The 56224-nt window shown below is 72.4% G+C and carries 52 protein-coding genes and 2 pseudogenes (1 of these 54 cut by a window edge); 28 read left to right on the top strand and 26 right to left on the bottom strand.

The window, feature by feature from the left end; genetic code table 11:
* On the top strand, positions 1–415 hold the 3' portion of the coding sequence (gene htpG / locus IE153_RS38685; protein ID WP_189594356.1) for a molecular chaperone HtpG. Its footprint begins 1484 nt before the window's first position; only the last 415 of its 1899 coding nucleotides appear in the window; the start codon falls outside the window, past its left edge; it ends in the stop codon at positions 413–415.
* 13 nt (positions 416–428) lie between these two features.
* On the opposite strand, the gene IE153_RS38680 is transcribed toward htpG, so the two are convergent.
* The 3 genes from IE153_RS38680 to IE153_RS38670 form a co-directional block, all read right to left on the bottom strand.
* Complete coding sequence (locus IE153_RS38680; RefSeq protein WP_189594355.1) at positions 429–680, bottom strand: twin-arginine translocase TatA/TatE family subunit; 252 nt, start codon at positions 678–680, stop codon at positions 429–431.
* On the bottom strand, positions 668–1333 hold the full coding sequence (locus IE153_RS38675; RefSeq protein WP_189594354.1) for a hypothetical protein: 666 nt from the start codon (positions 1331–1333) through the stop codon (positions 668–670). Before IE153_RS38675 ends, IE153_RS38680 begins: the two co-directional genes overlap by 13 nt.
* A 79-nt stretch (positions 1334–1412) precedes the next feature.
* A complete protein-coding gene (locus tag IE153_RS38670) occupies positions 1413–1988 on the bottom strand; it encodes a TerD family protein (RefSeq protein WP_097215047.1) in 576 nt (191 codons plus the stop codon).
* A gap of 156 nt (positions 1989–2144) precedes the next feature.
* Between IE153_RS38670 and IE153_RS38665 the strand changes: the two genes are divergently transcribed.
* Together IE153_RS38665 and IE153_RS38660 are read left to right on the top strand one after the other, a co-directional pair.
* Positions 2145–2531 (top strand): BlaI/MecI/CopY family transcriptional regulator, encoded by a 387-nt coding sequence (locus tag IE153_RS38665; protein ID WP_031112169.1) that lies wholly within the window; start codon positions 2145–2147, stop codon positions 2529–2531.
* A gap of 6 nt (positions 2532–2537) precedes the next feature.
* Positions 2538–3506, top strand: coding sequence for a M56 family metallopeptidase (locus IE153_RS38660; RefSeq protein WP_189594353.1), 969 nt, complete (start codon positions 2538–2540; stop codon positions 3504–3506).
* Between the two features lie 511 nt (positions 3507–4017).
* Here IE153_RS38660 and IE153_RS38655 read toward each other — a convergent pair.
* From IE153_RS38655 to IE153_RS38630, 6 genes and pseudogenes are all read right to left on the bottom strand, one after another.
* A pseudogene (locus IE153_RS38655) lies at positions 4018–4221 on the bottom strand (sporulation protein); the annotation flags it as partial.
* A gap of 196 nt (positions 4222–4417) precedes the next feature.
* Positions 4418–6886 (bottom strand): CBM35 domain-containing protein, encoded by a 2469-nt coding sequence (locus tag IE153_RS38650; protein ID WP_189594352.1) that lies wholly within the window; start codon positions 6884–6886, stop codon positions 4418–4420.
* 88 nt (positions 6887–6974) lie between these two features.
* Positions 6975–7799, bottom strand: coding sequence for a carbohydrate ABC transporter permease (locus IE153_RS38645; protein WP_189594351.1), 825 nt, complete (start codon positions 7797–7799; stop codon positions 6975–6977).
* Positions 7796–8719, bottom strand: a complete 924-nt coding sequence (locus IE153_RS38640; RefSeq protein ID WP_189594350.1) for a carbohydrate ABC transporter permease — start codon at positions 8717–8719, stop codon at positions 7796–7798. Before IE153_RS38640 ends, IE153_RS38645 begins: the two co-directional genes overlap by 4 nt.
* 2 nt (positions 8720–8721) lie before the next feature.
* Positions 8722–10047 (bottom strand): ABC transporter substrate-binding protein, encoded by a 1326-nt coding sequence (locus IE153_RS38635; protein WP_189594349.1) that lies wholly within the window; start codon positions 10045–10047, stop codon positions 8722–8724.
* A gap of 71 nt (positions 10048–10118) precedes the next feature.
* Complete coding sequence (locus IE153_RS38630) at positions 10119–11156, bottom strand: LacI family DNA-binding transcriptional regulator (protein ID WP_189594348.1); 1038 nt, start codon at positions 11154–11156, stop codon at positions 10119–10121.
* Positions 11157–11289: 133 nt separating this feature from the next.
* On the opposite strand from IE153_RS38630, the gene IE153_RS38625 reads away from it, so the two are divergent.
* On the top strand, positions 11290–13395 hold the full coding sequence (locus tag IE153_RS38625; RefSeq protein WP_189594378.1) for a glycoside hydrolase family 36 protein: 2106 nt from the start codon (positions 11290–11292) through the stop codon (positions 13393–13395).
* A gap of 10 nt (positions 13396–13405) precedes the next feature.
* On the opposite strand, the gene IE153_RS38620 is transcribed toward IE153_RS38625, so the two are convergent.
* From IE153_RS38620 to IE153_RS38610, 3 genes are all read right to left on the bottom strand, one after another.
* Positions 13406–14521, bottom strand: coding sequence for an acyltransferase family protein (locus IE153_RS38620; protein ID WP_189594347.1), 1116 nt, complete (start codon positions 14519–14521; stop codon positions 13406–13408).
* A gap of 278 nt (positions 14522–14799) precedes the next feature.
* Positions 14800–16440: a cellulase family glycosylhydrolase gene (locus IE153_RS38615; RefSeq protein ID WP_189594346.1), complete on the bottom strand. Its 1641-nt coding sequence runs from the start codon at positions 16438–16440 to the stop codon at positions 14800–14802.
* Between the two features lie 129 nt (positions 16441–16569).
* Entirely contained in the window at positions 16570–17676 is a 1107-nt protein-coding gene (locus tag IE153_RS38610; protein WP_189594345.1) for a GDSL-type esterase/lipase family protein, read from the bottom strand.
* 144 nt (positions 17677–17820) lie between these two features.
* Between IE153_RS38610 and IE153_RS38605 the strand changes: the two genes are divergently transcribed.
* Positions 17821–18984 carry a CaiB/BaiF CoA transferase family protein gene (locus tag IE153_RS38605; RefSeq protein WP_189594377.1) on the top strand — a complete coding sequence of 388 codons (1164 nt, stop codon included), beginning with the start codon at positions 17821–17823 and terminating at the stop codon, positions 18982–18984.
* The gene (locus tag IE153_RS38600) at positions 18981–19376 is read left to right on the top strand and encodes a hypothetical protein (RefSeq protein ID WP_189594344.1); all 396 of its coding nucleotides are present in this window, start codon (positions 18981–18983) and stop codon (positions 19374–19376) included. Before IE153_RS38605 ends, IE153_RS38600 begins: the two co-directional genes overlap by 4 nt.
* A gap of 7 nt (positions 19377–19383) precedes the next feature.
* Here the strand turns inward: IE153_RS38600 and IE153_RS38595 are convergent, their stop codons facing one another.
* From IE153_RS38595 to IE153_RS38580, 4 genes are all read right to left on the bottom strand, one after another.
* On the bottom strand, positions 19384–20877 hold the full coding sequence (locus IE153_RS38595) for a tripartite tricarboxylate transporter permease (RefSeq protein WP_189594343.1): 1494 nt from the start codon (positions 20875–20877) through the stop codon (positions 19384–19386).
* A gap of 1 nt (position 20878) precedes the next feature.
* A complete protein-coding gene (locus tag IE153_RS38590; protein WP_189594342.1) occupies positions 20879–21418 on the bottom strand; it encodes a tripartite tricarboxylate transporter TctB family protein in 540 nt (179 codons plus the stop codon).
* Positions 21415–22398, bottom strand: coding sequence for a Bug family tripartite tricarboxylate transporter substrate binding protein (locus IE153_RS38585; RefSeq protein ID WP_189594376.1), 984 nt, complete (start codon positions 22396–22398; stop codon positions 21415–21417). Before IE153_RS38585 ends, IE153_RS38590 begins: the two co-directional genes overlap by 4 nt.
* A gap of 212 nt (positions 22399–22610) precedes the next feature.
* Positions 22611–24614, bottom strand: a complete 2004-nt coding sequence (locus IE153_RS38580; RefSeq protein ID WP_189594341.1) for a flavin monoamine oxidase family protein — start codon at positions 24612–24614, stop codon at positions 22611–22613.
* A 290-nt stretch (positions 24615–24904) separates the two neighbouring features.
* Between IE153_RS38580 and IE153_RS38575 the strand changes: the two genes are divergently transcribed.
* The 3 genes from IE153_RS38575 (at position 24905) to IE153_RS38565 (ending at position 27681) form a co-directional block, all read left to right on the top strand.
* A complete protein-coding gene (locus IE153_RS38575; RefSeq protein WP_189594340.1) occupies positions 24905–26803 on the top strand; it encodes a CASTOR/POLLUX-related putative ion channel in 1899 nt (632 codons plus the stop codon).
* Positions 26804–26929: 126 nt separating this feature from the next.
* Entirely contained in the window at positions 26930–27100 is a 171-nt protein-coding gene (locus IE153_RS38570) for a DUF5670 family protein (protein WP_031139394.1), read from the top strand.
* Between the two features lie 89 nt (positions 27101–27189).
* On the top strand, positions 27190–27681 hold the full coding sequence (locus tag IE153_RS38565; protein WP_189594339.1) for a hemerythrin domain-containing protein: 492 nt from the start codon (positions 27190–27192) through the stop codon (positions 27679–27681).
* A gap of 90 nt (positions 27682–27771) precedes the next feature.
* Here the strand turns inward: IE153_RS38565 and IE153_RS38560 are convergent, their stop codons facing one another.
* Positions 27772–28659 carry a DUF4436 family protein gene (locus IE153_RS38560; RefSeq protein WP_189594338.1) on the bottom strand — a complete coding sequence of 296 codons (888 nt, stop codon included), beginning with the start codon at positions 28657–28659 and terminating at the stop codon, positions 27772–27774.
* A 498-nt stretch (positions 28660–29157) separates the two neighbouring features.
* On the opposite strand from IE153_RS38560, the gene IE153_RS38555 reads away from it, so the two are divergent.
* From IE153_RS38555 to IE153_RS38520, 8 genes are all read left to right on the top strand, one after another.
* Positions 29158–30282, top strand: a complete 1125-nt coding sequence (locus tag IE153_RS38555; protein WP_189594337.1) for a Gfo/Idh/MocA family protein — start codon at positions 29158–29160, stop codon at positions 30280–30282.
* Positions 30279–31202 carry a DUF6807 domain-containing protein gene (locus IE153_RS38550; RefSeq protein ID WP_189594336.1) on the top strand — a complete coding sequence of 308 codons (924 nt, stop codon included), beginning with the start codon at positions 30279–30281 and terminating at the stop codon, positions 31200–31202. Before IE153_RS38555 ends, IE153_RS38550 begins: the two co-directional genes overlap by 4 nt.
* Positions 31196–31960 carry a cupin domain-containing protein gene (locus IE153_RS38545; protein WP_189594335.1) on the top strand — a complete coding sequence of 255 codons (765 nt, stop codon included), beginning with the start codon at positions 31196–31198 and terminating at the stop codon, positions 31958–31960. The genes IE153_RS38550 and IE153_RS38545 overlap by 7 nt, the downstream gene beginning before the upstream one ends.
* 60 nt (positions 31961–32020) lie before the next feature.
* Positions 32021–33304 (top strand): ABC transporter substrate-binding protein, encoded by a 1284-nt coding sequence (locus IE153_RS38540; protein ID WP_189594334.1) that lies wholly within the window; start codon positions 32021–32023, stop codon positions 33302–33304.
* Positions 33301–34239, top strand: a complete 939-nt coding sequence (locus IE153_RS38535) for a carbohydrate ABC transporter permease (RefSeq protein WP_097215019.1) — start codon at positions 33301–33303, stop codon at positions 34237–34239. The genes IE153_RS38540 and IE153_RS38535 overlap by 4 nt, the downstream gene beginning before the upstream one ends.
* Complete coding sequence (locus IE153_RS38530; RefSeq protein ID WP_189594333.1) at positions 34236–35096, top strand: carbohydrate ABC transporter permease; 861 nt, start codon at positions 34236–34238, stop codon at positions 35094–35096. Before IE153_RS38535 ends, IE153_RS38530 begins: the two co-directional genes overlap by 4 nt.
* 5 nt (positions 35097–35101) lie before the next feature.
* Positions 35102–35695, top strand: a complete 594-nt coding sequence (locus tag IE153_RS38525) for a hypothetical protein (RefSeq protein WP_189594332.1) — start codon at positions 35102–35104, stop codon at positions 35693–35695.
* 116 nt (positions 35696–35811) lie between these two features.
* On the top strand, positions 35812–36264 hold the full coding sequence (locus tag IE153_RS38520) for a phospholipase (protein WP_189594331.1): 453 nt from the start codon (positions 35812–35814) through the stop codon (positions 36262–36264).
* Between the two features lie 63 nt (positions 36265–36327).
* Here IE153_RS38520 and IE153_RS38515 read toward each other — a convergent pair whose 3' ends face one another.
* Positions 36328–37029, bottom strand: a complete 702-nt coding sequence (locus tag IE153_RS38515) for a phosphatase PAP2 family protein (RefSeq protein WP_189594330.1) — start codon at positions 37027–37029, stop codon at positions 36328–36330.
* A 136-nt stretch (positions 37030–37165) separates the two neighbouring features.
* On the opposite strand from IE153_RS38515, the gene IE153_RS38510 reads away from it, so the two are divergent.
* The gene (locus IE153_RS38510) at positions 37166–37822 is read left to right on the top strand and encodes a class I SAM-dependent methyltransferase (protein ID WP_189594329.1); all 657 of its coding nucleotides are present in this window, start codon (positions 37166–37168) and stop codon (positions 37820–37822) included.
* Between the two features lie 12 nt (positions 37823–37834).
* Here IE153_RS38510 and IE153_RS38505 read toward each other — a convergent pair whose 3' ends face one another.
* On the bottom strand, positions 37835–40084 hold the full coding sequence (locus IE153_RS38505) for a heavy metal translocating P-type ATPase (protein ID WP_189594328.1): 2250 nt from the start codon (positions 40082–40084) through the stop codon (positions 37835–37837).
* Positions 40085–40087: 3 nt separating this feature from the next.
* Complete coding sequence (locus IE153_RS38500; RefSeq protein WP_189594327.1) at positions 40088–40300, bottom strand: heavy-metal-associated domain-containing protein; 213 nt, start codon at positions 40298–40300, stop codon at positions 40088–40090.
* Positions 40301–40499: 199 nt separating this feature from the next.
* Here IE153_RS38500 and IE153_RS38495 point away from each other — a divergent pair, with 199 nt between their 5' ends.
* Positions 40500–41459 carry a DUF8832 domain-containing protein gene (locus tag IE153_RS38495; RefSeq protein ID WP_189594326.1) on the top strand — a complete coding sequence of 320 codons (960 nt, stop codon included), beginning with the start codon at positions 40500–40502 and terminating at the stop codon, positions 41457–41459.
* A 3-nt stretch (positions 41460–41462) separates the two neighbouring features.
* Here IE153_RS38495 and IE153_RS38490 read toward each other — a convergent pair whose 3' ends face one another.
* Positions 41463–43298 (bottom strand): glycoside hydrolase family 15 protein, encoded by a 1836-nt coding sequence (locus tag IE153_RS38490; RefSeq protein WP_438817983.1) that lies wholly within the window; start codon positions 43296–43298, stop codon positions 41463–41465.
* A 146-nt stretch (positions 43299–43444) separates the two neighbouring features.
* A complete protein-coding gene (locus tag IE153_RS38485) occupies positions 43445–44224 on the bottom strand; it encodes a DeoR/GlpR family DNA-binding transcription regulator (RefSeq protein ID WP_189594325.1) in 780 nt (259 codons plus the stop codon).
* A 117-nt stretch (positions 44225–44341) separates the two neighbouring features.
* On the opposite strand from IE153_RS38485, the gene IE153_RS38480 reads away from it, so the two are divergent.
* A complete protein-coding gene (locus tag IE153_RS38480) occupies positions 44342–45223 on the top strand; it encodes an SIS domain-containing protein (protein ID WP_189594324.1) in 882 nt (293 codons plus the stop codon).
* A gap of 12 nt (positions 45224–45235) precedes the next feature.
* Positions 45236–46096: a class II fructose-bisphosphate aldolase gene (locus IE153_RS38475; RefSeq protein WP_189594323.1), complete on the top strand. Its 861-nt coding sequence runs from the start codon at positions 45236–45238 to the stop codon at positions 46094–46096.
* On the opposite strand, the gene IE153_RS38470 is transcribed toward IE153_RS38475, so the two are convergent.
* Positions 46086–47216 carry a methyltransferase gene (locus IE153_RS38470; RefSeq protein ID WP_189594374.1) on the bottom strand — a complete coding sequence of 377 codons (1131 nt, stop codon included), beginning with the start codon at positions 47214–47216 and terminating at the stop codon, positions 46086–46088. The two genes, IE153_RS38475 and IE153_RS38470, sit on opposite strands and share 11 nt — an antisense overlap.
* 68 nt (positions 47217–47284) lie before the next feature.
* Here IE153_RS38470 and IE153_RS38465 point away from each other — a divergent pair, with 68 nt between their 5' ends.
* The 4 genes from IE153_RS38465 (at position 47285) to IE153_RS38450 (ending at position 50729) form a co-directional block, all read left to right on the top strand.
* Entirely contained in the window at positions 47285–47926 is a 642-nt protein-coding gene (locus IE153_RS38465; RefSeq protein ID WP_189594322.1) for an alpha-ketoglutarate-dependent dioxygenase AlkB family protein, read from the top strand.
* A gap of 88 nt (positions 47927–48014) precedes the next feature.
* Positions 48015–49262 carry an ROK family protein gene (locus IE153_RS38460; RefSeq protein WP_189594321.1) on the top strand — a complete coding sequence of 416 codons (1248 nt, stop codon included), beginning with the start codon at positions 48015–48017 and terminating at the stop codon, positions 49260–49262.
* Between the two features lie 142 nt (positions 49263–49404).
* Positions 49405–50295: an NAD(P)-dependent oxidoreductase gene (locus IE153_RS38455; protein WP_189594320.1), complete on the top strand. Its 891-nt coding sequence runs from the start codon at positions 49405–49407 to the stop codon at positions 50293–50295.
* A gap of 11 nt (positions 50296–50306) precedes the next feature.
* Positions 50307–50729 (top strand): PPOX class F420-dependent oxidoreductase, encoded by a 423-nt coding sequence (locus IE153_RS38450; RefSeq protein WP_189594319.1) that lies wholly within the window; start codon positions 50307–50309, stop codon positions 50727–50729.
* A gap of 19 nt (positions 50730–50748) precedes the next feature.
* Here the strand turns inward: IE153_RS38450 and IE153_RS38445 are convergent, their stop codons facing one another.
* From IE153_RS38445 to IE153_RS38435, 3 genes are read right to left on the bottom strand one after another with little or no spacing between them, the layout of a single operon-like run.
* Positions 50749–51657, bottom strand: coding sequence for a phosphotriesterase family protein (locus IE153_RS38445; protein WP_189594318.1), 909 nt, complete (start codon positions 51655–51657; stop codon positions 50749–50751).
* Complete coding sequence (locus tag IE153_RS38440; protein ID WP_189594317.1) at positions 51654–52232, bottom strand: DUF4865 family protein; 579 nt, start codon at positions 52230–52232, stop codon at positions 51654–51656. Before IE153_RS38440 ends, IE153_RS38445 begins: the two co-directional genes overlap by 4 nt.
* Positions 52233–52242: 10 nt before the next feature.
* Positions 52243–52821 carry a TetR/AcrR family transcriptional regulator gene (locus IE153_RS38435; protein ID WP_189594316.1) on the bottom strand — a complete coding sequence of 193 codons (579 nt, stop codon included), beginning with the start codon at positions 52819–52821 and terminating at the stop codon, positions 52243–52245.
* Positions 52822–52984: 163 nt separating this feature from the next.
* On the opposite strand from IE153_RS38435, the gene IE153_RS38430 reads away from it, so the two are divergent.
* From IE153_RS38430 to IE153_RS38420, 3 genes and pseudogenes are all read left to right on the top strand, one after another.
* Positions 52985–53269, top strand: coding sequence for an SHOCT domain-containing protein (locus IE153_RS38430; RefSeq protein WP_097215000.1), 285 nt, complete (start codon positions 52985–52987; stop codon positions 53267–53269).
* Positions 53266–54024 carry an ABC transporter ATP-binding protein gene (locus IE153_RS38425; RefSeq protein WP_189594315.1) on the top strand — a complete coding sequence of 253 codons (759 nt, stop codon included), beginning with the start codon at positions 53266–53268 and terminating at the stop codon, positions 54022–54024. Before IE153_RS38430 ends, IE153_RS38425 begins: the two co-directional genes overlap by 4 nt.
* A pseudogene (locus IE153_RS38420) lies at positions 54021–56192 on the top strand (ABC transporter permease); the annotation flags it as partial. The gene IE153_RS38425 and the pseudogene IE153_RS38420, both read left to right, overlap by 4 nt.
* Positions 56193–56224 lie beyond the last annotated feature (32 nt).

The following is a 56224-nucleotide window of genomic DNA, read 5'->3' as shown; positions in this document are numbered from 1 at the left end:
CGAGGAGAAGCCCGGCGAGGAGCGGGAGAAGCAGGCCGAGGAGTACGCCGGGCTGCTCGGCTGGATGCGGGAGCGGCTCGACGAGGACATCAAGGAGGTCCGGCTCTCCACGCGGCTCACGGTCTCCCCGGCCTGCGTCGTCTCGGACGCGCACGACCTGACCCCGGCCCTGGAGAACATGTACCGGGCGATGGGCCAGGAAGTGCCGCGCACCAAGCGGATCCTGGAGCTCAACCCCGGCCACGCGCTGGTGAAGGGCCTGCACCAGGCGTACCAGGCGAGCGAGGACCGTACGGAACTCGCCGAGTCCGCCGAACTGCTGCACACCCTGGCGGTGCTCGCCGAGGGCGGCCAGCCCAAGGACCCGGCGCGCTTCGTCAGGCTCGTGGCGGACCGCCTGGAGCGCACGCTGTAGTCACGGGGACGGATCAGGTGTGGTCCGGGGCGCCCGCCGGCCGGGCGCCGGGCGGGGTGGTGCCGGTACCCGGCGGGACGACCTCGCCCTGGACCACCCGCGGCGCGGGGGCCGTCCCGGCCTCCTCGTCCTTCGCCGCGCGGGCCTCGGCCTTGAGGATGCGGGTCGCCTTGCCGGCCGAGCGGGTCAGCTCGGGGAGCTTCTTCATCCCGATGACGGCTATGACGACGATGAGAATGATCGCGAGCTCGCTCAGTCCGAACATGGTGTCCTGTCCTCTCTCGCCCGGGCCGGGCACGGCGTGAGCGTACCGGGCGGGGAGCACGGTGTGATCGCCGTCCCGGGATGCGGCCCCAGGTGCCGGCGCAGGTGCGGCAGCATCCCGCGGTCGAGCAGCTCCTGCCGCCAGACCAGCCGGGCGTGCTCCACCTGGTCGGCGGCCGGGGGCACACCGCGCCGGCGCAGGGCCGTGTGCAGCACGGCGGCCAGGGTGACGAGGCCGGTCACGGCGGCCACGAGCGCCAGGGTCCAGCCGGCCGCGACGAGCGACCCGGGTAGCGGGCCGAGCGCGTCGGCGACGTGGAGCAGACCGCCGATCAGGAGCAGTGCCGTGGCGGACGTGCCCGCCACGAGCGGCGTGAGCACCGCGAGGGCCGGCAGCAGGCTGCCCCCGCCGAGCAGGCTCCGCACCTCGCGGCGGGCGGCCCTGCGGACGGCCAGGTAGGAGCGGTACGGCCGCTCGGCCTTCGCCGCGATGTCGTCGGCGTGGGCGAGTGCGTGGGCGCGCAGGTGCGCCGCCGCCCGGCCGGCCGGGTCGGCGCCCAGGGCGCCACGGATGTCCGCGGTGCCCAGCGCGTGGTGCAGTACGGCTTCGAAGTCCGCCCGGTCGTCCGGGCGGAGGCTGGACGGGTCGGCCACATGCTCTCCCGGTCGGTTGCTGGGGCGGCCGCCGGGCCCGGCCACACGCGGTCGGGCCCGGCGGCGGGGTCGGTCCGTGTCAGACGTTGACGCCGAAGTCGGAGGCGATGCCGGCCAGACCCGAGGCGTAGCCCTGGCCGACGGCGCGGAACTTCCACTCGGCGCCGTGCCGGTAGAGCTCGCCGAAGACCATCGCGGTCTCGGTGGAGGCGTCCTCGGACAGGTCGTAGCGGGCGATCTCCTGGCCGCCCGCCTGGTTGACGACCCGGATGAAGGCGTTGCGGACCTGCCCGAAGCTCTGGCCGCGGTTCTCGGCGTCGTGGATGGACACCGGGAACACGATCTTGTCGATCTCGGCCGGGACGGCGGCGAGGTTCACCTTGACCGACTCGTCGTCGCCCTCCCCCTCGCCGGTGAGGTTGTCGCCGGTGTGCTCGACCGAACCGTCCGGGCTCTTGAGCTGGTTGTAGAAGACGAAGTGCTGGTCCGAGGGGACCTTGCCGGAGGCGTCGAGGAGCAGGGCGGAGGCATCGAGGTCGTAGTCGGTGCCGGTGGTCGTGCGCACGTCCCAGCCCAGGCCGACCAGGACGGCGGTGAGACCGGGCGCCTCCTTGCTGAGCGAGACGTTGCCGCCCTTGGACAGGGAAACTCCCACGGGTTACTCCTTCTTGAGCGCTTGGCGCGTGCGGTGTGGATGGCGGTGTGGATGCCACTCTGAATCTACAGCAATGTAGAAGTAGGTGGGATCGGGCCGGCGGATCTATACGATGTCCGCAAGGGCAACGCAGGGCGGCGAAAGCGAGGCAGGGCGGTGACGGATCCCGGGCAGCGTCCCCGGCGGGGACAGGGTGAGCTGGAGGCGCTGGTGCTGTCGGCGCTGCGGGAGGCGGACGGCCCGGCCACGGCCGGCTGGGTGCAGGAGCGCCTCGGCGGTGACCTCGCGTACACGACGGTGATCACGATCCTGACCCGGCTGCTGGGCAAGGGCGCGGTCTCCCGGGAGCGGGTCGGCCGGTCCTTCGCCTGGACGCCGGACTCGGACCAGGCGGGCCTGGCCGCCCGGAAGATGCGCAAGGTGCTGGACGCCGAGAGCGACCGCGGTGCCGTGCTGGCCAGCTTCGTCACCGGCCTCGGCCCCGACGAGGAGCGGCTGCTGCGCGACCTGCTGGATCAGGCCCAGGGCGAAGGGGAAGACTGACGCCTCATGGGGGTCTTCGTCTTTCTGCCACTGATCCTTCCGCTCACGGCCTGGCCGGTCGCCCGCCTCGCCGAACAACATCTGCATCCGCGGACCGCGACCCGGCTGCTGACGGTGCTGGCCGTCGTGCTGGCGCTGTGCAGCACGGTCTGCCTGGCGCTGGTGATGGTGGTCGGAACCGCCCAACTCCCCGGCAACCCGCTGCCGGACGGCTGGTCCGACCCCGAGGTGCGGGCGGCCGTGCCCTACGACGAGATCGTGGGCAAGGCCGCGATTCCCGCGCTGTGCGCGGTCGTGGTCGCCTGCGCCCGAACGATGCGCCGGCACGGGCGGGTACGCCGCCAGGCACATCTGGCCCTGGCCGGGCTGCGGGGGACGGAGGTGGCGGTGCTGCCCGATGCCATGCCCTACGCGTACGCGCTGCCGCCCGGGGGACGCCGGGGCGAGGGCCTGTCGAGCCGCGGTGCGGGGCGCGGCCGGGTCGTGGTGACCACGGCCCTGCTGGACCGGCTCGGGCCGGCCGAGCGGCGGGCCCTGTTCGCCCACGAGCGGGCGCACCTCGCCGCACGCCACGACCGGTTCCTGCTGGCTGTGCAACTGGCGGCCCGGGCCAACCCGTTCCTGCGGCCGCTGGGCACCGCCGTGGCGTACACGGCGGAGCGGTGGGCGGACGAGGAGGCGGCCCGGACGATCGGCAGCCGCCGCACGGTGGCGAGGGCGATCGGCACGGCCGCGCTCGTCTCGCGGGGCACCCCGCTGCCCACGCTCGCGGGACTCGCCGCTCCCGGCCCGGTACCGCGCCGGGTTGCGGCGCTGCTGGGCCCGGCCCCCGCCGTGCACGACTGGCCGCCGGTGTTCACGGCGGTCGGCCTGGCCGCGTGGGGCGCGGCGGCCGGAACCGCCGTCTCGGCGATGTCCTCCGCGAACGCGGCCGTGACGATGGTCCTCATCCTCCACGCGGCGACACCGCTCTGACCAGCGTGCCCGAGCGCCGGCCGCGCGCTCGGGGGCGCGGGGAACGGCGCGACGAGCCACGACGTTGCCGCACCCGGCAGGCAACGGGGGGGTCCCACCCCGGAAGCCGCCGATGCCTGCCGTCAGCCTTCCTCTTCCTCGACGCGGCGCGCCTTCAGGGGCGCGGGGAACGGCGCGACGAGCCACGACGTTGCCGCACCCGGCAGGCAACGGGAGAGGTCTCCCCCGGGGGCCGCCGATGCCTGCCGTCAGCCTTCCTCTTCCTCGACGCGGCGCGCCCTGAGGGGCGCGGGGAACGGCGCGACAAGCCACGACGTTGCCGCACCCGGCAGGCAACGGGGGGTCCCACCCCGGAAGCCGCCGATGCCTGCCGTCAGCCTTCCTCTTCCTCGACGCGGCGCGCCCTGAGGGGCGCGGGGAACGGCGCGACAAGCCACGACGTTGCCGCACCCGGCAGATAACGGGAAGTCCCACCCCGGGAAGCCGCCGGGGCGCGGCCTCAGCCCTCCTCTTCCTCCTCGTCGCCCTCGAAGAAATCCCCGACCCGGGCCACCAGTTCCAGGGTGATGTGCTCGATCTCGAAGTCGGCCTTGCCGCCCACGAGACGGACCTGACCGGTGAGCGTGCCGCCGGGCCGGACGGAAGCGGGGTCGAGAACCGTGTCGACCGCGGGGCCGCCGACCCCGAGCGCGCCGAGCAGTCGTTTGAACACCATGGCGGCGTCCACTCCTTCATGCGCGGGCACTACCTTCTACAAGCATGTAGAAATATAGGGGGTGCGGGGAGGCCGCGCTGCGAGTCCCCGCGCGCCGGGATCGGCCGAAAACGGATCACCTCCCGACGCGACGGTGCCGCAGCCCGCCCCCATGGGCGGACTGCGGCACCGGAAGCCGCTGACCTTGCAGAGGCGCTCAGCCCACGACGCGGCCCAGGTCGATCCGGTCGATGTTCGGCGCCCAGGCGGTGGCGTTGCCGAACGTCACCTTGTTCGCGCCCTTCGCCAGATCGACCGGGACCCCGACAGTCCAGTAGTCGTCCCAGCTCCAGGTGTTCTTGAAGGTGACCTTCCGCGGCGCGGCGCCCCCGACCCCGATGTCCGCCGTGCGGGACATGATGTCCGTGTTGTAGGCGTGGCCGTTGTCCCGGCGGTCGTTGTGGGCGTAGTGGACGACCAGCATGTAGCGGCCGGCCCTGGGGGCGTCGACCGTGAACTCGGCCGTGCTGGAGGGGCTGTTGCCCAGCCATCCGATGTACGAGCCCGCGGAGGCGTGCGGGGAGTCGACGAGCTTCGCGCCGCCCGCGAGCGTGGCCGACGCGCCCTCGTAGGAGAGGGTGCCCGAGGCCGAGCCGTCACCCGAGACGTCGAGGGAGCGGACGGCGCAGTGGCCCGACGCCATCGCGACCCGGTTGTTGCCCGCGACCAGGTACAGCCGCAGCGGGCGGCCGGGCGCCGCCGTGACGGTCTCGCCGTGCAGCGCGAGCTTCACCGCGGCCGAAGTCCGCGGCGTCACCGTGTAGTAGCCGTCGCGCGGGGCGTAGACGTCGAAGACGGCCTTGTCACCCGAGCGCAGCACCAGGGCGCCCGTGCCCACCCCCGCCGAGGAGGAGTAGTCGTACGACGGCCTGCCGCTGATGTCCGCCAGCGTCGCCTCGTACGAGGCGACGTCCGCACCGCCGCGGCTCGTCAGGTCGATCCGGTCGAGCGTCACCTCGGCATCGCCCTTGGCCAGCACCAGCTGGTGCGTGCCCGCCTTCAGCCGGACTCCGACGTCCTTCCTGGCGCGGTAGGTCCAGTTCTCCGTGGAGGGGTAGGTGACCGTCACCGGGTCGGCGCCGTCGACGAGCAGTTTCTGTGTGGCGGGCCCTCCGGACTGGTTGCCGTAGAGGATCGCCAGGTCGTAGGCGCCGTCCTTCGGCACGTTCACCGTGAACGCGACCTTGCTGCCGGGCTGGTTGAGGGAGCCGACGTCCTTGGTGCCGGAGGCCGCGTAGCCGTTGGCGTTGCTCACGGTGCCCTGGGTGTAGACCTTGCCGTCGGTGAGGGCCGCGTCCTCGGCCTCGTACGACGCCGACCAGGGGACGGAGGCGGCGGACGGGGTGCCCGAGCCGCCGGGGGTGAGGACGATCCGGTACGCCGACATCTTGTGCAGGCCGCGCAGCGGGACGGTCACCGAACCGTCGTCCGAGACCTTCACCTTGGTGCGCGCCAGGACCCGAGGCGCCGCGTGCTGCCCTTCGTACCCCGACCAGGCCGTCTCGGCGACGGTCGCCGTGACCGTACGGCCGAACACGGACCGGGGGACGCGCTTCACGACCACGTCCGAGTCGCCGTCCGCGCCTCCGAGCAGCACCTGGGCCTGGCGGCGGGAGGTGTCCAGGGACGCGAGGCCCTGAAGGGTGTCGATGGTGTTCGGCCGCGGCGGCGTCACCTTCACGGTGTCCCCGGTCAGGCCCGCGTACCAGCGGAACAGCCACCAGCCGCCGTTGGGGATGTTGGAGCGCACCACATGGCCGCTGAGATTCCCGGCGGCGTCCCAGTACGCCATGTTGGCGTACACCTTGTTGCGCTCGAACATCGACACCCACTGCACCAGCTGCCCGGGCACGGACAGGTCGCGGCGGTTGGCGTACTCGTCGATATTGATCTTCAACGGGGCGATGCCCGCGGCCCGCTCCAGTGAGCGGTAGTCGTCGTAGTGCGCCTGGAAGTCGCGCAGGGAGCCGGAGCCGAGCTCGTGCCATGTCATCACCTGGGGCAGCACGTTCTCCCGCTTGGTGAACGCGAGGAAGTCCTTCAGCAGCCGCGAGTGGTAGGCGGCCTCGTTCGGGCCGGCGATCCGCGCGTCCGGGTCGATCGCGCGGATGCGCCGGTACACCGTCTTCCAGTCCTGGAAGAACCGGTCGCGGTTCTTCTCGTACTGCGCCTGGTCCTCGACGCCGAGGTTGTACCAGATCTGGTCGGGCTCGTTGAACGGGATGTAGACGAAACGGTCGCTGTTCGGGTCGGCCGATGTCTCCTTGACGATCTTGTCGACCTTGGGCAGGTAGTCGTCGATGCCGAGGTCCTCGTACGGCCACTTCGCGTAGATGTCCTGCATCATCACGTTGATCTCGCCGCCGCCGGCGCGGAAGAACGACTTGGAGACGGTGAGCGCGTCGCCGTTGGGATGCTGGGCACCGCCCTCCGGCTTCTGCGAGATGCTGGTGATCTTCAGGGGCTCCATCACGGCGTCGCCGGGCACCCCGTCGTCACTGAGCCCGTAGAGGGAGCCGTTGGCGCCGAGTATCACCCGGCCCTCGGACGCGCCCAGGTCGACGGTGAGGCGTTGCGGGTCGGCCGCGGCCGCGGCGGGACCGGCCGCGGGGAGAGTGGCTGCCATGACGGCTGCTCCAAGTAGTGCTGTGAACAGGGCGGTTCTGGTACGGGATCTCGTGCGGGCGGGGGTGATCACGCTGCTGGACCTCCGGTCACTTGACGGCTCCACTGGTGATTCCGGACACGATCTTTCGCTGGCCGACGAGGAACACGGCGACCATGGGCAGGCTCATCACCACGACGTACGCGAAGACGAGATGCCAGTTCTCGAGATAGAGCTGGGCGCTGGCGACCTGGTAGAGGTTGAGCGGCAGGGTCGCCCGGTCTCCGCCGCCGAGGACGAAGAACGCGTAGAAGACGTCGCTCCAGGCGTAGAGCATCACCATGATCGTGGCGGTGGCGACGACCGGCCGGAGCAGGGGCAGGACGATCCGCCAGAAGATCCTCGACGGTGTCGCCCCGTCCATCCGGGCCGCCTCCTCCAGTTCCAGGGGGATGGCGCGGATGAAGCCGGTCATGAAGAAGATCGACGTCGACAGGTACATGCCGGTGTAGACGGCGATCATGCCGGGCCGGGAGTTGGCCAGCCCCAGTTGCCGCAGCTCCATCACGATGGTGATGACGGCCGGCGGCAGCAGCAGCCCGCTGATGCACACCGCGTACGCCGCCGACACCAGCCTCGACTTCCGGCGCGCGAAGACCCAGGCGGCGCCCGCGCCCAGGATCAGCACCAGGACCACCGAAGGCACCACGACCAGCAGGGAATTGAGCAAGCCACGCAGCATCTCGCCCTCGCTGACCGCGTCCGCGTAGTTGGCGGCGGGCTGCCAGTGCCCGGGCGGGTCCAGGTTCGGCCTGATGGCCTCCGCCTGCGGTTTGGCCGAGGTGACGGCGACCAGCCACAGCGGCACGCCGACGGCAAGGCCGGCCAGCAGCAGGACCAGGGCGGGACGCCCGTAACGCCAGACCGGGGTCACAGCATCTGCTCCCTTCGCCGGAGCCCCACGACCAGCGGGATCGCCACGGCGACCACGACCAGGAAGAGCACCAGGCTCATCGCGGAGGCCTGGGCGTACAGGCCCTGCCCGAAGATCCGGAACATGTAGATGTTGAAGACCTCGGTGGAGGCCGCGGGCCCGCCGCCGGTCGTGGCCTGCACGATGTCGAAGGTGTTCATCGAGCCGATCAGCGCCGTGGTGACGTTGAAGGTGACGGCCGGCGCGAGCATCGGCCAGCGCACCGACCAGAACGTCCGCCACGGCCCGGCACCGTCGATCCGGGCCGCCTCGAGCATGTCGTGGGGGATGCCCTTCAGACCCGCCAGGTAGATCAGCATGGACAGGCCCATCCACTTCCAGCCGTGGATGAGGGTGACGATCACCAGCGTCCACGTCGTCGAGCCCAGCCACGGAACGTCCGTGCCCAGGACGGAGTTGACGGCCCCGTCCTGGTCGAGGAGCGCCCGGAAGACATAACCGGTCGCGAGTGCCGAGATCAGCACCGGCAGGAAGAAGACCGCACGGAAGAACCGGTTGAAGCGGCTGTCGTCCTCCAGCAGCAGCGCCAGCACCAGCCCGAATCCGTTCTGGAACACCGCTGCCAGCAGCGCGTACACCAGCGTCGTACGGATCGCGCGCAGCAGTGAGCCGTCCTCGGCGATCGTCCTGAGGTTGTCCAGGCCCGTGAAGGCGATGTCCGCGTGGTACGAGGACCAGTCGGTGAACGGGTAGTAGAAGTTGAGCAGGTTGGGCACCAGGAAGAAGCCCGCGAAGACGGCGATCGCGGGGAGCGCGAACCACCAGGGGTGGTGCACGGCGGCCCGGGGAAGCCGCCCCACGCCCTTGGGCGCGCCCGGTGCGGCGGGCTGCCTGCGTGTACGTACGACCGTGTCAGCCATCGTCAGAACCCGGGCGCGCCCTGGGCCTTGGCCACCTGCGCGAACTGGTCCTGGATCGCCTGGGCGACCTGCTGCGGGCTCTTCTTGCCGAAGATCATGTCGGCCAGGTAGAGGTGCGTGTCGGGGGCGACGATGGCCTTGGCCTGGAAGACGCCGACGGCCGTGGGCAGGGCCGCGACCTGGGCCTTGGACGTGTCGGGCAGACCGCCGGGGGTGGGCACGGACGGCTGGACGGACGGGATCTTCATCGCCTTGATGTAGTCCGGGTAGTCCGGGCCGAGCCAGAAGGCGAGGAACTGCCGGGCCGCGTTCTGCCGCTTGTCGTCACCGGTCCTGAAGGCGACGACCCCGTTGGTCTGGTCGGGGGAGTACAGGCCGGTGGCCGAGGAGTTGGCGACCGGGAACCAGCCGATCTTCTTGTCGATCTCGGCGGTGGAGTGCTTGGCCTGCAACTGGCTCTGGAAGGAGGTGACGTTGAGGACCATGCCGGCCTCGCCCTTCCAGAGGGCGTCGGCCTGCCCGGTGAACGTGCCGGTCCGGTAGTTCTTCTGGGCGAGCCCGGCGTCGAGCAGCTTCTCCTTGTACTTCTTGATCGCGCCGACCACGACCGGGTCGGTCCACTTCTTCTTGTTCGCGTTCAGATCCGCCCACCACTGCCGGTCCAGGTCGGTGAGCTGGAGCTGCATCTGCCACTGGAGCGGCCACTTGTCGCCGCCGGCCTCGTAGAAGGCGGCCGCGTCGGTCTTGTCGGCGACCTTGCGGCCGAGCGCCAGCAGTTCGTCGTACGACTTCGGGAAGTCCTTCTCGCTCAACCCGGCTCGCTTGAAGACGTCCTTGTTGTAGTAGACGCCGAGCATGGCGGGGCTGGTCACGATCGCCGCGTAGCGCTTGCCGTCGATGACGCCGAGGGACTTCTCGGTGTCGCCCAGCTTGGAGACCCAGGGCTCGCCGTCGAGGGTGAGCAGGTTCTGCCGAGGCTGGACGAACGGCAGCGTGGAGATGGACGGCTGCCAGAACATCAGGTCGGGGCGGTCGCCGGAGGCCAGCTTCGTCGGCACGTTCTGCTCGTAGAGGTCCGGGATCGCCTGGGTCTCCACCTTGGCGCCGGTGGCCTTCTCGAAGGCGTCGATGACCTGCTTGGGCGCGGCGACCGTGTTCTGCGCGGTCCACATGGTCAGTTTCACGCCGTCCAGCCGTGCGGTCGGGTCGACCGCCGTCCGCTTGGCGTCGTCCGAACCGGATTCCCCGGCCGTCGGGTCACTGCACGCGGTGGCGGCCAGGCCGGCGGCGCATATCAATGCCAGGGCGGGGAGAACTCTTCTGTTCATCTCGAGCCTTTCCGAGCAGGCGGTTCGGTTCAGGAAGCGGGACTCACAACTGCGGTGCTCTCTGGTGCTGTTCAGCGCTCGCCGGGCGGCGGCCCCGAGCTCTCCCGCACCACCAGTTCCGGTACGGACACGGGATGCGGGGCGACCGGCGCGGACTCCTCCAGCGCGCCGTGCAGCAGGGCGAAGGCGGCCCGGCCCAGGCCGGTGAAGTCCAGGCGCACGGTCGTCAGGGACGGGGTGAGGAAGGCGGAGTGCGGGGCGTCGTCGAACCCGGCCACGCTGACCTCGCCCGGCACCGGGCGGCCCGCCTCGTGCAGGGCGCGGAGCACACCGAGCGCGAGGTCGTCGTTGCCGCACAGGACGGCGGTGACGGACGGGTCCCGCGCCAGTTCCAGCGCGGCCGCGTGTCCGCCCGCCGGTCCCCAACTGCTCTGCACCGGGCGGGGTTCCGGGGCACCCGCCTCCTTCAGCGCCTGCCGCCAGCCGCTGGTGCGGGCGCTGGTGCGCCGGGTGCTGGACGGGATGGCGACGTAGTGCACGGTCTCGTGGCCCAGGGAGAGCAGATGGCGGGTGGCCTGGTAGGCGGCCTCGCGGTCGTCGGTCCACACCCAGGGGCTCTCGCCGCCGGGCGGGCTCGCCGGGGTCTCGACCACTCCCACGACCGGCAGACCGGCGGGCACGGCTCCCAGCGCCCGCACGCCTGCCGGATCGTAGGCGATCACGACGATCCCGCCGCCCGCGTCCGCCGCCCGCTGCACCTCGGCGGCGACGGCCGCGTCCTCGGCGGATTCCAGCACGCCGATCCCCACCGCGTAGGACGCGGCGCGGGCGGACTCCTCGATGCCCTGAAGGATCGATGCGTAGCCGTAGTGCGTGGTGTTCGCGGTGAGCACGGTCACCGTGCGGGTGCGCCCGCTGGCCAGAGCCAGGGCGGTGGCGTTGCGCCGGAAGCCCAGTTCCTCGATGGCGGCCAGCACGCGCTCCCGGGTGGACGGCCGGACGCTGGGATGGCCGTTGATCACCCGCGAGACCGTCTGGTACGAGACCCCGGCGGCCGTGGCGACGTCCCTGATGCTCGCCGGGCGCCTTGTGTGACCGGTCACATTCATGCGAGGATTGTGACCGGTCACACTTGGGTCGTCAAGAGACCGTAACGAGGGATTCACGCGGGCCTCCGCTCCCCGGCAACGGGGCGGGGTCAGGAGGGGGAGCACCTTGACCGGCACGGCGGATGCGGCGCACATGGCCTCCAACCAGCGGCAACACGAGTTCACTTGGGGGCACGAGACGCTCGCCGCCCGGTTCGTCGTCGCCCCCGACGGAACACCGCGACTGGTCCGGCTGGCACACCCCGGCGACGACCGCGGGGCCACGCCGCAGTCCGCGCTGCCCTTGGTGGAGCTCACGGCCCTCGGCCACGGCAGCGGCTGGTCCGGCCCCCGCTTCACCGGCACGGCCCTCGGCAGCCGCCTCGCCCACCGCGCCCATCACGCGAGCAGCGGCGACGGCTGGGAACGGCTGAGCGTCGAACTCCACGACCCGGACACCGGGTTGACGGCCTACGCCGAATTCAGCTCACCCACCGGCCTGCCCGTCCTGCGCTCCCGCGTCCGGCTGCGCAACGACGGCCGCGAGCCCCTGGTCGTCCAGTCCGTCAGCAGCCTGCTGCTCGGCGGCCTGCCCGCCCCGGACGCCCTCGACGTCCACCGGGCCCGCAACGACTGGCTCGCCGAGTGCCGTTGGTACGCCGAGCCGCTGCGCGTGTCCGTCGCCGACATCCACACGGACGTCCACGAGCACGACAGCCGGGCCGCCCTCGCCCTCACCGGGCGCGGCAGTTGGCCCACCGACGGCCATCTCGCCATGGGCGCGCTGACCGAGCGGGACGGCGGCCGGGCCTGGGCGTGGCAGGTCGAGTCCCCGGCCGGCTGGCGCTGGGACCTCGGCGAACGCGCCCACGGCACCTACCTGGCGCTGAACGGCCCCACGGACGCGGAGCACCAGTGGCGGATCCGCCTCGCACCCGGCGAGGAGTTCACCACCGTCCCCGGCGTCCTGGCCCTCGGCCCGGACCTCGACACCGCGCTCGGTGCCCTCACCTCCTACCGCCGGGCGATCCGCCGCCCCCACCCGGACCACACCGCCCTCCCCGTGGTCTTCAACGACTACATGAACACCCTCATGGGCGACCCCACCACGGCCAAGCTGCTGCCGCTGATCGACGCCGCGGCCGACGCCGGCGCCGAGTACTTCTGCATCGACTCCGGCTGGTACGACGACGACACCCGGGGCTGGTGGGACAGCGTCGGCGCCTGGCAGCCCTCGCCGCGCCGCTTCCCCGACGGTGGCCTCCAGGCGGTCCTGGAGCGGATCCGGGAGCGCGGAATGGTGCCCGGACTGTGGCTCGAGCCGGAGGTCGTCGGGGTGCGCAGCCCCGTCGCGGCCGAACTGCCGCCCGAGGCGTTCTTCCAGCGCGACGGCGTACGCCTCACCGAACAGGGCCGCCACCAGCTCGACCTGCGGCACCCGGCCGCCCGAGCCCACCTCGACAAGACGGTCGACCGCATCGCCGGCGACTGGGGCGTGGGCTACCTCAAGCTCGACTACAACATCGTCGTCGACCCCGGCACCCTGGCCCCCGGCGATCTCGCACCGGGAGCGGGACTGCTCGGCCACGCCGAGGCCTACCTGGACTGGCTCTCCGGAGTCCTGGACCGCCACCCCGGCCTCGTCGTCGAGAACTGCGCCTCGGGCGGCATGCGCATGGACGGCGCCACCCTCGCGGTGGCCCAGCTCCAGTCCACCAGCGACCAGCAGGACCCGCTGAGCTACCCGCCCATCGCCGCCGCCGCGCCGACCGCCGTCCCGCCCGAGCAGGGCGCCGTCTGGGCCTATCCGCAACCCGAGTACGACGACGACCTGATCACCTGGACCCTCGGCGGGGCACTCCTCGGCCGCATCCACCTCTCCGGCCATCTGGACCGCATGTCGGACCACCAGCGAGCCCTCGTCCGGGGAGCCGTCGACGTCTACAAGTCGATTCGTGGAGACCTGGCCCGGGCCCTGCCGTTCTGGCCGCTCGGGCTGCCCGGCTGGACGGACGAGTGGCTGGCCCTGGGGTTGCGGACCCCCGGCGACGCCACGACGTATCTTTCCGTCTGGCGGCGGGGCGGACCGGCGCAACTCCGCATCCCCGTCCGGCACCTGGCGGGAAGGGACGTCCGGGTGGACGTCCTGCACCCGTCGTCGGCGGATGCGGGCGGGTCCGTCTGGGACGGGGAGGGGCTGACGGTGTCCGTGCCGCGCACGCCCGGGGTGCTGCTGATCCGGCTCGCTCAGGAGCCGTGAGACGGTCCGCTCACGCGCGTACGGCGTTGCGCTCCCGTGCCTGATCGCGCACGTCCCGGCGGAACGCCCACGCCATGTCGGGCTCCATCACCCAGCGGAACACCCGCCGCACGGGCGGGGTGCAGAGGACGGTCACGAGCACCGCGGCGGCGACCGTCACGAGGATCTCGCCCAGGGGCCGGTGCACCCACGCCGGTTCGTACCAGCCCCAGAACTTGGACCCCTGCGCGACGAAGCCGTGCAGCAGGTAGCCGTAGAGCGTGCCCGCCCCCAGCACGGTGAACCAGGTGCGGCGACCGGGCACCCAGGCGAGGAAGCAGGCGACCAGGACCATCGAGCAGCCGAAGGTCACCAGCGTCATGACGGGCCCGTACCAGGAGGGCGCCTCGAGCTCCGCGGCGCTGTCCCGGTGGTAGAACCAGGCGCCGCTCATCCGCGGCACCGCCCAGTAGGCCACGGCCAGCGCGCCGGCGAACACCGGCACGGCGAGGATCCGCGCCGCGCGGCGCCGCACCAGGTGGAAGTGCTCGGGCCGCAACAGCAGACCGAGGACGAAGTAGGGCAGGAACTGCAGCGTGCGCTGCAGATCGAGGTCGTTGCCGATCGACGGCGAGAGCGTCGCCAGCATCGCGATGACGAGGGCGATCGGCAGCGGCCACCGCACGCGCTGCCAGACCGGCGTGGTCAGCCGCCAGATGAACAGGGCGGCCAGGAACCAGGTCAGGTAGAGGGGGTCCAGCAGGCTCACCGGCCGGTCCGGCTCCTGGTCGGTCCACCGGGTGAACAGGGTGTACGCCGTCTCGAAGACGACGTACGGCACCGCGAGCCCGGTGACCAGCCGCCTGATCCGGCCGGGGCTTGCGTCGAAGGAGCGCGAGAAGTAGCCGGAGACCACGATGAACGCCGGCATGTGGAACGCGTACACCACCATGTAGAGCGCGCCGGCCGCCCGGCTGCCGTCCCGCAGGGGCTCCCAGGAGTGCCCGATCGCCACCAGCACGATCGCCAGGTACTTGGCGTTGTCGAAGAACGCGTCCCGCCGTGCGGCCGGTTCCGTCACGGGCGGCGCCTTGCGTTCCGCCTCGCCGGTCGCGACCGCGCGCATGCGCAGGGTGTCCTCGCTCATCACGCCTCCCGGGCGGGGTTCGGGGAACCCGGATGGGCGTATTCGCGTCTTGCCGGAGATGCGGCGACGGGGAGCCGGTGCGACATCCCCGCCGCCTGACCACTGCGGGGCGGTGTAAACCGCTTTCCGCGTGGCTGTAGCGCGGATCACATTCACCAGCGGTGACCGGGCTGGGCACGTCGGCTGCACCGCCGTTGCACTCCGGCCCGATCAGCTCACGGAGCAGTCAGCGCACAGGGCCCGATCAGCTCACGGAGCAGTCAGCGCACAGGGCCCGGTCAGCTCACGGAGCAGTTCGCGCCGTTCAGGGTGAAGGCCGTCGGGCTGGGGTTCGCGGCCGACCGTGAGGCCGTGAAGCCGAGGGTGACCGAGCCCGACGCCGGGATCGTCGCCGTGTACGACGCCGCCGCGACGCTCACCTCCGAGCCGCTCTGCGTCGCCGTACCGCCCCACAGGTTGGTGATGCGCTGGCTGTCCGGGAAGGTCCAGCGCAGCGTCCAGCCGTTGATCGCCGACGTGCCGGTGTTGCGCAGCACGATCTCGCCCTGGAAGCCGCCGGACCAGCTGCCCGTCACCCGGTAGCCGACGCCGCAGGCCGCCGACGAGCCGCCGGACGAGGTCGTGACCGTCACCGTGCCCGAGCGGGGCGAGCGGTTGCCGGCGGCGTCACGGGCGTAGACGGCGAAGGTGTGGGAGGTCGCGGGGGACAGGCCGGTGAGGGTGGCGGTGGTCCGCGTGCTGCTGGTGACGGCCGACTCGGTGCCGCCGCTGACCCGCACGATGTCGTAGCCGGTGACGCCGGTCGCGTCGGAGGCGGCGGCCCAGGTCAGGGTGGCGGACGACGAGGTCACCCCGGAGGCGGTCGGGGTGCCGGGAGCGGTCGGGGGAGTCGTGTCGCCGCCCCCGGTGCCGGAGTAGACCGCGGCCTCCTTGGCGGTGGCGGCGATGCCGTTGGCGCCGTTGAAGAGGCGCTGCCCCCAGGACGTGAGCTGGTTCGGGTCGAAGTTCGTGACCATGTCCAGGTACTCGACCCCGCCGCCGTTGCCGCTCCACGACCAGCCGAGGTAGCCGAGGCGGAGCTGCTGGGACACGGCCAGGATGGCGTCCTCGTCGGGGTTGCCGTCCGAGTGGTCGTGGCCGAACTCTCCGACGACGATGGGCAGCTTGGCGGTGACGAACCGGTTCAGGTAGTCGGTGATCTCGGTTGCGGTGTCGAAGACGCCGTACATGTGGATCGAGAAGACGGTGTTGGCGTCGGGGTCGGCGGCGAAGACCGAGGCGGCGTTGTCGCGCATGGTGAACGCCCAGTCCTGACCCCAGTTGGGGGCGTCGACCATGAGTGTGTGGTCGAACCCGGCGTTCCGCAGCTTCTGGATGGCCGCCTTGGTGTCGGCCGTCCACGCCGTGTAGTTGGTGTTGCCGTACGGCTCGTTGCCGATGTTGACGATGACGTAGTCCTCCTGGCCGGCCAGGGCGCTCTGCACGCTGATCCAGTAGTCGGCCGCACGGGACAGGGTGGTCGCGCCGCTCTGCTCGCCGTACCCCGTGGTGTCGTGGACTTCGAGGACGCAGATGAGCCGGTTCTGCTTGCACTGGGAGACGACGTTCGTCACGTCGGCGGTGTCGTTGCGGGTCCAGCGGTCACCGTTGGCGAGGACCACGCGGACGGTGTTGGCGCCCTTGGCCTTGATGTGGGCGAAGGAGCTGATCCGGTCCGGATACCAGGTGTGGGCGTGGTTGACGCCACGCATCACGAAGTCGTTCCCGTTGGCCTCCAGCAGCCGGCCGTTCTGCACCCGGAAGCCGGTGGGCGCGGCCTCGGCCGGCGGGGTGAGGGCGAGGAAGGACAGCAGGAGGGCGAACAGGGCGGCGGCCACGGTGGCCGGGCGTGCGGCGGTGGGTGTGGGGCGGAGTCTCATGACGGGCTCCAGAAGTGGGGGTCGGGTGGGGCACGTTGCCGGTCGCGCTGTCGTGCTGAACGGGGTCCTGCCGTCGGGGCTCGGTGCGGAAGGGCCCGGTGCCGGGACATCGCCGCCCCGGCACGGTCGTCATCCGGCCGGGGCCCTCCCCGCGCAGGTGACGGTCGCCGCCGGGGTGCCGGCCGTTGCAGGGGCAGAGGCGACGAAGCCGAACGTGGCGCTCGCGCCGGGGGTGAGGGCGCCGTTCCACGCCGCGTTCGTGACGGTGGCCGTACCGTCGGCGGCGGTGGTGAGGGCGCCGTTCCAGACCTGGGTGAGACGTGTGCCCTTCGCCGGTACGACGGTCGCCGTCCAGCCCGGAACCGCGGACGCCGACGTGTTCGTCACCGTCACCTCGCCCTGGTAGCCGCCCTGCCAGGTGGAGACGGCCCGGAAGCGCGCGGTGCACGCGTCCGGGTCCCCGCCCGGGTCACCCGGACCGCCGGGGTCCGGCGGTACGGCGTCGAGGGCCGCCGCCAGGGGCGGGAACCAGCGGGCGGCGATCTTGTCGTCACCGGAGGCGTTGGGGTGCACGCCGTCGTAGGTGTCGGTGGCCGTGCTGAAACCGGTCCACTGGTCGACCACGGTGACGGGGGAGCGGTCGGTGCCGGTCGCCCGGGCCCAGCCGGGGATCCGGGCGTTGAAGTCGACGACCCGCTGCGCACAGGCCGTGCAACTGCTCGGGTTCATGGGGATCAGCTGCGCCACGAGGATCCGCATGTCCGGATTCGAGGCCCTCATCTGCGCCACGAGTGTGGTGTAGGCGGCGAGGATGCGGTCGGGCGAGATGCTGCTCCAGACGTCGTTCGTGCCGAAGTGCATGACAACGATGTCCGGACGCGTGGAGGCCAGCCTGCCGGGCAGCAGGTTCTGGTCCGCCACGTTGGTGACCAGCTCCCCGCCGTGACCTTCGTTGTCCCCGTCGTGCGCCTGCCCGCAGCCCTGCGGGGGGAGGGTGCCGACGAAGTCGATGTCCTTGTACCCGCTGGTGACCAGCCGGTTCCACAGCACGGCCCGCCAGCAGCCCGGTGAGCCGGTGATCGAGTCGCCGAGCGGCATGACCCGGACGGGGTCCGCGGCGGGGGCGGCCGTCGCGCGGGGCGCCAACGTCATGCCGAGGGGGAGGAGCAGGGCGGCCAGGAGGCCGAGAACGGACATGACCCGTAAGTGCGGGGACGAGTGGGGGGTTCTGGGCATGGTGGTCCCTTCCCTGAGAGGTGGGAGCGCTCCCACATCATCAAGCCATCGTTGTCATTGACGCGTCAAGGGGTGCGGTGATGAGAGGGTGAGGTCCGGCGGCCGAGAACGATCAACGACGATCACCCGGAGGCAGACGTGGACCTGGAGCGTGGCGCCCTGAACGGGGTGCGGATCGCGGACTTCTCGCGGGTCCTGGCCGGGCCGTACGCGACCATGCTCCTCGCCGACCTCGGCGCCGACGTGGTGAAGGTCGAGCGTCCGGGGGCGGGTGACGAGACCCGGCAGTGGCGTCCGCCGGCCGACGAACACGGCACCTCCACCTACTTCCTCGGCGTCAACCGCAACAAGCGCTCGGTCGCCCTGGACCTGTCGGACGAGGCCGGCCGGGAGCGGGCCCGTGCCCTCGTCGCCGAGTCGGACGTGCTGGTGGAGAACTTCCGGCCCGGCACGATGGAACGGCTCGGCCTCGGCCACGACGAACTGAAGGCCCGCCACCCCGGCCTGATCTACTGCTCGATCAGCGGCTTCGGGACGGGCGCGGGGGCCGCGATCCCCGGCTACGACCTCCTCGTCCAGGCCGTGGGCGGACTGATGAGCGTCACCGGGGAGCCCGAGGGCGAACCGACCAAGGCCGGGGTGGCCCTGGTCGACGTGATCACCGGACTGCACGCGACGCTCGGGATCATGGCGGCCCTGCGGCACCGGGACGCCACCGGCGAGGGGCAGCGCGTGGAGGTGAACCTGCTGAGTTCGCTGCTGTCGGCGATGGTCAACCAGGCCTCCGCGTACGCCGTCGCGGGCGTCGTGCCGGGACGGATGGGCAACGCGCACCCGAGCATCGCCCCGTACGAGACCTTCCCCACCGCCGACCGTCCGCTGGCCCTCGCGGTGGGCAACGACGGACAGTTCGCGGCACTGGCCGGGGCGCTCGGCCGCCCGGACCTCGCCGGTGACCCCCGGTTCCGCACGAACCCCGAACGGGTGGCCCACCGCGCCGAGTTGCGTCGGACCCTGGCCGAACGGCTGTGCACGGCGGGTGCCGACCACTGGACCGGCGTGCTGTCGGCGGCCGGGGTCCCCGCCGGTCCCGTGAACACCGTCGACGAGGCGTTCGCCTTCGCCGAGCGGCTCGGACTGCCCGGCATCGTCACGGTGCCCGGGACGGACGGCGGGGCGGGGGCCCGGCAGGTGGCGTGCCCCATCACGCTGAGCGCGTCACCGGCGCACCACCGGCTGCCGCCTCCGGCGCTCGGCGAGCACACCGCGGAGGTCTTCGGCGACTCCGGGGCCGTTGTGGATGGTTGAGGGGGACCGGCTCGACGACCGCGGACGACACCGGACCCCCGACCGGCCGGACCGGCCCGGCCCGGGCGCTGGCCCGGCGCGCGGACGGGCTGACCAGCACGGTCGTCGGACTGCACGGATGGCAGGGCGCCGAGGCGGCCGTGGCCCACGCGGTCGGCACCAACGCCTGCGGCCACCACTCGGCGACCCCGTACCTCACCCTGCCCGCCCACCCGGGCGGCACCCACCTCCTGGTGACCCTCGTCGTGCTGAGCGCCGACCCGGACGTGAAAGGCGACACGACAGCGAACGGCGACCCGCACGCGCGAGGTTCAGGAACGCGCGTACGGGTCGCCGTGGCCGGGGAGGTGGAGATCCGCTTCCCGGACGACACCCGGGAACGGGTGCCGTGACACCGGGTCAGGCCGCCGCGCGGCTCCGCGTCACCGCCTTCCTCAGCAGCGGCCACACCAGCAGCAGCACGATCACCGCGTACACGGTCACCGCGAACGGCGTGTTGACCAGGCCCGTCACGCTGCCGTCGCTGATCTGCAGGGCGCGCCGCAACTGCTGTTCGGCGTTCGGCCCGAGGATCACACCGATGACGGCGGGCAGCACGGGCAGCCCGTAGCGACGCATGCCGAAACCGATCAGACCGATGATCAGCAGGATCACCAGGTCGATCACCTCACCGCCGACCGCGTACGCGCCGACCGCAGCGAAGAACATGATCCCGGCGTAGAGGTAGGGCCGCGGGATGCGCAGCAGCTTCGCCCACACCGGCGCCAGCGGCAGGTTCAGCGCGAGCAGCAGCACCATGCCGACGAACAGGGAGGCGATCAGGCCCCACACCAGGTCCGGTTCACGCTCGAAGAGCAGCGGACCGGGCTGGATGCCGTACTGCTGGAAGGCGGCCAGCATCACGGCCGCGACCGCCGTGGTCGGCAGGCCCAGGGTCAGCATCGACACCAGCGTCCCCGCCGCCGAGGCCGACGCCGCCGACTCCGGGCCCGCCACGCCCTCGATGGCGCCCTTGCCCCACTCGTCCTTGTGCTTCGACAGGCGCTTCTCCGTCACGTACGACAGGAAGGTGGGTATCTCCGCGCCGCCGGCCGGGATCGCGCCGAAGGGGAAGCCGATGAACGGGCCGCGCAGCCACGACTTCCAGGTCCGGTTCACATCGTCGCGCCCCAGCCACGGACGCCCCACCGGGATCGGCTCCGGCGGCCTGCGCCGCAGATGGGCCGCCACCCACAGGGCCTCGCCGATCGCGAAGAGCCCGACCGCCACGATCACCACGTCGATGCCGTCGGCGAGTTGGAGCGATCCGAACGTCAGGCGCTGCTGGCCGGTCATCTGGTCCAGGCCCACCAGGCCCAGGGTGAGGCCGATCAGCAGGGAGGCGAGGCCCCGGATGCGGGACGAGCCCAGCACCGACGTCACCGCGATGAACGCCAGCACCATGATGGCGAAGTAGTCCGGGGCGCCGATGTCCACGGCCAGTTTCGCCACCGTCGGCGCGAGCGCCACGAGCAGCAGCGTGCCGATCAGGCCGCCCGCGAAGTGCCCGACGGCGGCCGCCGCGAGGGCCTGGGCGCCGCGCCCGGACTTGGCCATGGGGTTGCCCTCCATGGCCGCCACCACCGCCGCGCTCTCACCCGGGGTGTTGAGCAGGATCGAGGTGGTCGAACCGCCGAACATCGCGCCGTAGTAGATGCCGGCGAACATGATGAACGCGCCGGTCGGGTCGAGCCCGTACGTCACCGGCAGCAGCAGCGCCACCGCCATGGCCGGGCCGATGCCCGGCAGCACCCCGATCGCCGTGCCGAGCAGCACGCCGATCACGGCCCAGAGGAGATTGATCGGCGTGAGGGCCGTACCGAAGCCGTCCAGAAGGGAGTTGAGGGCGTTCATGTCACAGCACTCCCATCAGCGGACCACCGGGCAGGGGCACTCCGAGCAGGTTGTTGAAGACGGTGTAGGTGACCAGGGACAGCCCGGCCGCGATGAGCGGATCGCGGTCGATCCTGCGGCTGCCCAGCGCGAAGGCCGCACCCCAGAAGAGCAGCGCGCCCGCGACGGGGAAACCGAGCGGCTCGATGAGGACGGCAGCGCCGAGGAACACCCCGGAGAGCAGCAGCACCGTGCGCCAGTCGGCGGGCTCGGACAGGTCGATGTCCTCTCCGCCCTCGGCCTGGCCCCGGCCGCCCCGCAGCACGTCCAGGGCGAGCAGGGCGGCGATGACCAGCAGGCCGGCGCCGACCACGATCGGCACGGTCTTCGGGCCGACCGGGCCGCGCTGGGCGATGTCGACGTCCATGGTGAGCGCGTCGGTCAGGACGAGGACGCCGAGTGCCAGCAGCAGGGCGCAGACGCCGAGTTCGGAGTGCTCGCGCAGCCACGAGCGCTGATCCCCGCCGGTCTCGGCGGGGGGAATGTCGGTCTGTGTCGTCACAGTCCCAGCTCCTTCAGCACCGAAACCACGCGCTTGTCCTCGGCGTCGAGGAACGCGCCGAACTCGTCGCCGGTGAGGAAGGCGTCGTCCCAGCCGTTCTGCCGCAGGGAGGTGCGCCACTCGTCCGAGTCGTGGAGCTCCTCGATCAGCTTCACGAGCTTGTCGCGCTCCCCGTCGTTCAGGCCGGGCGGGGCGACGATGCCGCGCCAGTTGGTGAAGTTCACGTCGTAGCCCGCCTCCTTCAGCGTGGGCGCGTCGAGCCCGCCGACGCGCTCGGGGCCGGTGACCGCGAGGAGGCGCAGCTCGCCCGCCTTGATCTGGTCCAGGTACTCGCCGACCCCGGAGACACCGAAGGCGACCTTGTTGCCGAGGATCGAGGCGAGCAGTTCGCCGCCGCCGTCGAAGGGGATGTAGTTGACCTGCTTCGGGGGGATCCCGGCGGCCCGGGCCATCAGCATCGGCGCGAGGTGATCGGGTCCGCCGGGCGACGAGCCGCCGCCCACGGGGAGCTTGCCCGGGTTGTCCTTCCAAGCGCCGATCAGGTCGTCGATCGTCTTGTACGGCGAGTCCTTCGCCACGACCACCACGTCCTGCTCCTCGGTGAGCCGGGCGATCGGCGTGGTGTCTCCGAGCGTCTTCGGCGCGTCGTTGGAGCGGACGGCGCCCACGACCCCGAGGCCCATGGACATGGCGAGCTTGCCGTTGCCGTGCTCGCTCACCAGCCGGCTCAGGCCCACCGTGCCGCCGGCGCCGGGCAGGTTGAACACCTCGATGTTGTGGGTGAGTCCGGCGTCCTCGGCGTTCTTCGCGGCTGTGCGGGCCGTGATGTCGTAGCCGCCGCCGGGGGTGTTGGGGACCATGAAACGCAGGCCCGGGATCTGTGTGCCGGTCTCGGAGCCGCTGCCGGTGGTCAGCAGCGGTGGTCCGACGAGCACGAGCACGGCGGCCCCGAGCAGGGCGAGGGGGGTGCGCAGGCGCACGAGTGCCACCACCTGTCGGTACGTCGATGCGGGTAGGTAACGGCCCTGTGGGGGAGGGTGACGTGGGCCACATCGTGCCCGGGCTTCGCCGTACTGTCTGCCTTGCGGAACCAACGGAGGTTGTGGTCGTTGCGGTCACCGGAGGCGCCGACGGGTGCGGGCCGAACGCGCGGGGCCCCGGCGCATGCGCGCCGGGGCTCCGCGATCAACGGTCAGCGATCCGTGTGGACCTCCAGGGCGGCCCGCACGGCCGACTCCAGGGCCCCCTCGATCCATGCCGGTTTGACGGACGTGTGGTCACCGGCGAAGTGCAACGGCCCCTCGCGCTCGGGGATGACGGGCAACAGCTCGGTGTGCTGTCCGGGCAGCAGCACGGACGCCTCCCCGTAGGCGTAGGGGTCGCGCAGCCAGCTCTGGGTACGACCCGCGCCGGTGTAGAACACCTCGATGCGCCGGCCGTAGACCTGCTGGAGACCGCACAGCGCGTGCGGATACCTCGCCTCGTCGTCCAGGGAGTCCCAGCGCAGCGCGTCGTCGGCCCAGCTGTAGGACGCCAGGACCACGCCCCCCGCGCTGCCCGGGACCGGGTGGGACGGGTTGAACATGAAGCGGTTGGCGTTGTCCGACACCGAGCCGCCGCCCACGACACCGGCCGCCTCCGGCTGGTCCCGGCCGATCGCGCGGTTCGCGGCGTAGTGGGTGCGCTGAGCCTGCGTGATGTGCCCGCCGGGCACCGAGGGATGCGCGCCGAGGAGGCTGCCGTCCGCGGGGGCCTTGCCGGTGCGGTAGGCGTTGTACAGGCCCGGGTCGACGGCGTTCAGCTCGCGCTTCCAGTCGTCCTCGTCGAACTCCCACCAGCGGCGGCTGAACTCGAGCAGCACCTTGGTCGCGCTGTCGTAGTGCAGCTCGCAGACCGCGCGGCGCTTGCGGTAGGACAGCGGCGGGTCGATCTGCACATGGCGCAGCCCGGAGAACGGCACCGTGACCACGGCGACGTCGGCGGTGAACTGCTCGCGGACGACCGGGCCGTCGCGGCCCTCGGACACGGTGTCCACCCACACGTGCGGGCCCTTGCCGCGCACGTGGGCTCCGTCCGGGGACGGCCGGTCGGGGTGGTGGTACTGGATGCGCGTCACCCGGCGGTCGAACCGCACCTCCTTGCGCACCCGTTCGAGCAGGGCGTCCGGCAGCACGGCCGTGCCGCCCTCCAGCTCGTAGAAGGGAGTGTCGGGGCTGATGAGGGAGGAGCCGATGAAGCTGTGGATGAAGGACAGCGGGAGGCGTGAGGTGAGGTTCTCCAGCGTGCCGATCAGGTCGACGGTCCGCTCGTCCAGACCGGCGTGCTCGGTGAGGAAGCGGAACATCGACCAGTCGCCGAACCGCTTCACCACCCGCGCCCAGCCCCGCAGCCGCTCCGGCAGCGGTTTGTCGACCCGCTTGCCGTCCCGGCCGACATAGCTGAACTCGTCGCGCACGGGGTCCAGCGCGGCACGCAGGATCGCTGCGGCGGGGGTGTCCCAGTGGGCCTTCGGGACGCCGAAGGACCGGTTCACGCGCCGGGGGGAGCGGGCGTAGTCGGCGCGCCGCTCGCGGATGCCGTTGACGTGGATCCAGGTCCGGGCGGCGGGACGTCCCTCCTCGTCGACGTCGACGTAGTGGAAGCGCCGCTTCTTCAGGTCGAACCGGTCGATGAGTTCCATCACCAGCGGGTGACTGCCGGGGATGCGCATCGCGCCCGCCTCGGCGTACTGGCCGGGATCGGCGAAGGGCTGCCCGGCGCCTTCGTGGCCGCCCTTGCGGAAGGTCTTGATGCGGCCGCCCGCCCGGTTGCCGTTGGCCTCCAGGACCGTCACCCGGTGCCCCGCCTCCTTCAGCAGCCAGGCGGCCACCAGCCCGGACGGGCCGGCGCCGATGACGAGGACGTCCTTGGGGCTGGTCCGTCGCGCCGGCAGTCCGTCCTTCAGGGCGCGCAGGTAGCGCGGGACGAGGGGGCGGTCGTCGGAGTCCAGGACGAGCAGGGCACGGGCGACGGCGAGGCATCTGTCGGAGTCGGCGCCGCGGCTGCCGCCGGGAGCGTTCGGGGCGAGCGGTGCGGGCAGGGCCGTGGCGGTACCCCCGGTCAGGGCCGTCGCCACCGTGGCCGTGCCGGCCACCGCCGCGAACTCCCGACGGGAGAGACCACCTTCAGAGCGCACCACCGCGTGATCATCTGTCATGGCGATCTTTGTAACGGTGGTCGTGGCGGGGTGCCGCCGTTCGGCCGGGCGTTGCCCCTAAGGAGCGAATCAGGCGCAAAACCCTCACGTCACAGTGGATCCGCCACCCCCGGCGTGCCCGCCCGACCCGAAGGAATGAACGCGTGGCGAATCGCCTCCGCCGCCGCGAACGAGCCTCCACACTGCGACTGCGTATCCACAACCGTGCTCTCCGGCCGTTGCGCCCGGCGTGCCGCCCCGCGCGGCGCGGGCCGGCCGCACGAGAGCCCGGGGCGACCGAGGGGGGAAGGGTGGCGCAGCGGTGCACCGCGTGGGGTGACCGGGTCCGTTACTGGTTCGACAGCACGCTGGCCCGCGGTGCCTCCGCCCTGGTCGGTTGGATGGCGCTGCTGTGTCTGGCCGTCGTCGTCCCGGCCAGTGCGCTGGTGGTGTGGACCGACCCGCACGCGCCGGAGTCCCTGCCGGACCGGCTGGCACAGGTGTGGCGCCTCACGGGGGAGACCCTGCGGCTGGGCGGGGCGACCGGCACGCCGCTGCGCGTGACGATGTCGGTGCTGCTCGCCCTGGTCGCGCTGCTGTACGTCTCGACGCTGGTCGGCCTGATCACGACGGCGCTCACGGAGCGGCTCACCGCGTTGCGGCGCGGCCGGTCGACCGTGCTCGAACAAGGGCACGCCGTGGTCCTGGGCTGGTCGGAACAGGTGTTCACGGTCGTCGGCGAGCTGGTGGCCGCCAACGCCAACCAGCGAGGCGCGGCGGTGGTGGTGCTGGCCGACCGCGACAAGACCGCGATGGAGGAGGCACTCGGCACGAAGCTGGGACAGGTCGGCGGGACGCGGCTGATCTGCCGCAGCGGCCCCACCACCGACCCGGCCGTGCTCACCCTGACCAGTCCGGCGACGGCCGGTGTCGTGCTGGTCCTGCCTCGCGACGAGCCCGACGCCGATGCCGAGGTCGTCAAGACGCTGCTGGCGCTGCGGGCTGCCCTGGCCGGGGTGGAGAACCGCCCGCGCGTCGTCGCCGCCGTACGGGACGACCGCTACCGGCTGGCCGCAGGCCTCGCCGCCGGCCCGGGCGGTGTCGTCCTGGAGAGCGACACCGTCACGGCCCGGCTGATCGTCCAGGCCGCCCGACGCCCCGGGCTCTCCCTCGTCCACCAGGAGCTCCTCGACTTCGCCGGCGACGAGTTCTACCTGGTCGGCGAAGAGTCCCTGACGGGCCGCCCGTTCGGCGACGCGCTGCTGTCCTATCCGACGTCCAGCGTCGTCGGGCTGGTGCGCGGCGACACCCCGCTGCTCAACCCGCCGCCGCAGACGACCGTCGCCGAGGGCGATCTGCTCATCCTCATCTCCCGCGACGACGACACGGCCTGGATGGGGGAGTGCGGGCACTGGGTCGAGAAGGCGGCGATGGCCTCCGGTCCCGCGATGCCCGCTCGGCCGGAGCGGGTCCTGCTGCTCGGCTGGAACCGCCGGGCGCCGCTCATGGTCGACCAGCTGCGCCGCCGTGCCCGGCCCGGGTCGGTCGTCGACGTGGTGGCGGACGGCGGCGAAGCGACGGTCCGCCAGGTGCGCGAGTCGGGCGCGCCCCACGACACCGGCCTGACCCTCACCCTCCACCGGGGGGACGTCACCCGCCCCGAGACCCTGAGGCGTCTGGACGTGCACTCCTACGACAGCGTGATCGTCGTGGGGGAGGACCCCGCGCCCGGGCAGGCCCCGGACGAACCCGACAACCGCACGCTCGTCACCCTGCTGTTGCTCCGACAGATCGAGGAAGCCTCCGGGCGTGAACTCCCCGTCGTCACCGAGCTGGTGGACGACCGCAACCGGGCTCTGGCGCCCCTCGGGCCCGGAGCCGACGTGATCATCAGCGGCAAGCTCATCGGCCTGCTCATGGCGCAGATCTCCCAGAACCGGCACCTCGCGGCGGTCTTCGCGGAGCTGTTCTCCGCCGACGGCACCGGCATCCGCCTGCGACCGGCCGGCGACTACGTGCTGCCCGGGTGCGAGACGTCCTTCGCCACCGTCGTGGCCGCGGCACGCGGGCGCGGCGAGTGTGCCATCGGCTACCGCGGCCGTGCCGACGCCTCGACGGGTCCGGGGTACGGCGTGCGGGTCAACCCGCCCAAGTCCGAGCGCCGCCGTTGGACGGCCGCCGACGAGGTGATCGTCGTGGGGACGGACTGAGAAGGAGTTCGCTCTCCCCGCTCGGCCAAGCGATTCAAGTTCCCGTGAATCTTGTGGAGAAACACGGAAATTCGACTGTGTGTTCGTCGATCGGCAGGGCATCAGGACGAGCGGAGGTTGATAACCATGGTTCCCCTGCTTCTTGTCCTGCTGCTGGCCCTGGTCCTGTTCGGTGCGGGTTTCGCGCTGAAGGCCCTGTGGTGGATCGCGGTGATCGTGCTGGTGCTGTGGCTGCTGGGCTTCGTGCTGCGCAGCGCCGACAGTGGTGGCCGTAGGGGCCGCTGGTATCGCTGGTAGACCGGAAGACGCCCTGCGGCGAGCGAAACATCAGGAATGGGGTAAACGAAAGTGACCCGATTCTCTCCTGGGAAAGGCATTCCATTTCCATGGCCGACACAAAAGACGTCGTAGAACTCATTCTTCAGGACCACCGGCGCATGGAGGACCTGTTCCGTCGCATGCGGAGCGTCGAGGACGACCGGGCGGGTGCGTTGCGGGAGTTCGCCGAGCTGCTGATCGCGCACGCGCAGGCCGAGGAGGCCGAGGTCTATCCGGCGCTCAAGCGGTACAAGAACATCGATGACGAAGAGGTCGAGCACGGCGAGCACGAGCACGACGAGGGCAACGAGGCCCTCCTGGGGCTCCTCGAGGTCGAGGAGGTCGGCTCCGACGAGTGGGACTCGAAGCTCGAGGAGCTGGTGGAGGCCGTCACGCACCACGCCGACGAGGAGGAGCGCACCATCCTCAACGGCGCCCGGGAGAACGTGGCGATGGAGCGTCGCGAGGAGCTCGGCCTGGCGTTCGTGCGGGAGCGTGAGCGTCAGTTGAAGGCCGGGTGCGGTTCCGTGGAGAACGTACGCAAGATCGTCAAGTCCTGACCCGACCGGGCCGGCCCTGGTGATCACCGCTCACGCGCGGTGACCACCAGGGCCGTTCGCTGTCGCGAGCGGCCATCCGGACGACGGGCCTCAGGCGCCTTGCGTGTCGGCCGCGCGCAGGGCGGTCCGGATGCCGAAGGTGACCACGACGATCAGGCACAGGGCGACGACGGCCTCGGCCCAGAAGAAGGCGAACCAGTCCAGCACGCAGCCGATCGGCGGAGTGCCGGGGGCGGTGTTGCGGAACGCCGCGAGGGCGAACAGCGTGGCGGCCATCCAGGCGAGGGCGGGCCAGACCAGGCCCTGTCGGCGGGTCGTCAGGTACCAGGCCCCGAGGAGTACGGACGACGCCAGCGCCCACATCGCGACCATCATGAAGACCGCGAAGGTGAGCAGGCTGCCCGACCGGGACAGCTTCAGCGCCACGGCGGCCTCCTGCCCGGAGGGCGGGGGTGTCACCGAGACGGAGAAGAGGGTGTCGGCGTTGGAGAAGCGCATCCGCACCGGTACCGGTTTGCCGCCCACCACGGCCCAGAACTCGATGTCGGTGTCGTAGGTGTCGAACGGGTAATCGCTGATCGATCCACCCGTGATCGCGACCCGCACGTCCTGGGGCGCGAGCCGCTCGTGCGCTTCGAACGCCAGGTCACTGAGGGTCGCCACGGACGTCTGGAGGCTGAGGTCGGCCACCGGGGCGGTCCCCTCCTCCTCGCCGAGGGCCCCACGCGGGCTGACTCTGACGCGCAGGACGAGCTCACCGGCCGCGGCGTCGACGCTCTGGACGGTGGCCTCCACGTCCACCCGGTCGACGGCTCGGGACCCGGCCGTGTGCACCGTGTCCTTCGCCTGCCGCTCGGTGTACTGCAGCCACGACCCCACGGACACCGCCGCCAGGATCAGGACCGCGAGGGGGATCAGGACCAGCAGGATGGACGGCCCGGAACGGCGTGGGCGGGGAGCGTGCGTGGGCGGGGCCATGGCGACTCCGATGGGGTGGGCAGGGCGACGGGCTCGTCCCGCACGGCGGTAAGTCACCCTCCGATCACAGGCGGACACTGTATGTGGTGCGTGAGGTGACGTCACGGAGGCGGCGGCTCAAGGCCTGTGCCGCTCCCCGCGCGCCGCGCGGACGAGTCCCGGGCCGCCCGGCGCCGCGCCCCCTCGCGAGGACCGCTCGACCGTGTCGTCGGCGCATGCCGAGCCGTGGACGCCGTAACCGTGTGCTGATCGGCCCCCGTCGCGTGACCGGGCGGGAGGAGGTCACCTTGCGCGGACCGTCTCGGCGTGCAGGCCGGGAACGCGTTTCCATGGCGGGGACAACGACCCGAATCTCTGCCCCAAGCTGGGACAATGCTCGGGCAGACCTTGTGCAGGTCGCTGCAGGGGGGTTGTCCAGACATTCTCTCGCGCCTAGGGTCCCTTCCGAGTGCAAGCGCTTTCCAAGCGCGAGTCCGCCGGTTGTCCGAGGAGCGCCGCATGTCCGTGTCCCCAGGGTCTCCCGCCCGCCGCCGTGTGGCCGTCGTCGGCACCGGCGCCATCGTCAGCGGCAGCCATCTGCCCGCGCTGCGGGCCCACTCCGACCGGGTGGAACTGGTGGCCGCCGTCGACGTGGACCAGGAGCGCCTCGACGCCTTCCGCGAGCTGGCCGGTGCGCAGGTCGCCGGGTTCACCTCGGTGGACGCGATGCTGGACGCCGTACGCCCCGACCTCGTCCTCATCGGCACGCCGCCCTCCCTGCACCGGGACCAGACGGTGGCCGCGCTCAAGGCGGGCGCCTGGGTGCTGTGCGAGAAGCCGCTGACCCTGTCGCTCGCCGAGTACGACGAGATCGCCGCCGCCGAGGAGGCCTCCGGCGCGTACGCGGCGGTCGTCTTCCAGCACCGCTACGGATCCGGCGCCGTGCACGCCCGCGAGCTGATCACGAGCGGTGAGTTGGGCGCCCCGCTGGTCGCGCACTGCCAGACCACCTGGCACCGGGACGCCGCGTACTACGCGGTGCCGTGGCGCGGGAAGTGGGCCAGCGAGGGCGGCGGCCCCACCATGGGCCACGGCATCCACCAGTACGACCTGATGCTGCACCTGCTCGGTGAGTGGGAGGAGATCCAGGCGATGGCCGCGCGCCTGGTCCACGACACCGAGAGCGAGGACGTCTCCACCGCCCTGGTGCGGTTCAGGAGCGGCGCCCTCGCCACCGTCGTCAACAGCGTGCTCTCCCCGGACGAGGTGAGCCGCATCCGCATCGACTGCGCGGACGCCACGGTCGAGCTCACCCACCTCTACGGCCACAGCAACGACAGCTGGGCCTACACCCCGGCCCCGCACGTCGGCTCCGAGCGCGCCACCGCCTGGCGCACTCCCGCCGCCGACGTGCCCAGCTCGCACACCGCCCAGCTGGGCACACTCCTCGACGCCTACGACACCGGCACCCGGCCCCCGGGCAGCGGCCACGACGCCCGCGCCACCCTGGAGTTCGCCGCCGCCCTGTACAAGGCGGCGTTCACCGGCCGCTCGGTGCGCGCGGGGGAGATCGGCCCCGGCGACCCCTTCTACGAGGCCATGCACGGCGAGTACCCCGACTGGGCCCCCAAGGAGCGCGCATGACCATCCGCGTCACCCACACGCACGGCGAGGACATCGCCGTCACCGCAGGCGGCACGGAGATCCTCCGCTACGTCTACCGCCCCGACCCGGACCCCTTCGAGTCCCGCAAGCCCTACGCCCACCCCGTGCGCACCCTCTCGGGCCGCACGGTCACCGGCTACCGCCCGAACGACCACCGCTGGCACAAGGGCCTGCAGATGACCGCGAGCCATCTGTCCGGCCAGAACTTCTGGGGCGGCAACTGCTACGTCCACGGCCAGGGCTACCTCCCCCTGCCCGAGCGCGTCGGCTCGATGCGGCACGACGGCTTCGCGGACTTCACCGTCGAGGACGACCGCCTCACCCTCACCGAGAACCTCACCTGGATCGAGAACGGCGGCGAGGAGTGGGCGCGCGAGGAGCGCGGCCTGACGGTCCACTCGGTGGACGAGGAGGCCGGTTCCTGGGCCCTGGACTGGTCGATCCGCCTCACCAACACCCGTTCCGCACCACTGGCCTTCGGCTCCCCGACCACGGCGGGCCGTGACATGGCCGGCTACACCGGACTCCAGTGGCGCGGCCCGCGCGACTTCACCGGCGGCACCGTCTTCGCCCCGGACACCGACGCCGACGCGGGCAAGCTGATGGGCACCCAGGGCCCCTGGCTCGCCTTCACCACCGAGCACGACGACGTCGACGGCCACTCCACCCTGGTCTTCGCGCACGCGCCCGAGAACCTCGACGCGACGTCCCCGATCCACGAGTCGCACTGGTTCGTCCGCTCCGAGCCCTTCCCGACGGTCGCGTTCTCCTGGGCGTTCTTCGAGGAGTTCGAGCTGCCGCCGGGCGAGTCCTTCGGATACCGGTACCGCATCGTCGTCGCCGACGGTGCCTGGGACCGCGACCGGGTCGGCACCCACCTGGAGGGCCTGCCGTGGTGAGCGAGCCGAAACCCGCGGGCCTTCCGCACCCGCTGCCCGGCGCGATCGGCCTGTCCCACCTCAGCGCCTACGACTGGGAGGCCGCCGACGGCGTCTGCGGCGGCAGCCCGCACCTGCACCTGGTGTGCACGGAGGCGTACGTCGTCACCGGCGGCCGGGGCGCGGTCCAGACGCTGAGCCCCGACGGCTACCGGGACATCCCCCTCGAAGCCGGCTCGATCGCCTGGTTCACGCCGGGCACCGTGCACCGCATGGTGCAGGGCGGCGATCTGCGCATCACCGTGCTGATGCAGAACAGCGGCCTGCCCGAGGCCGGGGACGCCGTGTTCACCTTCCCGCCCGAGGTGCTCGCCGACCCCGACCGGTACGCCGCCGCCGCTGCCCTGCCGACCGGCACCGGACCGGAGACGGCGGCGGCCGCCCGGCGCCGCAGGGACCTCGCCGTCGAGGGCTACCTCGGGCTGCGCGAGGCCCTCGTCGCCGGGGACAACGGCCCGTACCTGGAGTTCCAGAGCGCCGCCGCACGGATCGTCCGAGACAAGGTTCCCACCTGGCGGAAGCTGTGGCGGGAGGGCGCCCTGGCCACCGCGGAGCGCACCGGCGCCCAGCTCGACGCCCTGGCCGCCGGCGATCCCGGTTACCTCGGTGAGGCCACCGCCCACGAGGCCGCGCCCACCCGGCTCGGCGGCTTCGGCATGTGCGGCCGGCGCGACGAGTACGCGCTGCCGGGCACCACGCTGCCGTACCAGGAGGAGTAGCGGCGGCAAGGGGGGACCGGGGGGTCTCAGCCAATCTCCGAGGAGAGGAGTGACCTCGGCATGCCCGGACACAGGACAAAGGGGTTCTGCGCGTCGGCCGCCGCACTGGCACTGTGCGCCGTGCTGGCGGGCTGCGGAGGATCCGGGGAGTCCGCCGGAGGCGGCAAGGTCGTGCTGCGCTACACGTGGTGGGGCAACCCCGACCGCGCGGAACGCACCGAGCAGGCCGTCGCGCTGTTCGAGAAGCAGCACCCGAACGTCGACGTGTCGACGTCGTTCTCCGGCTACGACGCCTACAAGCAGAAGCTCGCCACCCAGGCCGCAGGCGGCGACGCCCCCGACGTGATGCAGCTGGACTACCGCCAGATCGACCAGTACGCCTCCGGCGGCGTCCTGCTGGACCTGGCGAAACAGAAGTCCGTCCTGCGCACCTCCGAGATCGACCGGGGCCTGCTCGCCACCGGCCGCGTCGACGACGTGCAGTACGCGATCCCGCAGGGCCGCGGCACCGAGACCGTCGCCTACGACGTCCAGGCCTGGAAGAAGTCGGGCGTCCCGCTGCCCGGCAAAAGCTGGACCTGGAGCCGATGGGCCGACACCATGCGGGCCCTCGCGAAGAAGACCGGCAAGCCCGGGGCGACCGACCCCGGCCAGAGCGAGGACGCCTTCGAGGTCTGGCTGCGCGGCCGGGGCAAGGCCCTCTACACGAAGGACGGCCGGCTCGGCTTCACCGCCCGCGACCTCACCCGCTGGTGGACCTTCACCGACACGCTGCGCCGCGAGGGCGCCGTCTCGCCCGCCGAGCAGACCACCCAGCTCGACGGGTCCGTGGAGAACACCCCGCTGGGGCGCGGCACGTCCGTCACCGACGCCAACTGGGACGCCCCGGCCAGCGGGTTCGTCGCCCTGGTGCCGACCGGCGTCGCCCTCGCGCCCATGCCGTCCGGCGAGGACGGCACGCCCGGCCAGTACTTCAAGCCGTCCATGTTCGTCGGCGTCTCGGCGAACACCGGCCATCCCAAGGAGGCGGCTCAGCTCGTCGACTTCATGATCAACGACCGGGAGGCCGCGAAGATCCTCGGCGCGAGCCGCGGCATCCCCGTCAACGAGACGATCCGTGCCGAGATCGGCCCGCGGCTCAAGGACTTCGACAAGACCATCGCCGACTACCAGGCATCCCTGGAAGGCAAGCTCAAGGACCCGCCCCAGGCGCCGCCCTCGGGCGACAACGCCCTGCAGAGCACCTTCCAGCGCGACTACGACCAGGTGTCCTACGCGCGCATGTCGCCGCGCGAAGCGGCCGAGAACTACGTCACCGAGGCGAAGGCGGAGCTGAGGTCATGACCACCACCGCGATCCCCCCGGAGGCGAGGCGCGCCCCCGCCGCGGCCCCGAAGCGCCGGCCCAAGCGCGAACGCGAGGGCGCCGCCTGGGTGTTCCTCTCACCCTGGGTGCTCGGCGCGATCGTCCTGACACTGCTGCCGATGGCCGTGTCGCTGTACCTGTCGTTCACCGACTACGACCTGTTCAACCCGCCGAAGTGGGTGGGCCTGCGCAACTACGTGCAGATGTTCACCGAGGACCCGCGCTACTGGCGCTCGGTCGTGACGACCCTGACGTACGTCGTCATCGCCGTGCCCCTGCAACTCGCGCTCGCCCTCGTCGTCGCCCTCGCCCTGAAGGGCATGAAGCGCGGCAAGGGCTTCTACCGCTCCGCGTTCTACGCGCCCTCCCTGCTCGGCGCGTCGATGTCCATCGCGCTCGTCTGGCGGGCGGTCTTCAACGACGGCGGCACGGTCGACAACCTGCTCGGCACCGGCGGCTGGGTCAACAAGCCCGGCTGGGCACTGCTGGCCGTCGCCCTGCTGACGGTGTGGCAGTTCGGCGCCCCGATGGTCATCTTCCTCGCCGGCCTCCAGCAGATACCCGCCGAGCTCTACGAGGCCGCGGCCGTCGACGGGGCCGGGAAGTGGCGGCAGTTCCTGTCCGTCACCGTGCCGATGCTCTCCCCGGTGCTGTTCTTCAACCTGGTCCTCCAGACCATCCAGGCCTTCCAGGTGTTCACCCCCGCCTTCGCCGTCAGCGCGGGCAAGGGCGGACCGGCCGACTCGACCCTCGTCTACACCATGTACCTCTACGACCGCGGCTTCGTCGCCTCCCACATGGGCTACGCCTCCGCCATGGCCTGGGTGCTGCTCCTCGTGATCGGCATCGTCACGGCGGTGCTGTTCCGCACCTCGCGCTCCTGGGTCTTCTACGCCTCCGAGGGGGACCGGTGACCTCTACGACAGTTGCCCACAAGCCCGTTCGGTGGGGACGCGTCGCCCTGCACGTCGGCTGCCTGCTCGCCCTGCTGGTCATGCTGTACCCCCTGGCCTGGCTGCTGGCCACCTCGCTCAAACCCGCCGACGAGGTCATCGCGAGCCTCGACCTGCTGCCCAGCCACCTGGAATGGTCCAACTACGAGACCGCCCTGGACGGCGTCAACGACGTCTCCATCTGGCGGCTGCTCGGCAACTCCCTGCTGATCGCGGGCGGCGCGGTCCTCGGCAACGTCATCAGCTGCTCGCTCGCCGCCTACGCGTTCGCCCGCCTCAGGTTCCGCTTCCGCGGGCCGCTGTTCGCCTTCATGATCGCCACGATCATGCTGCCCCACCACGCGGTGCTCATCCCGCAGTACATCATCTTCAACCAGCTCGGCCTGGTGAACACCTACTGGCCGCTGATCCTGCCCAAGTTCCTCGCCACCGAGGCGTTCTTCGTCTTCCTCATCGTGCAGTTCATGCGCGGCCTGCCGCGCGAGCTGGAGGAGGCGGCCCGGATCGACGGCTGCGGGCCCTTCCGCAGCTTCTTCCAGGTCGTACTGCCGCTCACCCGGCCGGCCCTGATCACCACCGCCATCTTCACGTTCATCTGGACCTGGAACGACTTCTTCACCCAGCTCATCTACCTCTTCGACCCGGACAAATTCACCCTCACCCTGGCGCTGCGCTCCTTCGTGGACGCCTCCAGCACCTCCGCGTTCGGCCCGATGTTCGCCCTGTCGGTGATCGCGCTGCTGCCGATCGTGCTGTTCTTCCTCGCCTTCCAGCGGTTCCTGGTGGAGGGCATGGCCAGCTCCGGAGTCAAGGGGTGAGCGGGATGCCGACACGCGAGGCGGGCGAGGTGTTCGGCCCGCGCATGACCCTCTTCGCCGACGTGCTGAGCGTCGGACTCGCCACGGCGGCCGCCTGCCTGCCCCTCGTCACCGTCCCGGCCGCGCTGTCGACGGCGTGTGCGGTGCTGCGCGGCGCGGGGCAGGACCAACCCGTCACGGCGGGGCGGTACTTCGCCCTGCTGCGGAGGCGGTTGCGCGCGGGTGACCTGGTGGCGGGAGCCGTGGCCCTCGCGGGCCTGTTGCTGCTCGCCGCCGACCTGGCGCTGGCCCGGGCGGGGTTGCCGGGAGCGCCGCTGTTCGCGGTCGCGGCCGCGGTGATCGGCGGGTGCGCGGCGCTGGTCGGCCTGCGGGCCTGTGGGCGCCCCGAGTCGCTCACCGACTGGCGTGCGGCGGTGCGCGGGGCCGGGCGGGACGCCGTGGCGGACGTGGGCGGCAGCGGCCTGGTCCTGCTTGCCGTGGCGACGGCCGCGCTGTGTGCCTGGATGCTGCTGCCGCTGGCCTTCCTCGCGCCCGGGCCACTGGCCCTGGCGCTGACCGCCGTCGACGTGCGCCGGTCCGCTGCCGTTCTCCCTCAATAGCCTGAAGTTCAGGAGCTATTGGGGCTCATCAGGTGTGAGCACGGGGACGAGGTGGTCATCCTCTTGTCATGGACCTGCGGCTCGATGGGCGGGTCGCAGCCTCATGGAGGTGTGGGATGCACCGCAGATTCGCAACCGGTCTTGCCGCCTCGACTCTGACCCTCCTCACCGTGGTCGGCGCCGCCACGAGCGCGAGCGCCGCTCCTGCCGACAAGCCCCAGGTGCTCGCGAACTGGACGCAGACCAGCGCGTCCAGCTACAGCACCTGGGCCGCCGCCCGGGCCAACCAGGCCGCGTGGGCCGCGTACGCCTTCGACTGGTCGACCGACTACTGCTCCTCCTCGCCGGACAACCCGTTCGGCTTCCCCTTCTCGATGTCCTGCGCCCGTCACGACTTCGGCTACCGCAACTACAAGGCGGCGGGCAGCTTCAGCGCCAACAAGTCCCGGCTCGACAGCGCCTTCCACGAGGACCTCAAGAGGGTCTGCGCGGCCTACAGTGGCGGCACGAAGACCTCCTGCACCAGCACGGCCTGGACGTACTACCAGGCCGTGCGGGCCTTCGGCTGAGGGTTCGTCACCGCGAGGGCGCCGGGCGGCGGGGCGTGTCCCCGCGCCCGGCCGACCCGCGGTTCACCGGCGCAGGGCGCCCACGATGCTGATCCGCGGCCACGATCGGGCAGCCGTGAGCAGAGCCTGTGTCCGTGCCGAGGGCGTGGCCGCCGCTGCCGCCAGGGCCGCTGCCGCGCTCGCGATGCCGAGGACCGCGCCCGCCGCCACGTCGCCCGGGTAGTGCACGCCCGTGTGGACGCGCGAGTAGCCGACGGCGCCGGCCAGCGCCCCGAGCGGGACCGCCGCCGGGGGCAGCACCACGCCGACGGCCGTGGCGAACGCGACCGCCGACGCGGTGTGCCCGGACGGGAACGACGCCGAGGTCGGCATCTTGACGTGCCGGTCCACCGTCACCCGGGCCGCCTCCCGGTCCGGCCGCGCCCGGCGCACCAGCCGCTTGCCGAGGAGGTTGGCGGAGGCCGACGCCACGGCGATCGCGCCGACACCGGCGAGTGCGGCCTTGCGCGACCGCTTGCCGGCCAGGGCCAGGGCCGCGGCGATGGCGAAGGAGATCTTGGAGTGGTCGGCCGCGTGCGACAGATGGCGCAGCGTGCGGTCCAGGGTCGGCGTGGGGGTGGCGGCCACCGCCGCGTACAGGGCGCCGTCCACGGCCCTGAGATCGCCGAACACGGCGCCCAGGATCCGGCCGGGTCCGGCCGCGGAGTCCCGGGTGTTCTGGAGCGGACGGGGGGCGTCCGCGTTCGTGGTCCTCGGATCGGTCATGTGCTTCTCCCCGCAGTGGCCTTCCCCAGCAAGGTACCGGCTCACGCCCGGCGCACGCTCGGCGCCCCTGCGAGCCGGTACCTCCCGGGTGCCCAGACGGCGGACGCCCACCCCGGTGAGCCGGGACACTGACCGCATGTCACTCCTGCCGCACCGCGCCCTGCGCGCACTGGACCGTTTCCACGCCGCCCGCCCCTGGGACCACAACGCCCACTTCCACCGCTGGATCCTGCGGCGACTCCCCGAACGGGTGAGCAGTGCCCTGGACGTGGGCTGCGGCAGCGGAGACCTGGCTCGTCTGCTGGCCGGCCGGGCGGAGCGCGTGCACGGCATCGACGCCGACCCGGAGATCACGGCCCGGGCGCGGCAGCTGACGCCCGCGGCGGCCCCGGTGACGTACGCGGCGGCCGACGCGCTGACCGGGCTCGGTGATCGGTCGTACGACGTCATCACCTGTGTCGCCGTCGTCCACCATCTGCCGTTCAGGCGGGCCCTCGAGACCTTCCGCGACCGTCTGACCCCCGGCGGCACCCTGGTGATCGTCGGTGTGGCCCGGGAGCGGACGCCCGTCGATCACCTGCTCGGCGTCGCGTCGATCCCGCTCAACATCGTCATGGCGTTGCTGAAGAACCGGGGTCGTACGGCCCCGCGCCCGGTCTCGATGACGGCCCGAACCCGTCCGGCGGACCTGACCTTCACCGAGATCGCGCGCGAGGCCCGGGCCGTCCTCCCCGGCGTGCGCCTGCGCCGCCGGCTGTTCTGGCGCTACACGCTGGTGTGGCGCCGCCGCTGATCCGCCGGCGCCTCAGCCGGCGGCCCGGAAGGTGCGCAGCCGCAGCGAGTTGCCGACCACGAAGACCGAAGAGAAGGCCATCGCCGCCCCGGCGATCATCGGGGTGAGCAGGCCGGAGGCGGCCAGCGGCAGGGCCGCCACGTTGTAGGCGAAGGCCCAGAAGAGGTTCGAGCGGATGGTGCCGAGCGTGCGGCGGGCGAGCCGGATGGCGTCCGCCGCGGCCCGCAGATCGCCGCGCACGAGCGTCAGGTCACCGGCCTCGATGGCGGCGTCCGTGCCGGTGCCCATGGCCAGGCCCAGATCGGCCTGGGCGAGGGCCGCGGCGTCGTTGACACCGTCACCGACCATCGCCACCGACCGGCCCTCGGCCTGGAGCCGCTTGACGACGTCGACCTTGTCCTGCGGGAGCACCTCGGCGATGACCTCCTCGATGCCCACCTCGCGGGCGACGGACCGGGCCACCGCCTCGTTGTCGCCGGTCAGCAGGATCGGCGTGAGGCCGAGCGCCCGCAGCCGTCCGACCGCCTCCGCGCTGGTGTCCTTCACCGCGTCGGCCACCTCCAGCACCGCGCGCGCCTCGCCGTCCCACGCGACCGCGACGGCCGTGCGCCCGGCGTCCTCGGCCGCGGTCCTCGCCGCGGCCAGGCCCTGGGGAAGCCGCATCGCCCAGTCGGCCAGCAGCCGCTCCCGGCCGACGAGCACCGCGTGGCCCTCCACGACGCCCTGCACACCGAGCCCGGGGACGTTGGCGAAGTCCTCGGGTGTCGGCAGCGCGCCCAGCTTCTCCAGCGCCCCGTCGGCGACGGCCCGGGCGATCGGGTGCTCGGAGGAGTGCTCCAGCGCCCCGGCCAGCCGCAGCACGTCGGCCTCCTCCGTGCCCTCGGCGGTGTGCACCGCCAGCAGCTTCATACGGCCGGTGGTGACGGTGCCGGTCTTGTCGAGGACGACGGTGCCGACCCGGCGCGTGGACTCCAGGACCTCCGGGCCCTTGATGAGGATGCCGAGCTGGGCGCCCCGCCCGGTGCCCACCATCAGCGCGGTCGGTGTCGCCAGCCCCAGGGCGCACGGGCAGGCGATGACGAGGACGGCGACCGCGGCGGTGAAGGCGGCCGTCAGCCCGACGCCGTTGCCCAGCCAGAAGCCGAGCGTGCCGAGCGCCAGGGCGATCACCACCGGCACGAACACGGCGGAGATCCGGTCCGCGAGCCGCTGCGCGGCGGCCTTGCCGTTCTGCGCGTCCTCCACCAGCCGGGCCATCCGGGCGAGTTGGGTGTCGGCGCCCACCCGGGTGGCCCGCACGACGAGCCGTCCGCCGACGTTGATCGTGGCGCCGGTGACCGGGTCGCCCGCGCCCACCTCCACCGGGACGGACTCACCGGTGAGCATCGAGGCGTCCACGGCGGAGGAACCCTCCTCGACCGTCCCGTCCGTCGCGATCTTCTCGCCGGGCCGGACCAGGAAGCGGTCTCCGGCCCTCAACTCCGCGACCGGGACGGTCTGTTCACGGCCGTCGGGCCGCAGCACGGTGACGTCCTTCGCGCCCAGCTCCAGCAGCGCCCGCAGCGCGGCGCCCGCCTTGCGCTTGGCGCGGGCCTCGAAGTACCGCCCGGCCAGGATGAAGGCGGTCACGCCCGCGGCGGCCTCCAGGTAGATGTTCCCGGCGCCGTCCGTGCGCTGGATGGTCAGCTCGAAGGGGTGGGTCATGCCCGGTGTGCCCGCCGTGCCGAGGAACAGCGCCCACACCGACCACAGGAAGGCGGCCGAGGTGCCCACCGAAATCAGCGTGTCCATGGTGGCGGCGCCGTGCCGCGCGTTGGTGAACGCCGCCTTGTGGAAGGGCCAGGCCGCGTAGGTCACGACGGGGGCCGCCAGGGTGAGCGACAGCCACTGCCAGTACTCGAACTGAAGCGCCGGGACCATCGCCATGGCGACGACGGGAACCGACAGCACCACGGCCGTGATCAACCGCTCGCGCAGCGGCCGCAGTTCGTCGGGCTCCTCGGACGGGCCGGTCTGCCGGGCAGGGGGAGTGGGTTCCCGCGCGGTGTACCCGGTGGCCTCGACGGTGGCGATGAGATCACCGACGGAGACGTCGCCGGAGTAGCTGACCCTGGCCTTCTCGGTGGCGTAGTTGACGGTGGCGGTGACCCCGTCCATGCGGTTGAGCTTCTTCTCGATGCGCGCGGCGCAGGAGGCGCAGGTCATGCCGCCGATGGCGAGCTCCACCTCGGCGTCGGTGCCGGTCGATGTACCGGTGCTCATGGCTCAGACCCTCCCGGTCAGCTCGTAGCCGGCCTCGTCGACGACCTCCGCGATCACGTCGTCGTCGGGCTCGGCGGCACTGGTGACGGTGACGTGGCCGCTGCCGAGGTCGACCTCGACACCGCTGACGCCGGTCAGCTCGCCGATGACCTCGGTCAGCGTCGCCTTGCAGTGGCCGCAGGACATTCCGGAGACGGCGTAGGTGGTGGCGGGCATCGGGTGCCTCCTCGGGGCGGTTCGACAGATGCGGTGAATACGGGGCGGGGGTATCCCCGCACCGACTTCAGGTATACCCCTGAGGGGTATACGATGCAAGCGTCGAAACAACTTGACTCGATACCCCCCAGGGGTATGGTGAGCAGTATGGAGGCCCCGCGGTCGAGCGGGGGACCGGTATCTGAAGGAGCCGACGGCCATGAACACCGGACTCAGGATCACCACCTTCGCCGCCGCACTGGCAGCGACCTTCGGCGCGGCCTACGGCGTCGGCCAGGGCATCGACCCCGTCGTCGCAGACAGTCCCCCGAAACACGAGGACGAACATTCCCGGCCCACACCGGAGCGGGCGGAGGGCGGCGGTCACGGCGGACACGACGAGCCCCCCGCCGGCGGGCTGCAGGTCTCCGAGGGCGGCTACACCCTCGACCTCGACACCCCGCGCGTCACCGCGGGCAAGCAGGCCGACCTGCGCTTCACCGTCCGGGACGCCGACGGCCGAGCGGTCACGGCCTACCAGCGCGAGCACGACAAGGAGCTGCACCTCATCGTGGCCTCACGCGACCTGGTCACCTACCGCCACCTGCACCCCACCCGCGCCGCCGACGGCACCTGGAGCACCCCCGTGGACCTGCCCCGCGCGGGCGGCTACCGTGTCTTCGCCGACTTCACCCCGGCCGGGAAGCACGCCGAGAACCTCACCCTCGGCGCGGACCTCGCCGCCTCCGGCGCGTACGAGGCCCGGCCCCTGCCGCCCGCGAGCACCACGGCCCGCGTCGACGGCTACGAGGTGAAGCTGTCCGGCACCCCGCAGCCGGGCAAGGCGAGCGAGCTGAAACTGAAGGTCTCCCGCGGCGGCAGGCCTGTCACCGACCTGCAGCCCTACCTCGGCGCGTACGGCCACTTGGTCGCTCTGCGCTCCGGCGACCTCGCCTACCTGCACGTCCACCCGAACGGCGAACCCGGCGACGGCACCACCAGGCCCGGACCGGACATCTCGTTCACGGCCACCGCACCCAGCTCCGGCGCCTACCGCCTGTTCCTCGACTTCAAGCACGACGGCGCGGTCCACACGGCGGCGTTCACCGTCCGCGCCGGGGGACCGGCGGCCGTCTCCGGTACCCCCGAGGGGCATGCGGAGGACGGCCACGGGCACTGAGCGTCAGCCGAGCGCCCGGTCCAGGTTGAACGCCGCGCTGATCAGCGCGAGATGCGTGAACGCCTGCGGGAAGTTGCCCTGCTGCTCCCCGGTGTGGCTGATCTCCTCGGCGTACAGACCCAGGTGGTTGGCGTAGGTCAGCATCTTCTCGAAGGCCAGGCGCGCCTCGTCGATCCGGCCCGCGTGCACCATGGCCTCGACGTACCAGAACGAGCAGATGGAGAACGTGCCCTCGTCGCCGCGCAGCCCGTCGGGGCTGGAGCGGGTGTCGTAGCGGTAGACCAGCGAGTCGGACACCAGTTCCTCGGTGAGCGTGTCCAGCGTCGACAGCCACTTCGGATCGGTGGGGGCGATGAACTTCGTCAGCGGCATCATCAGCACCGCCGCGTCCAGTACGTCGTCGTCCTCGTGCTGGACGAAGGCCCGGCGCTCCTCGGACCAGCCCCGGCTCATGATCCGCCGGTAGATCGTGTCGCGGCACTCCCGCCAGCGCGGCAGATCGGCGGGCAGGCCGCGCCGGTTGGCCATCCGGATGGCCCGCTCGATCGCCACCCAGCACATCAGCCGCGAGTACAGGAAGTTCTTGCGCCCGCCCCGCGTCTCCCAGATCCCCTCGTCGGGCTGGTCCCAGTGCACGCACACCCAGTCCACCAGCGCGCACACGTCGTCCCACTGGCCGCTGGAGATGGGCTGGGCCCATTTGTCGTAGAGGTAGATGGAGTCGATCAGCGCGCCGTAGATGTCGAGCTGGAGCTGGTCGGCCGCCGCGTTGCCGACCCGTACCGGGGCCGATCCGTGGTGGCCCTCCAGATGGTCGAGGGTGCGCTCGGGCAGCTCGGTGCGGCCGTCGATGCCGTACATGATCTGCAGCGGGCCGGAGGTCTTGCCGTCGCCCGGGCTGACGTGCCGGGTCACGAAGTCCATGAACGCCTCGGCCTCGCCGGTGAAGCCCAGCCGCAGCAGGGCGTAGACGCAGAACGCCGCGTCGCGCACCCACACGTAGCGGTAGTCCCAGTTGCGCTCGCCGCCCAGCTCCTCGGGCAGGCTCGTCGTCGGCGCGGCCACGATCGCCCCGGTCGGCGCGTAGGTGAGCAGCTTCAGCGTCAGGGCCGAGCGGTGCACCATCTCCCGCCAGCGGCCCTTGTACCGGGACGCCGACAGCCAGCGCCGCCAGTACGCCACGGTCGCCGCGAACTGCTCCTCGGCCTCGGTGCGCGCACACCGGCGGGGCGTCACATCGCCGCCGACCTTGTCCAGCGCGAAGACCGCCGTCTCGCCCTCGGACAGTTTGAAGTCGCCGCGCACGTCGGACCCGTCGGCCTCCAGCGGCACGGTCGCGGTCAGCGCCAGCGCGAGCCCTGTGGCCTCGAACACCGCGGTGTCGCCGGTCAGCCGGACCGTGTGCGGCAGGGAGCCGTAGTCGAACCGGGGCGCCACGCGCGTGCGGAACGGGAGGGAGCCGCGTACGCACACCACCCGCCGGATCAGCCGGTGCCGGTCGGTCTCGGCCGCCCCGCCGCCGAGCGGCATGAAGTCCTGCACTTCACCCACCCCGTCCTCGGTGAAGAACCGGGTGATCAGCACATTGGTGTCGGGGAAGTAGAACTGCTTGGTCCGCGCCGGCACCGCCGCCGCCAGCTCGAAGCAGCCGCCGCGTTCCGCGTCCAGGATCGAGGCGAACACGCTCGGCGCGTCGAAGGCCGGGCAGCAGTACCAGTCGATGGTGCCGTCGGTGCCCACCAGGGCCACACTGCGCAGATCGCCGATCAGCCCGTGCTCGGCGATCGGCACATAGCGCCGGCCGCCCGGCATGCCCCGGTCCTGTGCGGCTTCGCCCATGACGGCCTCCCTGCCCGGTAGGCGCCTCAGCCCCAGCCTAGAACCGCCGACGGACGGCCGCCGTCGGACGACGGCTGTCGAGGGCCGCTGTCGGACCGTCGCTGCCGCACGACCGCCGCCGGACGGTCGCCGCCATGGAGTCGCCGTCAGACCGTGATGACCCGCAGCCCGGCTTCCTCGAAGCGCCGCACCGCCCCCACGTCGGCCGCCGTGTCCGTGACCAGCGTGTCCACCGCCTCGGTCGCGCAGATCCGGGCGAACGCCCGCTGGCCCAGCTTGCTGGAGTCCGCGGCCACCACCACCCGCTCCGCACGCTCGCACAGCAGCCGGTTGATCGCGGCCTCCGCCTCGTCGTGCGCCGCGGCGCCGTGCGTCACGTCGAAGGCGACCACGCCGAGCACCGCCACATCGACCGTGATCTGCCCGAGCACCCCGTCCGCGAGCGGCCCCACCAGCTCGTACGACTGGGGCCGGGCCACTCCGCCGGTCAGCACGATCTTGAACTGGGGCCGCACGACCAGCTCACCCGCGATGTTCAGCGCGTTCGTCACCACGGTCAGCGCGGGCGACCCGGAGGCCAGATCCCCGCGCACGGCCAGGGCCCGGGCCACCTCGGTCGTGGTGGTCCCCCCGGTGAGCCCGACCGCCTCGCCCGGCGCGACCAGATCCGCCACCGCCTTGGCGATGCGCTGCTTCTCGGAGGCGCGGCGGGCCGTCTTGTAGCGCAGCGGCAGCTCGTACGACACGCCGTGCACGACCGCCCCGCCCCGGGTGCGCACGAGCATCTGCTGCTCGGCGAGCCCGTCGAAGTCACGGCGGATCGTCGCCGCCGACACCCCGAGCTCCGCCGCCGCGTCCTCGACGTCCAGCCGGCCGCGCTCCACGAGCAGTTCCAGCAGCGCCTTCCAGCGGGCGTCGCGCGACATCCGCACCTCCACGTATCGATCTCCGGCGACCTTAGCGCACCCGATCCCGTCCGAATGCTTGATGATGCTCGAAAGCTGGCGATATCTTGCAGGAACAAGCAGAGCGGAGGGTGCGGTATGACGCATGTCGAGGACGAGCTGACCAGCCAGCCCGAGTGCTGGGCGCGCGCCGCGTCGGAGGCGCCCCGGTTCGAGAAGGTGCTGCCGGCGCCGGGGGAGCGAGTCGCGATCGTCGGCTGCGGCACCTCGTACTTCATGGCGCAGGCCGCCGCCGCCCTGCGCGAGGGCGCGGGCCAGGGCGAGACCGACGCCTTCGCCGCCTCGGAGTTCCCCCACGGCCGCCGCTACGACCGGGTCGTCGCCCTCACCCGCTCCGGCACCACGACCGAAGTCCTGGACCTGCTGGGCCGCTTGAAGGGCGGCGCCCCCACCACCGCGATCACCGCCGACCCGGACACGCCGGTCAAGGCGGCCGCCGACGCCCTCGCCGTCCTGGACTTCGCGGACGAACGCTCCGTCGTCCAGACCCGGTTCGCGACCACGGCCCTCACCCTGCTCCGCGCCCACCTCGGCCTCCACCCCGACACCGCCGTCACCGACGCGCGCACCGCCCTGGCCGAGCCGCTGCCCGAAGGCATCGTGGAATGCGGGCAGTTCACCTTCCTGGGGCGCGGCTGGACCGTCGGACTGGCCAACGAGGCCGGGCTGAAGATGCGCGAGGCCGCCCTGGCCTGGGCGGAGGCCTACCCCGCGATGGAGTACCGGCACGGCCCCATCAGCATCACCACCGAGGGCACGGCCACCTGGATGCTGGGCGACGCACCGGACGGGCTCGCCGAACAGGTGCGCGGCACCGGCGCGTTGTGGATCGCCGGAGCCCTGGACCCGCTCGCCGAACTCGTCCGCGTCCACCGGCTCGCGGTCGCCCTCGCCGCCTCCCGCGGGCTGGACCCCGACACCCCGCGCCACCTGACGCGCTCGGTGATCCTCGAACCCTGACCTGGAGACCCCGTGCCCCTCACCACCACCGGCGACCTCGTCACCGCCGCCGCAGCCGCCCGCTCGGCCGTCGCCTCCTTCAACGTCATCACCCTGGAGCACGTCGAGGCCGTCATCGCGGGTGCCGAGCAGGTGCGCACCCCCGTCGTCCTCCAGGTCAGCGAGAACGCGGTCAAGTTCCGCGGCGGACACCTGCTCCCGCTCGCCCGCGCCGCCGTCGCGGCCGCCGAACACGCCGCCGTGCCGGTCGCGTTGCACCTCGACCACGTGCAGAGCGACACCCTGCTGCACCAGGCCGCGGACGCCGGCTTCAGCTCCGTGATGTACGACGCGGCCCGGCTGCCCTACGCGGAGAACCTCGCCGCGACCCGGGCGGCGGTCGACCGGGCGCACGCCCAAGGGCTCTGGATCGAGGCCGAGCTGGGCCAGATCGGCGGCAAGAACGGCAGACCCCCGCTGGACGCGCACGCCCCCGGCGCCCGCACCGACCCCGACGAGGCACGCGTCTTCGTCGCCGACTCGGGCGTGGACGCCCTGGCCGTCGCCATCGGCAGCTCCCACGCCATGACCACCCGCACGGCGGCCCTCGACCACGCCCTGCTGGGGCGCCTGTCGGCCGCACTGGACGTCCCGCTCGTCCTGCACGGCTCCTCCGGCGTCCCGGACGACGAACTCACGGCGGCGGTCGCGGGCGGCATCACCAAGGTCAACATCGGAACGGCCCTGAACATCGCGCTGACCGGCGCGATCCGGGAGTTCCTCGCCGAGCGGCCCGAGGCGGTCGACCCGCGCAGCTACCTGACCCTCGCGCGGCAGGCGATGACACGGGCGGTGGCGAGGACCCTCCAGACCCTCGGCACCGCTACCGCTTGACGGCCTTCAGCACCACGAACTTCGGGTCGCTCGCGACGAGCCGGCTGTTGCCGAACAGCTTCCGCAGCTTGACGTGGTAGCCCAGGTGCCGGTTGCCGATCACCCACAGCTCCCCGCCCGGCCGCAGGGCGCGCCGTGCCCCGGTGAACATCCGCCAGGCCGTGGCGTCCGTCGTCGCCTGGTGGGAGTGGAACGGCGGGTTGTTCAGGACCAGGTCGACACTGCCGGACGGCACACCCGCCAGCCCGTCACCGACCCGGAACTCGGCATGCCCCGACACGCCGTTCGCCTTGTACGTCGCCTCCGCCGAGGCCACGGCCTGGAAGGACTCGTCCACGAACAGCACCTCGGCGTCCGGGTCGGCCAGCGCCACCGAGGTGCCCACCACACCGTTGCCGCACCCCAGGTCCACCACCCGGCGACCCCCTCCCTCGGGCAGATGGTGAAGGAAGAACCGCGTCCCGATGTCGAGCCGGTCGGCGCAGAAGACACCCGCGTGATTGACGACCGTGCCTCCCGCGGCGGCACCGATGCCGTCCGGCAGCGTGTAGACGTACGGCCACGGATTGCCGGGCCGCTCCAGGGCGGGATCCGGCGCGCAGAAGATCAGCCGGGCCTTCTTCTCGGCGAGGGAGGTGCGGGTCGGGCCGAGGATCCGCTCGAACAACGTCAGCGTCGAGGTGTGGATCTCCTTCACCATGCCCGTGCCGACGACGACCGTCCCCGCGTGCACGGCCGGAGCCAGCCGCAGCAACTGGTCCTCCAGCAGCGCCAGGCTCTTCGGCACCCGCACCAGCAGCACGTCGATCCGCTCCGGCGGCGGATCCTGCGTGGTGAGCAGCCGCACCGCACCCGGTTCGACGCCGGCCCGCGCGAGGTTGGCCCGGGTCGCCTCCTGCGCGAGGTGGGAGTCGGTGATCTGCACGGGCCGGTGCGCGGCGAGCGCCGTGACCAGGGCGCCCCACCGGTCCCCGACGACCACGACCGTGCCGTCCAGCGGCACCCGCTCCTCGGCCAGGTGCCTCAGCAGGTACTCGTCCGAGGCGTCCCAGGCGCGCAGCCTGTCGCGCGGGTCCTCAGGGAAACGGGTCAGCGCCGGCTCGCCCCACGGCGTCGTCATACGGTCGTTCATCGTGCGACCAGGCTAGCCGAGCCCCAGCTCAGGGCGTGTCGGGCACCATGGAAGGCATGGACGCCGAGCTGTTCCCCAGGCCCCGTACGCAGGTCGCGTCCGGCGCCGTGCACCTGCCCGACTGGCTGGACGCCGCACAACAGCGCGCGTTGCTCGACGCCTGCCGCGACTGGGCCCGGCCGCCCGCGGGGCTGCGCACGGTCCGCACACCCGGCGGCGGCACCATGACCGCCCGGCAGGTCTGCCTCGGCTGGCACTGGTACCCGTACGCCTACGCCCGCACCGTCGCCGACGGGGACGGCGCCCCGGTCAAGCCGTTCCCGAGGTGGCTCGGCGATCTGGGCCGCCGGGCGGTCCGCGACACGCTCGGCGGGCCGGCGCCGGACTACGACATCGCGCTGATCAACTTCTACGATCCCGACGCCCGCATGGGCATGCACCGCGACAGCGACGAGAAGTCCGACGCGCCGGTGGTGTCGCTGAGCCTCGGCGACACCTGCGTCTTCCGCTTCGGCAACTCCGAGACGCGCACCCGGCCCTACACCGACGTCGAGCTGCGCAGCGGCGACCTGTTCGTCTTCGGCGGCCCGTCCCGACTGGCGTACCACGGGGTCCCACGCGTCCACGCGGGCACGGCGCCGCCCGCACTGGGCCTGACGGGCCGGCTCAACATCACCCTCCGGGTCAGCGGTCTCTGATGCCCGGCCGCACCCATCGCCGCTGCTCCCCGCCGCCCGGCCGGCAGGCTCGGCCACCATCCCGGCGGATCATGGGAGACTCGCCCTCATGAGCGGGAAGGCGGACCCCCGGCAGGCGGGGAACGGGAGCACTTCGAGAGCGCGGCTGGACCGGGGGCGCGGAGCCCTCGGACCCGCACTGGAACTGGTGCACACCGGACGCGCGCCGACCCGGGCCGTGCTCACCGCCGAGCTCGGGGTGACACGGGCGACGGCCGGTGCGGTCGCCGCCGAGCTGGAGGCACTCGGGCTGATCAGGGTCGACGCCCGGCCCGGCGCGGCGGCCGGTTCGCAGGGCAGGCCCTCCCACAAGCTGGCCGTCGCCGACGACGGGCCCGTCGCGCTCGCCGCGCAGGTGCACGCCGACGGATTCCGGGCGGCGCTGGTCGGACTGGGCGGCCGGATCGTCGCCACCGCGCCCGGCTGCGAGGTCGTCGACGCCGACCCGGCCAAGGTGCTGGCCTCCGTCGTCACGGCCGGCGCCGAGCTGCTGCGCGAGACCGGGCTGCGGTGCGTGGGCGCGGGTCTCGCCGTGCCCTCCGCCGTCGCCGAACCCGAGGGGCTGGCCCTGAACCCCCTCCACCTGGCCTGGCCCGCGGGCGCGCCCGTCCGGGACATCTTCGCCGAGCAGGTACGCGCGGCCGGTCTCGACGGTCCCGCGTTCGCCGCGAACGACGTCAACCTCGCCGCGCTCGCCGAGCACCGGCACGGCGCCGGGCGCGGCTCCCGCGACCTGCTGTGCGTGGCCACCGGCCACCGCGGCGTCGGCGGCGCGCTCGTCCTCGACGGCCGCCTGCACCGGGGCAGTTCGGGCCTCGCGCTGGAGGTCGGGCACCTCACGGTGCACCCCGAGGGCCGACCCTGCCACTGCGGCAGCCGCGGCTGCCTCGACGTGGAGACCGACCCGCTGGCCTTCCTCACGGAGGCCGGACGCGAACCGGGCCCCGAGGTGTCCCTGCTCCAGCAGTCCATCGACCTGATCCGCCACCACTACGACGATCCGGGCGTCCGCACCGCCGCCGAGGCCCTCATCGACCGCCTCGGCCTGGGCCTCGCCGGCCTGGTCAACATCCTCAACCCGGACCGCATCATCCTCGGCGGGCTGCACCGCACTCTCCTCGACGCCGACCCCGGCCGGCTGCGTGCGGTCGTGGCCGACCGCAGCCTGTGGGGCCAGAGCGGCGGCGTCCCCATCCTGCCCTGCACCCTCGACCACAACAGCCTGGTCGGCGCGGCGGAACTGGCCTGGCAGCCGGTCCTGGACGACCCGTTGGGGGCGCTGACCGCGCAGGGGTGAGCGGGCACGGGCCCTGATCCGGCGAGACCGACCCCACCGGTATCAGGCTTGGCCGCGCCGCTTCCGGGAAGGCGCGCCGCTGAGCGGGCAGGCTGGGTCGCAGGCAGTCCGTCCGCACCGCACCACCGAGGAAGTTGACGCAATGACCGACAAGCTCACCGTGAGCGTCCTGGGCACCGGCATCATGGGCGCCGCGATGGCCCGCAACCTCGCCCGGGCCGGACACACCGTCCACGCCTGGAACCGCACCCGGGCCAAGGCCGAGCCGCTGGCCGCCGAGGGCGTGCGGATCGCCGACACCCCCGCGCAGGCCGTCCAGGACGCCGATGTCGTCCTGACCATCCTCTACGACGGTCCCGCCGCGCTGGACACGATGCGCGAGGCCGCCCCCGCCCTGCGCCCCGGCACCGCCTGGGTGCAGTCCACCACCGCGGGCATCGAGGGCGTCGCCGAGCTGGCCGCCTTCGCCCGCGAGCACGGCCTGGTCTTCTACGACGCCCCCGTCCTGGGCACCCGCCAGCCGGCCGAGGCCGGGAAGCTGACTGTGCTCGCGGCCGGTCCCACCGAGGGCCGCGAGAAGGTGACGCCCGTCTTCGACGCCGTCGGCGCCCGGACCGTGTGGAGCGGCGAGGACGGGGCGCAGGGCGGTGCCACCCGGCTGAAGCTCGTCGCCAACAGCTGGGTCCTCGCGGTCACGGCCGCCGCAGGCGAGGCCCTCGCCCTGTCCGAGGCCCTCGGCGTCGACCCCCGCGGCTTCTTCGACCTCGTCGCCGGTGGCCCGCTCGACATGGGCTATCTGCGCGCCAAGTCCGAGCTCGTCCTCGAGAACAGGCTCACGCCGCCCCAGTTCGCCGTGGGCACCGCCGCCAAGGACGCCCGGCTGATCGTCGAGGCCGGCACCGCACACGGTGTCCGCCTGGACGTCGCCGAAGCGGCCGCCGCCCGCATGGAGCGTGCCGCCGCCCAGGGCCACGCCGACGAGGACATGGTCGCGGCCTACTTCGCCAGCTTCGACGACAAGACCGACTCCTAGGAGGTTCCCCCATGTCCAAGCCGCCGCTGCCGCCCGAGGCCGACGACCTGCTGAGCCGGCCCAACCCGTGCGTCATGGCCACCCTGCGCTCCGACGGCGCACCCGTCTCCGCCGCCACCTGGTACGTGTGGAAGGACGGCCGGGTGCTGGTCAATCTCGACGAGGGCCGGGTACGGCTGAAGCACCTGCGCCGCGACCCGCGCGTCACCCTCACCGTCCTCGCCGGCGACAACTGGTACACCCACGTCACCCTCATCGGCCGCGTCACCGAGATGTACGACGACGAGGACCTGGCCGACATCGACCGCCTCGCCCGGCACTACACCGGCAAGCCGTACCCGGACCGCGACCGGCGTCGGGTCAGCGCCTGGATCGAGGTCGACCGCTGGCACGGCTGGGGCTCGTTGAAGGACAGCGACCAGGCCGGCGGCTGAGACCCGTCGACCAGGCCGGTCAGCGCCACTCGGTGCCGAACGCCCGGCCCGGGTTCTCCGTGAGGATGCGTTCGACCAGTTCCTCGCCCACGGCGTGTACGAGCCGGGGCCGCACCCGGCGCAGCAGGTAGGGCATCCCGGGGCCGCCGTCCACCGAGCGGGCGGCGGCCGTGGTGGTGTCCGCGCCCAGCAGCACCCGGTCGCCGAACCCGGCGTCGGCGAGGGCCCGTACGGCCTCCGGCATCCGCCAGTCCGTGGCGTGGTGGGTGAGGGACGGCCCGTCGAAGGCCAGATAGCAGCCGGACTCGGCCGCCTGCCGGTGCACCACGAGGTCGGGGGAGCGGTTGAGATGCCCGAGCACCACGCGGTGCGGCGGCACCCCCAACTCCCCGCACAGCAGGTCCAGTACGTCCAGCGCGCCGGTGCCCATCTCCAGGTGCACGGTGATCGTCGCGCCCGTGGCGTGATGCGCTTCGGCCGCCGCCGTCATGGTCCAGCGGGCGTGCGCGTCGAGCGCGTGGAAGCCGCCCGCGACCTTGACGAGTCCCGCCCGCACCCCCGACGTCCCGATGCCCACGGTGAGTTCGGAGACGAAGACCTCGGCGAGCCGGCTCCGCAGCCCGGCGAGCGTGCCCTCGTCGTAGTGCACGGCCTGGTGCAGACCGGTCGCGGCCACCACGTGAACGCCCGTCTCCCGGGACAGCGGCGGCAGATCGGCGGCCCGCCGCCCGAGCCCGTACGGCGTCCACTGGGCGACGGCCCCACCACCCTGCTCCCGGAACGCGAGCAGCTCCGCCCGCGCCGCCGCCACGCTGCGCAGCTCCTGGCCGGGCAGCCGGGGACTGCCGAAGAAGAGATGGTCGTGGGCGTCGCACACGCCCAGGTCCGCGGGAGGCACGTCCCCCAGCACCGTGCGGACCGCGCTCACCACCGGCGTCCCCGGGCCAGCCGGTCCCGGCCCGGCGCGGACAGGTGCAGCACCTCGAACACCTCGCCGTCGGCCTTGGGAGAGTCCTGCTCCCAGAGGCTGAAGTGCACCAGCTCCCAGCGGCTCGTGTCGACGGCCGCGGCGGCACACAGGGCTCCGTCCTGCGCCGCCAGCCGCCGGGCCTCGCCCACCGCGTCCTCCACGGCATCGGCCAACAGCCCGCCGTCCGGCACCGGTTGGCGCCGCCTCAGGGCGAACCGCGGGTGCGAACCCTCCCCTTCCTCGTACGCGAGCCCCGTCCACTGCCGCGCCGACGGCCGCCCGAAGTCGTCACTGACTCCTTGGAACCCGCCGCCCCACAGGAAGGAGTTCATCCCGTCGACGGTGTTCCAGAGGTAGAAGGGCGCGTACTGGTTGACCGGCGAGCCGCGCAGGCCGCGCTCGCGGATCAGATAGGCCTTGAGGCCGAGCCCGTCCCAGTCGTCGAGCAGATGCCCCCGGCGGGCGACGCGGTCGCGGATGACGCCCATGTCGTAGTCGGCGGGCAGGGCGATCTCGTACTGCAGGGCGTGCATGGAGGTCTCCTCAAGAGGTCCGGGGTGCCAGCAGGGAGAGCAGCCCCCGGACCCCCGCGTCGAACACGGCGGGGGAGCCGGAGGCGCGGGCGAGGACGTACCCGCCCTGGACGGTCGCGACGACCGCCGCCGCGATCTCCCCGGCGTCCAGGCCGGGCGCGAACTGGCCCTGCTCCTTGCCCTCTTCGACGATCCCGGCGATCCGCCCGCGCAGCCAGTCGAGCGTCTGGTCGACCGGCGTGCGCAGCTCGGGGCTCGCGATCACGTCCGGGTCCATCGTCAGCCGGCCGACCGGGCAGCCCCGCAGCACGTCCCGCTCGCGCCGCAGATACGCCTCGATGCGCTCGTAGGGCGTGCCCGGGCCGTCGAGTACTCCCGCGGCGGTAGCACGCATCTCCTCGGCGGTCCGCCGGATCGCGGCCAGGGCGAGATCGGGCTTGCCCTTGAAGTGGTGGTACATGCTGCCCTGCCCGGCGTCCGCGCGCTCCAGGATCGCCTTCGGGCTGGTGCCCGTGTAGCCGCGTTCCCACAGCAGCTCGCGGGTGGACTCGATCAGCCGTTCCGGGGTGCTCATGGCCTCACTGTACATACCAGTAGTTACAGAAGTCGAGCGGGTGGGGAGCAGAAGAGCCCCGCCCGCCTACTCCCCGTGGGGTACGCACGGTGCCGCTGGCCGTACGACGACCGGGGCCCCTCGCCGGACGACGCTCGAAAGCGACACCGCACACGAAGCGATCGAGGAGTTGGACGACATGCAGACCCTGGCGAACTTCGGCGACGGCGGCGGGCCCGGCCCGTGGATCCTGCTCTTCCCGGTGATCTGGGCGCTGGTGATCGGCGGCGGCATCGTGCTGCTGCGCCGCACGGTGTGGCGCGGACGCCGCGGCGGCCCCTGGGGGCGGCCCACCGTCGAGAGCGACTCGCCCCTCGCCGTACTCGGCCGCCGCTTCGCCTCCGGCGAGATCGACGAGGACGAGTACTGGCGCCGACTGTCCGTGCTGAACGAGGAGTTCGGCCGCAAGGGAGGCGCGGCATGACCACGACGACCGCCACGACGACCACGACGCCGGCCGCCCGGGTCGTCGACGCGGTGAAGGTGTACGGCGGTGGCGACACCGCCGTACGCGCCCTCGACGGCGTGACCGTGACCTTCCCGGCCGGCCGCTTCACCGCGATCATGGGCCCCTCGGGCTCCGGCAAGTCCACCCTGATGCACTGCGCGGCGGGCCTGGACACCCTCACCTCCGGCGCCGCCCGGATCGGCGACACCGACCTCGGCGGCCTCGACGACCGCCGGCTCACCCTGCTGCGCCGCGACCGCGTGGGCTTCGTGTTCCAGGCGTACAACCTGGTGCCCACGCTCACCGTCGCGGAGAACATCACCCTGCCCCTGGACCTGGCGGGCGGGCGGGGCGACCCGGAGTGGATCGACGCGCTGATCGACGTCGTCGGACTGCGCGACCGGCTCCACCACCGGCCCGCCGAACTCTCCGGCGGACAGCAGCAACGCGTCGCCGTGGCCCGGGCGTTCGCCGGGCGGCCGGAGGTCGTCTTCGCCGACGAGCCGACCGGCAACCTCGACTCCCGCTCCGGCGCCGAGGTGCTCGGGCTGCTCGGACGCGCGGTGCGGCAGACCGCCCGCACGGTCGTCATGGTCACCCACGACCCCGTCGCCGCCGCCCACGCCGACGAGGTCGTCTTCCTCGCCGACGGGCGCCTGGTCGACCGCATGGAGTCCCCGACCGCCGACCGCGTCCTGGACCGGATGAAAGCCTTCGAGGTGCCCTCATGAACGCCTCCGTACGCCTGAGCGCCTCCTCCCTGCGCGCCCACCGGCGGCGCTTCGCCGGGACGTTCCTCGCCGTGTTCCTCGGCGTGGCCTTCCTGGCCGGGACGCTCGTCATGGGCGACACCCTGCGCGCGAGCTTCGACTCGATGTTCGGCGACGCGGCCGGCGGCACGGACGCCGTCGTCCGCAGCGCCGACGCCATCACCACACCCGGCGAGAGCCAGGGCGTACGGCAGCCGGTCGCCACCGACCTGGTCAGGACCGTCGAGAAGGTCCCCGGCGTCGCCGCCGCCGTGCCCAACGTCCAGGGCGCCGGCCAACTCGTCGGCGCGAACGGCGAGCCGATCGGCGGCCAGGGCCCGCCCACCCTCGCCGGCAACTGGATCACCGACCCGGAGCTCAACCCGTACCGGCTCGCCGAGGGCCGCGCGCCCCAAAAATCCGGTGAGGTCGTCGTCAACCGGGGCGCCGCCGAGAAGGGCGGCCTGACCATCGGCGACACCACGACCCTGCGCACCCCGGACCCGGTCCGGGTGACGATCGTGGGACTCGCCACGTTCGGCGGCGAGGACGGCATGGCGCAGGTGACCTTCACCGGGATGACCATGACCGACACGCAGAAGTACCTCACCGCCCGGCCGGGTGAGGCCGCGACGATCCAGGTGCGGGCCGGGCCCGGCGTGACCCAGCGGGAGCTCGTCGACCGGCTGACGCCCGTGCTGCCGCAGGACGTCGAGGCCATCACCGGCCAGGAGTCGGCCGAGGAGAACAACGAGATGATCTCCGGCCAATTCCTGAGCGTCTTCACGCTCTTCCTGCTGGTGTTCTCCGGCGTCGCCCTGCTGGTCGCGACCTTCTCCATCCACAACACCTTCGCGATCGTCGTCGCCCAGCGCACGCGCGAGAACGCCCTGTTGCGGGCGCTGGGCGCCTCCCGCCGGCAGGTCACCGGCGCCGCCCTGGTGGAAGCCGGCGTCGTGGCCGTAACCGCGTCCCTGGCGGGCCTCGCGGGCGGCATCGGCATCGCGGCGGGGCTCCAGGCGCTGTTCCCGGCCATCGGCTTCCCGTTCCCCGAGGGCGACCTGGTGGTCACCGGCCTGTCGATGGCGCTGCCCCTGGCCGTCGGGATCGTGGTCTGCCTGGGCTCCGCCCTGCTGCCCGCCGTCCGCGCAGGCCGCACCGCGCCCCTGGCCGCCCTGCGCGAGACGGCCGTGGACACCTCCGGCGCGTCCCGCCCGCGTGCGATCGCCGGCACCGCGCTGGTGGCCCTGGCCCTCGCCTGCGCCCTCGCCGGCGTCCTCGTGTCCCCGTCGATCTGGCTGGCGGGAACCGGCGCGGTGCTGGCCCTGGTCGCGTTCGTGGTGCTCGGCCCGGTCGCCTCGTCCACCGCCGTACGGGTCCTCGGCGGCCCGCTCGCCCGGTTGCGCGGCGTCACGGGTGCTCTCGCCCGGCGCAACGCCCTGCGCAGCCCCAAGCGCACGGCCGCCACCGCCAGTGCCCTCATGATCGGCGTGGCCGTCGTGTCGCTGTTCACGGTGTTCGGGGCCTCGCTGAAGGCCACCATGGACCAGACCGTGTCCCGCTCCTTCGCGGGCGATGTCGCCGTCAGCGCCCCCTCGTTCGGCGCGGGCGGCAGCGGACTCAGCCCGAGACTGGCCGGGGCGATCCAGGACCTGCCAGAGGTGGACACCGCCGTCGGACTCGGCCGCGGCGTCGCCGAAGTCGACGGCGAGGGCCGGGCCCTGACGGTCACCGACCCGGTCGCCCTGGCACGCACCTTCGACCTCGGCACGGTCGACGGCTCGCTGCGCCGACTCGGCACCGACGGCATCGCCGTCACCGAGAAAGAGGCCGACCGGCAGCACCTCACCACCGGCGACAGGGCGCACCTCACCTTCACCGACGGCACGAAGGAGACCTTCACCGTCCGCGCGGTCTACGGCCGGTCCGAACTCGCCGGGGACTACGTCATCACCCGCGCCGCCTGGGCCCCGCACCGCACCCAGGACTCCGACACCCTCGTCGCCGTCACCTTCGCGGACGGTGTGAGCACGGACGCGGGCACGGCGGCGGTGGAGAAGGCCGCCGCACCGTACGGCAACCCGGAGGTCCAGACCCGCGACGCGTACGCGCAGTCCTCGGCGGGCGGCATCGACATGATGCTCACCCTTTGACTCTCCCGAGCCTCTGAGCTGCTGCTTTA

It is taken from the genome of Streptomyces massasporeus (assembly GCF_014648995.1).
GTDB classification, from domain to species: domain Bacteria; phylum Actinomycetota; class Actinomycetes; order Streptomycetales; family Streptomycetaceae; genus Streptomyces; species Streptomyces massasporeus.
Note: the sequence above shows the minus strand (reverse complement) of the source record. Positions and strands in the feature narration are given on the sequence as shown.

Excerpts from the sequence above, each read along its gene's own strand:
- IE153_RS38515 (WP_189594330.1), bottom strand. The coding sequence starts at position 37,029 with ATGACCGATCCGAGGACCACGAACGCGGACGCCCCCCGTCCGCTCCAG.
- IE153_RS38425 (WP_189594315.1), top strand. The coding sequence starts at position 53,266 with ATGACCACGACGACCGCCACGACGACCACGACGCCGGCCGCCCGGGTC.
- IE153_RS38630 (WP_189594348.1), bottom strand. The coding sequence starts at position 11,156 with ATGAATGTGACCGGTCACACAAGGCGCCCGGCGAGCATCAGGGACGTC.
- IE153_RS38500 (WP_189594327.1), bottom strand. The coding sequence starts at position 40,300 with ATGCCCGCCACCACCTACGCCGTCTCCGGAATGTCCTGCGGCCACTGC.
- IE153_RS38440 (WP_189594317.1), bottom strand. The coding sequence starts at position 52,232 with ATGCACGCCCTGCAGTACGAGATCGCCCTGCCCGCCGACTACGACATG.
- IE153_RS38465 (WP_189594322.1), top strand. The coding sequence starts at position 47,285 with ATGGACGCCGAGCTGTTCCCCAGGCCCCGTACGCAGGTCGCGTCCGGC.
- IE153_RS38615 (WP_189594346.1), bottom strand. The coding sequence starts at position 16,440 with ATGAGACTCCGCCCCACACCCACCGCCGCACGCCCGGCCACCGTGGCC.
- IE153_RS38640 (WP_189594350.1), bottom strand. The coding sequence starts at position 8,719 with ATGGCTGACACGGTCGTACGTACACGCAGGCAGCCCGCCGCACCGGGC.
- IE153_RS38565 (WP_189594339.1), top strand. The coding sequence starts at position 27,190 with ATGGCCGACACAAAAGACGTCGTAGAACTCATTCTTCAGGACCACCGG.
- IE153_RS38505 (WP_189594328.1), bottom strand. The coding sequence starts at position 40,084 with ATGAGCACCGGTACATCGACCGGCACCGACGCCGAGGTGGAGCTCGCC.
- IE153_RS38660 (WP_189594353.1), top strand. The coding sequence starts at position 2,538 with ATGGGGGTCTTCGTCTTTCTGCCACTGATCCTTCCGCTCACGGCCTGG.
- IE153_RS38635 (WP_189594349.1), bottom strand. The coding sequence starts at position 10,047 with ATGAACAGAAGAGTTCTCCCCGCCCTGGCATTGATATGCGCCGCCGGC.
- IE153_RS38610 (WP_189594345.1), bottom strand. The coding sequence starts at position 17,676 with ATGCCCAGAACCCCCCACTCGTCCCCGCACTTACGGGTCATGTCCGTT.
- IE153_RS38450 (WP_189594319.1), top strand. The coding sequence starts at position 50,307 with ATGTCCAAGCCGCCGCTGCCGCCCGAGGCCGACGACCTGCTGAGCCGG.
- IE153_RS38540 (WP_189594334.1), top strand. The coding sequence starts at position 32,021 with ATGCCCGGACACAGGACAAAGGGGTTCTGCGCGTCGGCCGCCGCACTG.
- IE153_RS38520 (WP_189594331.1), top strand. The coding sequence starts at position 35,812 with ATGCACCGCAGATTCGCAACCGGTCTTGCCGCCTCGACTCTGACCCTC.
- IE153_RS38535 (WP_097215019.1), top strand. The coding sequence starts at position 33,301 with ATGACCACCACCGCGATCCCCCCGGAGGCGAGGCGCGCCCCCGCCGCG.
- IE153_RS38495 (WP_189594326.1), top strand. The coding sequence starts at position 40,500 with ATGAACACCGGACTCAGGATCACCACCTTCGCCGCCGCACTGGCAGCG.
- IE153_RS38580 (WP_189594341.1), bottom strand. The coding sequence starts at position 24,614 with ATGACAGATGATCACGCGGTGGTGCGCTCTGAAGGTGGTCTCTCCCGT.
- IE153_RS38490 (WP_438817983.1), bottom strand. The coding sequence starts at position 43,298 with ATGGGCGAAGCCGCACAGGACCGGGGCATGCCGGGCGGCCGGCGCTAT.
- IE153_RS38510 (WP_189594329.1), top strand. The coding sequence starts at position 37,166 with ATGTCACTCCTGCCGCACCGCGCCCTGCGCGCACTGGACCGTTTCCAC.
- IE153_RS38480 (WP_189594324.1), top strand. The coding sequence starts at position 44,342 with ATGACGCATGTCGAGGACGAGCTGACCAGCCAGCCCGAGTGCTGGGCG.
- IE153_RS38435 (WP_189594316.1), bottom strand. The coding sequence starts at position 52,821 with ATGTACAGTGAGGCCATGAGCACCCCGGAACGGCTGATCGAGTCCACC.
- IE153_RS38470 (WP_189594374.1), bottom strand. The coding sequence starts at position 47,216 with ATGACGACGCCGTGGGGCGAGCCGGCGCTGACCCGTTTCCCTGAGGAC.
- IE153_RS38430 (WP_097215000.1), top strand. The coding sequence starts at position 52,985 with ATGCAGACCCTGGCGAACTTCGGCGACGGCGGCGGGCCCGGCCCGTGG.
- IE153_RS38570 (WP_031139394.1), top strand. The coding sequence starts at position 26,930 with ATGGTTCCCCTGCTTCTTGTCCTGCTGCTGGCCCTGGTCCTGTTCGGT.
- IE153_RS38485 (WP_189594325.1), bottom strand. The coding sequence starts at position 44,224 with ATGTCGCGCGACGCCCGCTGGAAGGCGCTGCTGGAACTGCTCGTGGAG.
- IE153_RS38555 (WP_189594337.1), top strand. The coding sequence starts at position 29,158 with ATGTCCGTGTCCCCAGGGTCTCCCGCCCGCCGCCGTGTGGCCGTCGTC.
- IE153_RS38560 (WP_189594338.1), bottom strand. The coding sequence starts at position 28,659 with ATGGCCCCGCCCACGCACGCTCCCCGCCCACGCCGTTCCGGGCCGTCC.
- IE153_RS38680 (WP_189594355.1), bottom strand. The coding sequence starts at position 680 with ATGTTCGGACTGAGCGAGCTCGCGATCATTCTCATCGTCGTCATAGCC.
- IE153_RS38620 (WP_189594347.1), bottom strand. The coding sequence starts at position 14,521 with ATGAGCGAGGACACCCTGCGCATGCGCGCGGTCGCGACCGGCGAGGCG.
- IE153_RS38650 (WP_189594352.1), bottom strand. The coding sequence starts at position 6,886 with ATGGCAGCCACTCTCCCCGCGGCCGGTCCCGCCGCGGCCGCGGCCGAC.
- IE153_RS38455 (WP_189594320.1), top strand. The coding sequence starts at position 49,405 with ATGACCGACAAGCTCACCGTGAGCGTCCTGGGCACCGGCATCATGGGC.
- IE153_RS38595 (WP_189594343.1), bottom strand. The coding sequence starts at position 20,877 with ATGAACGCCCTCAACTCCCTTCTGGACGGCTTCGGTACGGCCCTCACG.
- IE153_RS38625 (WP_189594378.1), top strand. The coding sequence starts at position 11,290 with ATGGCCTCCAACCAGCGGCAACACGAGTTCACTTGGGGGCACGAGACG.
- IE153_RS38550 (WP_189594336.1), top strand. The coding sequence starts at position 30,279 with ATGACCATCCGCGTCACCCACACGCACGGCGAGGACATCGCCGTCACC.
- IE153_RS38460 (WP_189594321.1), top strand. The coding sequence starts at position 48,015 with ATGAGCGGGAAGGCGGACCCCCGGCAGGCGGGGAACGGGAGCACTTCG.
- IE153_RS38525 (WP_189594332.1), top strand. The coding sequence starts at position 35,102 with ATGCCGACACGCGAGGCGGGCGAGGTGTTCGGCCCGCGCATGACCCTC.